The sequence below is a fragment of the Thioalkalivibrio sp. ARh3 genome (assembly GCF_000377265.1).
GTDB lineage: Bacteria > Pseudomonadota > Gammaproteobacteria > Ectothiorhodospirales > Ectothiorhodospiraceae > Thioalkalivibrio > Thioalkalivibrio thiocyanoxidans.
Window position 1 is genome coordinate 284,673 of the sequence record NZ_KB897947.1, and the last position, 55,612, is coordinate 340,284.

Consider the following 55,612-nt stretch of genomic DNA (forward strand, 5'->3'; position numbering starts at 1 on the left):
CCGCAAGGGCCAGAACGAGCTGGGCCCTGTTTTGCGTGTTCTTCAGCATGTCACGAACTCCTAGAACAGAAGCTGATACTTCGCACCGAGGCCGGCGCAGACAGCGATCAGCGGGATGATGCCGACCCGGAAGCGGGCCAGGGCGATGAAGGCGGCGATGCCCAGCAGGGCCGAGAACCATTCGAAGGCACCTTCGAATCCGTCCGGCCACAGCACGTGCCAGGTGAAGAACACCGCCAGGTTGGTGATCACGCCGACGACGGCGGCGGTGATGCCTGTCAGCGGCCCGGTAAAGTGCAGGTCCCCGCGGGTGCGCTCGACCAGCGGTGCGCCGACCAGGATGAACAGGAACGAGGGCAGGAAGGTGAAGAACGTCGCGACCAGTGCCCCCAGCAGGGCGGCCAGCACGATCTGGTCCGGCCCGAGAAAGGCCTGCGTCCAGCCGCCGATGAATCCGACGAACGTGACCACCATGATCAGCGGCCCGGGCGTGGACTCGCCCAGGGCCAGGCCGTCGATCATCTGCGTCGGGCTCAGCCAGCCATAGGTCTCGACCCCGCCCTGGTACACATAGGGCAGTACCGCATACGCCCCGCCAAAGGTGACCAGTGCGGTCTGGGTGAAGAACTGGCCCATGCGGGTCAGCGTGGCATCCCAGCCGAACACGGCGAGCAGGGCCCCGAACACGACGGCCCACAGGCCCAGGCCAACCACCAGGAAGCGCGTTACCCGTGCCCAGCGAAACTGCATCCAGGGCGCCGGTGGCGTATCGTCGTCCACCACCGCCGGGCCACGGGACTGGGCACTGCCGGTGCCGTGCGATTCGCCACTTTGGAAGCGCTCCGGCCAGACGCGACTGCCCAGCCAGCCGAGAATGCCCGCCGTGATGATGATGTACGGAAACGGAATGTTGAGCGCGAATATCGCCAGAAAGGCCACGATGGCCATCAGCCACAGCAGGCCGTTGTTGAGCACCCGCCCGCCGATGCGCCAGCCGGCATAGACGATGATCGCAACCACCGCCGGCTTGATGCCGTAGAACACGGCCTCCACCGCAGGGACGTCGCCAAAGACCAGATACGCCCACGACAGCCCGATCATCAGGAACAGCGAGGGCAGGATGAACAGCAGCCCCGCCATCAGGCCGCCGAAGGTGCCGTGCAGCAGCCAGCCGAGATAGGTCGCCAGCTGCTGGGCCTCGGGCCCCGGCAGCACCATGGTGTAGTTCAGCGCATGCAGGAAGCGTTTCTCGGAGACCCAGCGACGCCGTTCCACCAGCTCGTCGTGCATCATGCCGATCTGCCCGGCGGCGCCACCGAAACTGATGAAGCCGAGTTTCAGCCAGTAGCGAAAGGCCTCGGCTCGAGTGGGCGGGGCGGGTCGTTGTGTTGTCGCCTGCTCGGGATCCGTCATCTGGAGGCCCCTCCGGATTGTTGTTCATAGGCCTGGCGGAGGTCGTGCAGCACCGGGGTCATCCGGGCCAGCAGGTCATCGTCGTCCGCGCATTGCTGTTTGGCCCCGGTCAGGATGCTCTCGAAGCCCGGCGCTTCGGGGATGGGGCGGCCGCCGACATCCAGGAAGTGCACCATCTCGGCCAGGCCGGCGAGGCCACTGTCGCGCTCCAGGCCGAAGGCGGCCAGCAGCACCTCGAAGGTGACCCGGTCGCCAACGTGGGTGAAGGCGGCCCCGTCGAAGTCGAAGCCCAGGGCCTCGCCCGGGCACTCGGCTGGCGTGTTGAGCCAGACAAAACGCGCCTGGGGGTCGATGAATTCGCGAATCAGCCAGGCACTGGCGACCCGGTCGACCCACATGGCCGCGCGCGTCGCCCACAACCGGCCCCGGTAGTCCGCCGGATCCAGGCGGGGGATGCCGGTGTCGGGTGCGGGTGAGGGTTCGTCCGGCGAGAGCATTGCCTGAGCCGCGGATTCGAGCCGGGCCAGCTGGGCTTCCAGGGGTCCGCGTCCGGGTCCCGGAAAGTAGTCGGTGCGGCGCAGCTGCTCCGCCTCGCGATGGATCTGGCGCAGGCGCTTGAGCAGCTCGGCTTCGCCGAGTCCAGGCAGCTGGCCCAGGAGGGTCTCGGCGCTGGTCTGCAGGGTGCGGTACTCGGCCTCGCGGTCGAACAGGCCGCGGTAATGCGCCTGTTCCTCGGCGCTGGCGGCTACCGGCAGGTGGTAGGCCTGGTTGCCCGCCGCGCGTGCGGATTCCGCCAGTTCCAGCAGGGCGTTGCGCAGATCGGAGCGGTTGGGCAGGAGATAGACGCCGTCGCGCAGCGTGGCGGCGCCCAGGGCCTTCAGCGCGCGCCAGAGCCGGACCCGGGTCGAGTCCTGACCGCCCTGAAAGGCGAGAATGAGCAATTGCCAGTCGGTATCTGCAGAATCCATGTTACAGATATATCATCAGTGTAACGCCCGTGACAAAGATCAATCTGCGGGCACAAAAAAGGCCCGGCACCTTGCGGGTGCCGGGCCTATAGAAAGGCGCTACAAAGGCCTGGCGATCAGCCCTCGTTGTGGTAGCCGGTGATGCGCTCCACTTCGTTCTTCGCACCGAGCACCACCGGCACGCGCTGGTGGATGCCCTCGGGGCTGATGTCCATGATGCGCTCGCGGCCGGTGGTAGCGACGCCGCCGGCCTGTTCGACAATGAAGCTCATCGGGTTGGCCTCGTACATCAGGCGCAGCTTGCCGGTCGTGCCCTTGGCCTTCATCTTCGTGTCCATCGGGTACATGAACACCCCGCCACGGCACAGGATGCGGTGCACCTCGGCGACCATGGAGGCGACCCAGCGCATGTTGAAGTCCTTGCCGCGCGGGCCTTCCTTGCCGGCCAGGCACTCGTCGATGTAGCGCTTGATCGGCGCTTCCCAGAAGCGGCTGTTGGACATGTTGATCGCGAACTCCTGGGTGTCCTCCGGGATGTTCACGCTGTCCTTGGTCAGCAGGAATTCACCGAAGTCCTTGTCCAGCGTGAACATCTTCACGCCCTGGCCGGTGGCCATCACCATCATGGTGGACGGGCCGTACAGGCAGTAGCCGGCGGCGACCTGCTTGGTACCCGGCTGCAGGAAGTCCTCGGTCTTGGGATCGGTCACACCCTCGGGGGCCTTCAGGATCGAGAAGATCGTGCCGACGGAGACGTTCACATCGATGTTGGAGGAGCCGTCCAGCGGGTCGAACAGGACCAGGTAATGACCGCGCGGCGCACCGGCCGGCATCTCGCAGATCTCGTCCATCTCCTCGGAGGCCAGGCCGGCCGCGTGGCCGTTGTGGCTCAGGCTCTCGATGAACACCTCGTTGGTGATGATGTCGAGCTTCTTCTGCGTCTCGCCCTGCACGTTCTCGGAACCCGCGGAACCGAGCACGCCGACCAGATCGCCCTTGTCGACGAGGTTGGAGATCTTCTTGCATGCCACGGAGATGTCGTTCAGCAGACCGGTGAATTCGCCGGTCGCGCCCTGGATGCCGCGCTGGGTTTCGATGATGCAGTTGGTCAGAGTGGTACCGATATGCATGATGCAATCCTGATGCTGTTGTGAATCGGGCGACACGGCGCGAAATGGGGCACAGCAGCCCCGTCGCGGGGCGAACGGCCCCGGCGCGCCGGGTGTCAAAGGCGGCATAGTGTAGCAAAAGCACCCGGAGGGGCCGATCCACAGTACTGATCGTGGCGTGACCGGCCTGGCACTGTGTTTGCTCGGTATCCGGGAACCAACAGGAAATGGAGGATTCGCATGCCGCAGAACGCGCTGTACGCCCAGTCGGGCGGGGTCACCGCCGTCATCAACGCCAGCGCCTGGGGGGTGATCGAGGCGGTACGCGCCCACCCGGCCCACTTCGGCAAGATCTTTGCGGCGCGCGACGGCATCCTGGGTGTCCTGCGCGAAGAGATCATCGACCTCGACCACGAGGACCCACTGACCCTGGCGGCCCTGCGCCATACGCCAGGCGGGGCGTTCGGTTCCTGCCGCTTCGACCTGGGCGACCCGGACAAGGACCCGCAACAGTACGAGCGCCTGGTCGAGGTCTTCCGCGCCCATGACATTGGTACCTTCTTCTACAACGGCGGCGGCGGCTCCATGGATACCGCGCTGAAGATCGCGAAGATGGGCGATCGCATGGGCTTTCCGATCAAGGCGATCGGCGTGCCCAAGACCATCGACAACGACCTTGCCGTCACCGACTCCAGCCCGGGCTTCGGCTCTGCCGCCAAGTTCATCGCCACCGCAGTGCGCGAGGCCAGTCTGGATGTCGAGTCCATGCACACCAGTTCCACCAAGGTGTTCGTGCTGGAGGTGATGGGGCGCCATGCCGGCTGGCTGGCGGCTGCTGCGGCGCTGGCACAGGAGTTCGACGGCCAGCCACCAATGCTGATCCTGTTCGCCGAGGTCCCGTTCGACCAGGACGACTTCCTGGAGCATCTGAACCGCACCATCGAGCGTCACGGCTATTGCGTGGTGGTCGTCTCCGAGGGCATCAAGAATCCGGATGGCGACCTGTTCTCGGTCGCCCAAAGCCACGATGTCTATGCCTACACCCAGCTTGGAGGTGCCGCCCCGCGCCTGGCCGAGCTGATCCGCGAGAAGACCGGGCACAAGCTGCACTGGGCGGTGGTGGACTACATCCAGCGTGCCGCGCGCCATATCACGTCGAAGGTAGACGTGGAGCAGGCCTATGCCTGTGGGCGCGCGGCGGTGGAGGGTGTAGTGGCCGGCGAGGACGCCTTCATGCCGATTATCCGGCGCGACTCCAACAAGCCCTATCGCTGGAGCATCGGGTTCACCCCGCTGGAGACCGTCGCCGATATCGAGCAGGGCATGCCGCGCAACTACATCACTCCGGATGGCTACGGCATCACCCAGGCCGCGCGCGACTACCTGCGCCCACTGATCCAGGGCGAGGACGAGCCTCCATTCGAGCGCGGCCTCCCCTGCTATACGCGCATTCGTGGCGAGTTGCTGCCAAAACGCTGCCCCCCGTTCGAGGTCAAGACGGAGTAGGCACCGAGGTCATCTGCCCGAAGGGTTCGCGGGTATACAGCAGCCGCCCGGGCCTTTCTGCTGAATGGGCGGGCAGGGCACGGTTCCAAAAGAGCAGAACACGCAGCAATCCCCTGGAAGCGGGCGCAGCAAGACGCCGCAGCCCGTGCACTCGTAGAACCACTGGCAGGCGTCGGTGGGCATCGCTTCCGTCTTCTGATGCCCGCATTCGGGGCAGGTCAGGGTCGACTCCAGGACAACCTCATTCATCGCTCTTTCAGGCGCGCCATGGATGATGGACATTGCAGAGGGGCTCGATCGAGAAAAAACCCTTTGTCGCGCCCGGAAACGGCATATGTGGCGAACTCCGGGCGTCTAATGTGAGATGAAGGCCACGCAAGAGGGCCAGACGAAGTCCAGAGATTGTGGAGGAGATCATGACAAGCCAAATCCTGAACCGGACGCTGGCAGGCCTTGCGGCCGCCGCCTTGATGGGGGCCTTTGCCGCTCCCGCGACCGTATCGGCCCAGGGCGCGTACTGGCTGCCGGCCGAGGGCTCGCCGGAGGGCGTCAAGGTCGAATACCGTCTACGCGACCATGGCTGCGACAACGTGCGGGGCGAGTGGCGTGTCGTCAACGAGACCGATGACTACGTCGAGGTAACGGTCACCAAGACGGCGTACACCTGCCCGGGTGACCTGGATGACGATGTGCGCACCGATACCCGTCGCTTCGGCACCATTGCCCCGGGTGACATGCGCGAGCGCACGCGAGACAACAGCGTCTGTGGTGGCGCCTGGGCCCGCTCGGTCGAGGTGCTCGAGTACGAGATCGAAAAGGTCGATCCCCCAGAAGAGAGCTGATCGCTTTCGCGTGATGGAGTTGCGGTTCCCGGACCGGGGCTCCATAGCGTGACCGGGCGCGAAAAAATGAGCATACGGGGGCTTGGCGAGTTAGCGCCGTCGGCTACACTCAAGTGGTGAAACCCGGCGGATTGTCGGGCCTGTTCAATCGAAAAAGGAGTTCGACCATGTTCCACGCACCGCATCGTCGTTGGTTGTCCGCCCCTGCCGCTTTTCTGGTTGCGATGGCGCTGGTCTTGTTGCCCGCCACCCCAGCCTTTGCAGATGTTGGGATGGTGGATACGGGTTCCATGATCCAGCAGACCAGCGCGGAGGACACCCGTGCTCAATTGCTCAAGCAGCTGGATGACCAGGCCGTTCGCGAAAAGCTGGTCGAGATGGGGGTGGACCCCGATCGAGCCCAGGAGCGTGTGGCCCGTCTGACCCCGGACGAGCTGGCCCAGCTTGAGGCCCGCATGGAGACCGACCCGGCCGGTGCCGCCGGTGTAGTCGGGGTGGTCGCGATCGTGTTCATCGTGCTGGTGATCCTGGATGCGGTCGGCGTGACCGACATCTTTGCGTTCGTGGGCCCGGCGCGCGAACGCTAGATCGCTCGTGATACCTGTGTACTGGCGGCGAGCCTCCGGGCTCGCCGCGCTCGTTTGCGGCCTGTTCGCCGTGCTCTGGCTCAGTGGCTGCGCCACTGCGCCACAGAGTGCGCAGCTCTCCAGTGAGGCCCCTGAGGATCTGCCCGCCCGGGTCGAGCTGGAAGACACCCCATTCTTCCCGCAGGAAGACTACCAGTGCGGCCCCGCGGCCCTGGCCACGGTACTGGGCGCACGCGGGATCGATGCCTCGCTGGAAGAGTTGATCGACGAGGTCTATATCCCGGCCCGCGAGGGCAGCCTGCAGGCGGAGATGCGCGCGGCGGCTCGTGCCCGCGACCTGGTGGCCTACCGTGTGGAGCCGCAACTGGAGGCGATCCTGCGCGAGGTGGCGCAGGGCAACCCGGTGGTGGTGTTCCAGAACCTCGGGGTCGCGATGTTCCCCGAGTGGCACTTTGCCGTGGTGATGGGCTACGACCTGGACGAGCGCGAGGTGTATCTGCGCAGTGGGCCGATCGAGCGCCACGTGAACTCTTTTTCCCGCTTCGAGCGCACCTGGGCGCGCGGCGATCGCTGGGCCTTCCTGGTGACCGAACCAGACCAGCTGCCGGCCACGGCCGAGCCCTTGCGCTGGCTGCGGGCAGTGAACGAGCTGGAGCAGGTGGGGCGTCCAACCCCGGCAGCGACAGGATACCGGGCCGCTATGGAACGCTGGCCGGAGCATCCGATCAGCTATGTCGGGCTGGCGAATGTGGCCTTTGCCCAGGGCGATCTGGACACGGCGGAGGATGCATTGCGCCAGCTGATCGAGCGTGACCCCCAGCGGCACGAGGGCTGGAACAACCTGGCCCATGTGCTGATTGCCCGCCAGTGCGGCGAGCAGGCCCGCGAGGCCGCCAGTTGCGCGAGCGAACTGGCGGGGCCCGGGAACTATGCACCCACCTTGGGGGCGGCGGCCGAGGCGCCAGACGACGGTGATCAGTGCCGCGCCCTGCCACCCTGTCCCTCGGCCCTGGAGGCGCGGGCCCCGTAGGTCACCGCGCCGCTCAGGGCGCGGCTGTATCAGCCCTTGCGTTTCTCCAGGGTCTGTTCCGCGTGCTTTAGTACCAGGCCGAGGTTCTGTTTTTCCACGTCGGTCACCTGCGGGTCTTCCTTGACGGCGTGGCGCAGATGGTCGATCAGCTGCGCGAGTTCCTCGCGCGAGATCTGATGGAAGTTGAACCCGCCCCCGTAGCGGGCTTCGAGCTGGTCCCAGTAGTCCGCCAGCGGCGGACGGTAGTCATCATCGGTCATTGGTAGCCCTTGGCGGTGGACGAGACGGGGCAGTGTAAAGCCTGCCCGAGCGTTTTCCGAACACGCCCGATGGAGGGGGTTTGGTGTGCCTCCATTCCTTGCGGTCTAATACGGGCTTGTTCCCTGCTGGCTGTTGGCATGCCCCACATCACCGCGATTTATCCCGGAACCTTCGATCCGATTACCCATGGGCACACCGATATCGTGCGTCGGGCCGCGCGCCTCTTCGATCGTGTGGTGATCGCGGTGGCCGCCAACCCGGACAAAGGGCCCGCCTTCCCCCTGGAGACCCGTGTCGCCCTGGCCGAGGAGGCGGTGAAGGGGATCGAGGGCGTCGAGGTCCGGGGCTTTGATGTGCTGCTGGCCCGGTTTGTCCATGCCCAGGGGGCGAATGTGATCCTGCGCGGGTTGCGCGCGGTCTCCGACTTCGAGCATGAATTCCAGCTGGCGGCAATGAACCGCCAGCTGGCCCCCGAGGTCGAAACGCTGTTCCTGACTCCGGCGGAGGAATACAGCTTCGTGTCCTCCAGTCTGGTACGGGAAATCGCCCGTTTGGGCGGCGACGTCTCAAAATTCGTAAGCCCCGGCGTGGCGCGCATCCTGGCCGAACAAAACGGCCTGGGACACTAGCCGGACCCCGCGACTGTATACGAGGACAACCCCATGGCCCTGATGATCACCGACGAATGCATCAACTGCGATGTCTGCGAGCCCGAGTGCCCGAACGAGGCGATCTATCCCGGCGACGAGATCTACGAGATCGACCCGGAGCGCTGTACCGAGTGCGTCGGGCATTACGACGAGCCGCAGTGCCAGGATGTCTGCCCGGTCGACTGCATCCCGCTGGACCCCGATCACAAGGAGACGCGCGAACAGTTGCAGGCGAAATACGAGAAGCTGATGGGCGCGTAACCATGCTGGCGCGCCTGCTCCCCGCGGCCCTCGCCGCCACCTTGTGGGTGGCCGCGCCCGTTCAGGCCGCGGGGCCCGGCCAGGGTGCAGTGGCCTCCGCCCACCCGGAGGCCACCGCCGCAGGCGAGCGCATCCTCGCCGCAGGCGGCAACGCGTTCGATGCCGCCGTTGCCGTGACGGCTGCCCTGGGCGTGGTTGAGCCCTATGGCTCCGGTCTGGGCGGGGGTGGTTTTTTCCTGCTCTTTGAGGCGGAGAATGACCGCAGCGTGATGCTGGACGCCCGCGAGACGGCGCCGGGCGAGGCACATCGTGACATGTACCTGGACGACGATGGCGAGGTGGTCGAGGGCCTGTCGCTCGACGGTGTGCTTGCCGCTGGAATCCCCGGTATGCCAGCGGGCCTCGACCACCTGTCCCGCCAGTACGGCAGCCTCGCGCTCGGCGATACGCTGGAGCCGGCGATTCGCCTGGCCGAGGATGGGGTCGAGGTGGGCGGACGCTATAACCAGATGGCGAGTTTCCGCCACCGGGCGCTGCGTAATGGCGCCGACGCCGCGCAGATCTTTCTCGACAACGGGGCTGTGCCGGATGCGGGTATGCGCCTGGTGCAGCCGGATCTGGCCGACACCCTGCGACGCCTGGCCGAAGAGGGCCGCGACGGCTTCTATACCGGGGCCCTGGCCGAGCGGCTGGTCGACGGGGTGCGCGAAGCAGGCGGTATCTGGACGCTGGACGACCTGGCGGACTACGAGGTCGTCGAACGCGACCCCATTCACATCGAGTATCGCGGTGCGCGGATCACCACCGCCTCGCCGCCGTCTTCGGGTGGCGTTGCCCTGGGGCAGATCCTGAACATCCTGTCGTTCTATGACCTCGACGAGCTGGCCCCGGACCTGCGGGCACACCTGAGCATCGAGGCCATGCGTCGCGCCTACCGCGACCGTGCCGAGTATCTCGGTGACCCGGACCACGTCGACATGCCGCTGGAGCGGCTGCTGTCGCGCGACTACGCGGCCGGGTTGCGCGCGACCATCCACCCGGACGAGGCCACACCCAGCCGCTACCTGCCGCTATCGGTGGACCCGCAGGCCGATGTCCCGGACCCGGCGCAGGCCGCCGAGAGCCCGGAGACGACCCATTTCTCCGTGATCGACGCCGACGGCAACCGTGTGGCCGCGACACTGACGCTGAACTACCCGTTCGGCTCCGGCTATGTCGTGCCCGGCACCGGGGTCCTGCTGAACAACGAGATGGACGACTTCTCGGCCAAGCCGGGCGAGCCCAATGCCTACGGCCTGATCGGTTTCGAGGCCAATGCGATTGCCCCGTATCGGCGGCCCCTGTCGAGCATGAGCCCGACCTTTGTCGAGACCGACGATCGTGTGGCGATCCTGGGAACCCCGGGCGGCAGCCGCATCATCACCGTGGTGCTGCACGGCCTCCTGGGTGTGGTGGAGGGCCTGGATGCGGAGGCGATCGTGGAGCAGCCGCGCTATCACCACCAGTACCTGCCGGATCGCGTGGAACACGAGACCAGTGCTTTCGACATGGAGACGCGCGGGCAACTGGTCGCGCGGGGCCACCGCCTGGTGCCGCAGGTACGCCCATTTGGTGACATGCAGGCGATCCTGTGGCATCGCGATGACGGGCGCCTGGAGGCGGCCTCCGATCCACGGGGCGAGGGCGGCGCCCGCGTGCTGTCCGAATAGTTCTCCATTCGCGTCCAGCTGCCTGGCCGGATGTCCACGCACGCAAAAAGCCGCGCCTGGATCATCTCCGGGCGCGGCTCTATTGCGTGCGATCCGGTTCGGGGCCAGGCCCCGAACTGTCAGGGGCAGTTAGCCCTGGGCCAGATCGCGGATACGGGCGTTCAGGCGGCTCTTGTGGCGGGCCGCCTTGTTCCGGTGGATCAGCCCCTTGCTCACGGTCGCGTCGATGACCGGCACGGCCTTCTTGTAGGCCTCGCTGGCTGCCTGGGCATCACCCTGCTGCAGCGGCTTCAGTACGGCCTTCATGGCCGTGCGGAAACGGGAGCGCAGCGCCACGTTGTGAGCGCGATTCTTGACCGCCTGACGGGCCCGCTTACGGGCAGAAGCAATATTCGCCAAAGTACTTCCCTCGCGTTGACTTCGCTAGGTTCTGGAAAAGGCGGCAGAGCATACCGCTGGCCCCGGTTCGCGTCAACCTTGGGGCCCTGGTCCCATGGATGGCATCGCCGGGAAGCGGCGTCTACTGTATAAGGCAAGACCAACCCACAAGGAGAACCACGATGTTTCCGCTCTCCCGCGCCCTTCGAGTTGCCCCCCTGCCCGGTTTCACGATGGCCCTGATGCTGACAGGCCTGCTGTTCGCCGCGCTGGCGTTCACGCCCCGCGCCGAGGCCATGGAACCCGAGGCCAAGGTGGTATATCACGCTGATTTCGAGGACCCCCGGCGCTTCTCCGCGATGCTGACCAGCATCAACAACATGATGACGCACTACCAGAACGAGTTCATGGATGTGGACGTGCGCATCGTGTTCGTGGCGCACGGCATTCGCTTCCTGACGGATGACGACCTGGAAGGCTCGCCCTTCGAGGCCGACGAGGAGCTCAAGGAGCAGCGCGACGAACTGCGTGGCCGGCTGTCCAGCCTCGTCAGCACCCATGGCGTGCAGCTGGAGCTGTGCGAGATCACCCGCAGCCAGATCGGTCTCGACGAAGACCTGGTGTATGACAACGTCGAGTTTGTACCCTCGGGCGTGGTGCGCATCGCCGAGCTCCAGAACGAGAAGGGATTCGCCTACCTCAAGATCGAGTGATCGGTCCTGCCGTCCGTAACCCGAAGCCCCGCCTCGGCGGGGCTTTTTAGTGCTGGCCTAGGACCTCGAGCTTGGCGAAGCCTAACACCAGCCACTTGGATCCGGCGTGGGCGAAGTTCACCTGCACCCGCGCCGAGTTGCCGGAACCCTCGAACTGGGTGATCAAGCCCTCGCCGAACTTCGCGTGGTGCACGCGGGCACCGATGGACAGACCATTGTCGCGGGCCGAGGCATCCGCGGTATCCAATGATCCGAAGCCTGCGGTGCGCTGGCGGCTGGCCGCGAAGCGCCCTGCGCCATATGGCGAGGCCTGCGGGCGCAGCACCTCCAGCGCATCTTCCGGGATCTCGTTGATGAAGCGCGAGGCGACGTTGTAGGACTCGCGGCCGTACAGGCGCCGGGTCTCGGCATGGATCAGGTACAGCTCCTGCTCCGCGCGGGTCATGCCGACGTAGGCCAGGCGGCGTTCTTCCTCCAGCCGCCCCGGCTCCTCCAGCGAACGCGCGTTCGGGAACAGCCCCTCCTCCAGGCCGGTCAGGAAGACCAGCGGGAACTCCAGGCCCTTGGCGGAATGCAGGGTCATCATCTGCACCGCGTCCTCGTGCGGGTCGGCCGCGCCCTCGCCGGCCTCCAGCGCGGCGTGGGCGAGGAACTCGGTCAGGCGATTGCCCTCACCTTCCTCGCTCTCGGCGGTGGATTCCATGTCGAAGGCGCGCGCCGCGCCCACCAATTCGTCCAGGTTCTCCAGACGCGCCTCGCCGCGCTCGCCCTTTTCCTTCTTGTAGTGCTCGCGCAGCTGGGCGCGCTCGATCGCCTGCTCCACCTGATCGGCCAGCGGCTGACGCGGCAGCTCCTGCTGCAGGGTTTGGATCAGCTGCAAGAAGCCGGCAACCGCATTGCGCGCGCGCCCGGGCAGGGCGTCGGCGTCGACCGCATGGGCTGCTGCCTGGAGCAGGCTGGTGTTCGCTGCCTGGGCCGCCTGTCGCAGCCCCTCCAGGGTCTTTTCGCCGATCCCGCGCGGCGGCTGGTTGACCACGCGCAGGAAGGCGGCGTCGTCATCGCCGTTGCCGGCCAGGCGCAGGTAGGCCAGGGCGTCGCGGATCTCCTGGCGCTCGAAAAAGCGCAGACCGCCGTAGACGCGATAGGGCATACGCCGACCAATAAAGGTCTCCTCCAGCACACGCGACTGGGCGTTGGAGCGATACAGCACCGCGCACTCGCGGTACAGCCCGCCCTGGTCCACGTGGCGGGCGATGGTCTCGGCGACGAAGCGCGCCTCTTCCTGCTCGTTCAACGCGGTGTACAGGCGCACCGGGGCGCCCTCCTTGTCCTCGGTCCACAGCTCCTTGCCGAGGCGGCCGGCGTTGTGGCGGATCAGCGCATTGGCGGCGTTCAGGATGTTGGCGCTGGAGCGGTAGTTCTGCTCCAGGCGCACGACCTGGGTGCCCGGGTAGTCCTTCTGGAAGTGCTGGATGTTCTCGATCTTCGCGCCGCGCCAGCCGTAGATGGACTGGTCGTCGTCGCCGACCGCGAATACCGGGCTGTCGCCGGCCAGCAGGCGCAGCCAGGCGTACTGGATGTCGTTGGTGTCCTGGAACTCGTCGACCAGTACATGGCGAAAACGCGTGCGGTAGTGCTCCAGCAGGGCCTTGTTGTCGCGCAGCAGCTCCAGCGAGCGCAGCATCAGCTCGGCGAAGTCCACCACCCCGGCACGCTCGCAGGCCTGCTGGTAGGTGGTGTAAATGCGCACCCACTGGCGCGCGACGGGGTCACCGGTATCCGGCAGGTGTTCCGGGCGCGAGCCCTCGTCCTTGCGCGCGTTGATGTACCACTGCGCCTGTTTCGGCGGCCAGCGCGCCTCGTCCAGCTCCAGGCCGCGCAGCACGCGCTTGACCATGCGCAGCTGGTCGTCGGAGTCGAGGATCTGGAAGCCCTGCGGCAGCCGCGCGTCCTGCCAGTGCTGGCGTAGCAGGCGGTGGGCCAGCCCGTGGAAGGTGCCGACCCACAGCCCGGTGGCCGGGTGGCCCAGCAGCGCCTCGATGCGCCCGCGCATCTCGGCCGCCGCCTTGTTGGTGAAGGTAACCGCCAGCAGGCTGTGCGGGGCCACGCCCTCCACGCCGATCAGCCAGGCGATACGGTGCACCAGCACGCGGGTCTTGCCGGAGCCGGCGCCGGCCAGCACCAGCAGGGGTTGTGGCGGGGCGGCCACGGCCTCGCGCTGGGCCGGGTTGAGGGAATCGAGCAGAGGGGAGACATCCATGCGCGAATGGTAGGGAAACCGGTCCGGAATCGCACGTTCAGCACGCGGGACGTGTGCCTTCCGCCGCGCAAACGCGCTACTCTCGGTCACAGCCGTCATCGGCCCTGCGCGGGGAACCTCGCCGCCGAGACGAGTCCCAAGTAGTAACACCGAGCACGCACTATCGGACCATCGCGAATGAACGACATGCCCTCGCTGCACCGGCTGGATACGCCGGTCTCCGGACAGGAATTGCACCCGGACAACCTGTTTTTTGCCGAGACCCTGCTGGAACGCTACCGCGAGGACCCGGAGTCGGTTCCGCCGGCATGGGCCGACTACTTCCGTTCGCTGGAGGGCGCGCCGCGCCGGGAGCGCCGGCGCTCCATGGACCGCCCGGACCTCGCTCACGAGCAGCTGCAGATTCGTGTGCTGCAGTTCATCAACTCGTATCGCTACCTCGGCCATTTCGGGGCACGCCTGGACCCACTGGAGCGGGAGGCTCCAGAGCCTCCCGTGGAGCTGAGCAGGGAGTACCATGGGCTGGACCGAGTCGGTCCGGATATCCTGTTCGATCCCGGCTCCCTGTTCATCGAGGGGCCTGTTTCCCTGGACACGATCGAGCGGGTGCTGCACGAGACGTACTGCGCGAGTATCGGCGCCGAGTACATGCACATCGCGGCGACCGAGGAAAAGCGCTGGCTGCAGAAGCGTCTGGAATCGGCCCATGGCCACTTCGGCTTTGACGACAAGACGCGACTGGCGATCCTCGAGCGCCTGACCGCGGCCGAAGGGATGGAACGCTATCTGCACCGACGCTATGTCGGACAGAAGCGCTTTTCCCTCGAGGGCGCGGAGAGCCTGATCCCGCTGCTGAATGCGCTGGTCCAGCGCGGTGGCGCTTGCGGGCTGCAGGAGATCGTACTTGGCATGGCGCATCGTGGGCGCCTGAATGTGCTGATCAACCTCTTCGGCAAGGCCCCTTCCGAACTGGCCGACGAATTCGAGGGGCGCCCTCGCGACGACCGCGGCACCGGCGACGTCAAGTATCACATGGGCTTTTCCTCGAATGTCGAGACGCCCGGTGGTCCGATCCACCTGGCGCTGGCATTCAACCCCTCGCATCTGGAGATCGTGACACCCGTGGTCGAGGGCTCGGTGCGCGCCCGCCAGGTGCGAGTCGGCGACCGCAGGGGCAACCGGGTCATGCCCGTGGTGATCCACGGCGATGCCGCGTTCGCCGGACAGGGCGTGGTCATGGAGACCCTGAACATGTCCCAGACCCGGGGGTTCTCCACCAAGGGCACGGTGCACGTGGTGGTGAACAACCAGATCGGGTTTACCACTTCGACCCTGAAGGACGCTCGTTCGACGCACTACGCGACCGATGTCGCCAAGATGGTGAATGCACCGATTCTGCACGTGAACGGCGACGACCCCGAGGCCGTGGTCTTCGTCACCCAGGTCGCGCTGGACTACCGCATGCGCTTCGGCAAGGACGTGGTGATCGATCTCGTCTGCTACCGCCGCCAGGGTCATAACGAGGCCGACGAGCCGGCCGCCACGCAGCCCCACATGTACCGCCGCATTCGCGACCTGCCGACCACACGCGAGCTCTACGCGCGCACGCTGATCGAGGCCGGGCTGACGGAAGAAAAGGCCCAGGATGAGGCGGTCGAGGCCTATCGAAACCGACTGGAAGCTGGCGAGCCGGTGGCCCTGGCCCTGCACGAGGACGGGCATGGCAGCACGACCAACTGGGGGCCGTACCTGCACCAGACCTGGGACCAGGATGTGGAGACCGGTGTGGCCGCCGACCGGCTATCGCGCATGCTCGACCAGCTGTCGACCCCACCCGAGGGCTTTCAGGTCCATCCGCGCGTGCAGAAGGTCCTCGATGCCCGCCGCGCGATGGCCGCGGGCGAGCAGCCGCTGGACTGGGGCGCGGCCGAGACGCTCGCCTACGGGGCGCTGATCCAGGACGGCTATCGCATTCGCCTGTCCGGGCAGGATTCCGGGCGCGGGACGTTCTTCCACCGCCATGCGGTGCTGCACGACCAGGAGACCGGGAAGGCACTGGTGCCGCTGCGTCAACTGGATCCGGATCATCCGCGCTTCTTGATCATCGATTCGCTGCTGTCCGAGGAGGGCGTACTTGCCTTCGAGTACGGCTACGCGACTGCCGCACCAGAGGCACTGGTGATCTGGGAGGCGCAGTTCGGCGACTTCGTGAACGGTGCCCAGGTGGTGATCGACCAGTTCATCTCCTCTGGTGAACAGAAGTGGGGCCGTCTGTGCGGGCTGACGCTGCTGCTTCCTCACGGTTACGAAGGCCAGGGCCCGGAGCATTCCTCGGCCCGGCCCGAGCGCTTCCTGCAGCTGGCCGCGCAGGAAAACATGCAGGTCTGCGTACCAACCACGCCTGCGCAGATCTTCCATCTGCTACGCCGCCAGATGGTGCGTCCGTACCGCAAACCGCTGGTCGTGATGACGCCAAAGAGCCTGCTGCGGCATCAGGACGCCGTCTCCGATCTCGAGGCGCTGGCGCATGGGCAGTACCAGACCGTGATCGACGATGCGCGCATCGAGGATCCCCAGACCGTCAAGCGCGTGCTGCTGACCAGCGGCCGTATCTACTATGACCTGGCCGCCCGCCAGTCCGAGGGCGGCCACCGCGATGTCGCCATCCTGCGTCTGGAACAGTGCTACCCGTTTCCCGAGGCGCGCCTGACCGAATTGCTCGGGCGCTATCCGCACGCAGAGGAGTTCGTCTGGGTGCAGGACGAACCGGAGAACCAGGGGTATCTGCCGTTTGTCGCCCCGCGCATCAACCCGTTGCTGGCGGTGCGCGGCCAGACGCTGCATGCGGTTGCGCGCCCTCCGGCCGCCGCGCCAGCGGTTGGTTATCCGGAGGTCCACAAGGCGCAGCTGAAGGATCTGCTCGAACGGGCGTTCGGGCCGATCAGCTCGCGCGACACCCCGCACCCAACGCCCTGAACACAGAAACCAACGCACAGCACAAGGAAGCGAGATGGCATCCGACCTTACCCCGATCGAGGTCCCCGAACTCCCGGAGTCCGTCGCGGATGCGACCGTGGTCGCCCTGCACAAGAAGGCGGGTGACACGGTCAAGCGCGATGAATTGATCGCCGAGCTCGAGACCGACAAGGTCGTGCTCGAGGTCTCCGCCCCATCTGCGGGCACCTTGACGGCGCTGGAGGTCAGCGAGGGCGACGTCGTGAAGGCCGATGCGGTGATCGGCTATCTGGGCGCGTCCGACCAAGCGGACGAAAATGATATCGACGTCGAGGAAGAGGAGCCTGCGGCTCCCGCACCGTCCTCTGATGACTCCGGGGAGGCACCCGGACAGCCTGCCCGGCCCGAGGAGGATGCCCCGGCCCGCGACACGGCCACCGGTGCGCCCGGTCGCGCCTCCGGCAACGCACCGCCGCCCAGTCCCGCCGTGCGACGCCTGCTGCAGGAGGCCGGGATCAAGGCCGAAGACGTCGAAGGCACAGGCGAGGATGGCCGCATCCTGCGCGAGGATGTCGAGCGCGAGCAGGCGGCTCGATCGAGCCGTGGCGACAAATCTCCTTCGGGGTCGCCTCCCGGGCGCGAGCCGGCACCGTCCACAGGCGGCATCGAACGCGTTCCGATGACGCGTCTGCGCGCACGCATCGCCGAGCGGCTGCTGGAGGCCAAGCAGTCCACCGCGATGCTGACGACCTTCAACGAGATCGACATGTCCGCGGCGATGGACCTGCGCGCGCGCTACAAGGAGACCTTCGAGAAACGCCACTCGATCAAGCTGGGCTTCATGGGCCTGTTCGTGGCCGCCGCCAGTCGCGCGCTGGAGCGCTTCCCGATCATCAACGCCGCGCTGGATGGCGAGGAGATCGTGTATCACCACTACAGCGACATCGGCATCGCCGTGTCCTCGCCGCGCGGTCTGGTGGTGCCGGTGCTGCGCGATACCGGCAACGCCAGCGTGGCCGACATCGAGCGGCGCATCCGCGACTTCGCCGAGCGCGCCCGCGACGGCAAGCTGGATATCGACGAACTGCGCGGCGGCACCTTCACGATCACCAACGGCGGGGTGTTCGGTTCGCTACTCTCCACCCCGATCGTGAACCCGCCGCAGAGCGCGATACTGGGAATGCATACGATCAAGGAACGTCCCGTTGCGGTAGACGGCGAGGTCGTGATCCGGCCGATGATGTACGTCGCCCTCTCCTACGACCACCGCCTGGTCGACGGGGCCGACGCCGTGCGCTTCCTGGTCGCGATCAAGGACGCAATCGAGGACCCGGCGCGCCTGCTCCTCGACGTCTGACCCCGCCCGCCCCGGACCGCCCCCCTGTAGGAGGCCAGCCCTCTGGCCGATAGCGACTTATCCAACGCCCCATCGGCCAGAGGGCTGGCCTCCTACAGTCGGCACCGACACGGCCCGTGACCGAACGGGCGAGTCGGCTCGTGACGTTCAGGTACGATCGACAGGGCGGCGGTACGGGCCTGGACGCAGGCCGAACAGCAGGATAGCGGCACCGACCAGGCCAAGCGGCCAGGCCGGCCAGGCCAGCCCCAGCCAGGTGGCAACGTCCAGCTGGGTCGCCAGTCCCGCCAGCGCGAGCAGTCCCGCACCTCCCCAGGCCTCATGGCGGCGGCGGTTCTGGCGGCGCAGCCCCTCTTCCAGGTCCTGAATCTGCTGGCGCAGGGCGGCGTCACGTTCGGAGCGCTGCTCCTCCACCGTCAGGGCCTTTTCCAGGTGCATGGGCATCTCGGGCAGCTGTGCCAGCAGGCGCGGCAGGTGCTGCTGCGCATTGCGGATGAATGCGCGCACGCCCATGCGCTCGTGCATCCAGTCCTCGATGAACGGCTTGGCGGTGGTCCACAGGTCCAGCTGCGGATACAGCTGGCGGCCCAGGCCTTCGATGTTCAGCAAGGTCTTCTGCAGCAGCACCAGCTGCGGCTGCACCTCCATATTGAAGCGCCGCGCAGTCTGGAACAGGCGCAGCAGCACCTGGCCGAAGGAGATCTCGTCCAGCGGGCGCTGGAAGATCGGCTCGCAGACGGTGCGGATCGCCGCCTCGAACTCGTCCACGCGGGTGTCCTTCGGCACCCAGCCGGACTCCACGTGCAGCTCGGCCACACGGCGATAGTCACGGTTGAAGAAGGCGTGGAAGTTCTCCGCCAGGTAGCGCTGGTCGGAGTCCAGCAGCGAGCCGACGATGCCGAAGTCCACCGCCAGGTAGGTCGGGTCGTCCGGGTGGGTGGCATCGACGAAGATGTTTCCCGGGTGCATGTCGGCGTGGAAGAAGTTATGCCGGAACACCTGGGTGAAGAAGATCTCCACCCCGCGCTCGGCCAGCAGCTTCAGATCCACATTACGTTCACGCAGCGCGGCGATATCCGCCACCGGAATGCCGCCGATGCGCTCCATCACCAGCACGTTGCGGCGGGTGTAGTCCCAGATGATCTCCGGGATGTACAGCAGGTGGCTGTCCTCGAAGTTGCGGTGGATCGCGGCGGCGTTCGCGCCCTCGCGGATCAGGTCCAGTTCGTCGGTGACGGTCTTTTCGTACTCGTCCACCACCTCGCGCGGGCGCAGGCGCTTGGCCTCGGACCAGTAGCGATCCGCCAGATCCGCGATCAGGTGCATCACCTCGAGATCGGCGCGGATGGTCTTGAGGATGCCGGGGCGTACCACCTTGACCACCACCTCGCGCCCGTCCTGCAGCGTGGCCGCGTGCACCTGAGCGATGGAGGCCGAGGCGATCGGCGTGTCGTCGAACGTGGCGAAGGCGATCTCGATCGGGCGCTCCAGCTCGGACTCGATCAGGGCGCGCGCCTGCTCGAACGGGAACGGGGGCACCCGGTCCTGCAACCGGGCCAGCTCCACCGCGATGTCGTCCGGCAGCAGGTCACGCCGGGTGGACAGCATCTGCCCGAACTTGATGAAGATCGGCCCCAGGTCCTCCAGCGCGCGGCGGATGCGCTCGCCGCGCGTACCTTCGGTACGGCGAAACCAGTTCCAGGGCGCGAGGTAGAGCAGGAAGCTGAGCGGGCGCAGCGGCTTCAGCGTGAACAGGATGACGTCCAGGCGATAGCGCACCAGGACCCGCGCAATGGTCCACAGCCGCAGGCCCCGGTACAGCGCGCGGCGCATCAGGCCTGCCGGTCGTCAGGTGCGGAGGACTGTGCCTCCAAACGGCGCAGTCGGGCATCAAGGCGAGCAACGCCATCACGCAGGTCGGCAACGTCCTCGGCAAAGGCCTCGAAGGCCCCTCCGGCCGGCAGCCACTCGAGCTCGTCGCGCAGATAGTCGGCGGTATCCTCGGCGGAGCGGCGGCCCAGGTGGCGCAGGCTGCTGCGCGCCTGATCCAGCAGGTGGCGCAGCGGCCCGGCGGCCCCGGCGCCGGCAAAGCGCTCGAACAGCCCCTCCCAGTCGATCCCGGAGTCGCGCAGCGCATGCTGCAGATCGGAGAGGACGGTGGCGTCACCGGTGATGGTCAACCCGGAGCGGTCGTCACGGCCCAGCGCCGCGGCCAGCGACAGCGGCGAGCCCGCCAGCTGCACATCCACCGGCTCCTCGACACCGCCGATGACCTGCAGGCGATCCGCGGCCCCGACCAGCGAAAGCGCGATCCCCGGCGGTTCGATCACGATCGCGATCGCGCGCCCGGCCAGGCGCGCCCGGTCCTTCTCCGGCGCGCTCGCCAGGTGCTCGTTCAGCGCGACCTCGATCAGGGCCGTGAACGGACTGGGAAGTGCGATGGGTTCGGCCATGAAAACGCTACAGTTTCGTGCCGCGGTGCAGGGCGACGATGCCGCCGGTCAGGTTGTCATACTCGACCCGCTCCAGCCCGGCATCGCGCATCATCCCGGCCAGGGTCTCCTGATCCGGATGCATGCGGATGGACTCCGCCAGGTAGCGATAGCTGTCCGCATCGTTGGCGACCAGCTTGCCCATCAGCGGCAGCATCTTGAATGAATAGACATCGTAGATCGGGCGCAGCGGCGCCATCGGCTGCGAGAACTCCAGCACCAGCACGCGCCCGCCCGGCTTGATCACCCGGCGCATCTCGGCCAGCGCGCGCTCCTTGCGGGTCACGTTGCGCAGGCCAAAGGCGATGGTCACGCGGTCGAAGTAGTCATCCGGATAGGGCAGCTGCTCGGCGTCCGCCTGCACGAAATCGAGGTTGCCCACATGGCCCTCGTCCAGCATGCGGTCGCGCCCGGCCTCCAGCATCGAGGCATTGATGTCGCAGACCACGATCTGCCCCTTCGCCCCGACGCGCGGGGCAAAGGCCCCGGCCAGGTCCCCGGTGCCCCCGGCCAGGTCCAGGATCTTCATGCCCGGGCGCACGCCGGTGCGCTCCAGCGTGTAGCGCTTCCAGATACGATGGATGCCCATCGACATCAGGTCGTTCATCACGTCGTAGCGCGAGGCGACCGAGTGGAACACCTCGCCGACCCGCGAGGCCTTCTCGGACTCGGGGACGCTCTGGTAGCCGAAGTGGGTCTTGCCGGGTTCTTCTTTCATCGTCAGTGCGTCTTGCGCTCGTGGCCGGCTTCTTTCAGCCGATCCAGGTAATCCTGCCACAGACTTTCCTGCTCCGTGCCGAGCTTGTGCAGGTAGTCCCAATCATAGATGCCGGTGTCGTGGCCGTCAGAAAACTCCAGCTTCACCGCATAGTTACCGACCGGCTCGATCCCGGTGATGTTCACATCCTCCTTGCCCACCTGCAGCACCTCCTGGCCCGGCCCGTGCCCGCGCACCTCGGCCGAGGGCGAGTACACCCGCAGAAATTCGCAGGGCAGCTCGAAATGCGAGCCATCGGAGTAGGTCAGCTCCAGGATGCGCGACTTCTGATGCAACTGGATATCGGTGGGTCGGTGCTTACTGCTCATGCGGCCTCCAGAATCCTCGGGTCCGGGCGGGCCCGGTAAGATCTTGCGTGACCGCCTAAAGCGGCCATCGTCAAAGGACTGCGAGGATACCAGCCCTGCAGGCCAGCGTGGCATCTCCCCGCGCATCGCAGGCCCGCCCCCGGGAGGATGCATCGCACGGGCGATCCGGGACTATGTGCGAGAGCGTTGCTCGGCTACCCGGCGTCGCGGCCCCGCTCGGGGACGGGGGGCGGGGTGGCACGGGAGGAGACGCTGAGGGCGGTGACTGTGACCAGGATCAGGGCCATCCCGATGATCTGAACCAGTGCCAGGCTCTCGTGCAGGATCACCACACCGAACAGTGTGGCCGTGACCGGCTCGATCATTGCCACGATCGACGCGACTGCGGGAGCCGTGGTCCGCAGCCCGTTGATGTAGAAGGCGAACGACAGGCCGGCGCCGAAGACGCCGAGCGCAACGAACAACGGCCAGTCGGTGGTGGTCAGGACGGCGGCCATCTGCGTGTTGTCGCCCGGCAGCATCAGCAGGATAACGAGTACGCCGAAGGCGATCGTGAGAATCGCCTGGGGGCTGCCGTGCTGGCCGGCGTACTTGAAGCCGAAGATGAAGATCGCGTAGGACAGGCCCGCAAGCAGGCCGGCACCGGCCCCGATCAGCGTCACGCCCCCCGCTCCGGTGTCGTAGATCTGGGTGAGCAGGACGATGCCCACCATAACCATCGCGATGGCCACCAGCTTGAGCGTGGTCGGGGTTTCCAGCCTCAGGGCGAAGGAGATGATGTAGACAAACACCGGGGCGCAGTACATCAACGTGGCCGCGACCGCCACGCTGCCGTGCGCGATGCTGAGAAAATAGAACGCGAAGTTGCCGGCAACACCCAGCCCGGCCACGGCGGACCAGAACCACATCTTGCCGCTGCCCAGTCCACTGCCGCCCGGGCGCCAGGCGAGCCAGATCAGCACGAACAGCAGGCCAATGGCGCCGCGGTAGAACGAGACCACGAAGGCGTCCCAGCCGTCGGCCATCAGGATGCCGCCGATCCCGCCCGACAGCCCCCAGAAAAAGGCTGCCAGCACCACCAGTCCCACACCCAGGCCCATCAAGAGCTCCCTTTGATCGTTTTTTTACGAAACGGGCCGCCATCGGGGACGGCCATAGCCGAGCTTCATCGACAACACGCCGAACCGCTGGTTAGAGCGGTGCCGACATCCCGCTTGGGCCTATGCAGGATACGCGGCCTGAAAGGTGAATCCAGACGGGGGAATCCGACTATGGCTTTTCCCACCGCTCCGTTGGCGGGGCAAGAAGCGGCCCGGCGATGATCGGGCCACAGTGACCCGCGGGCGACAGACAGGGGCCCTAGCGCACGTCAGTAACCATCGAAGGCCGCGAGGACTTCGGCTTCCAGGACAGGCTCGTCTCCACTGTGGCGCGGCGAGAAATGGAAAGGAATGACCCGCCGCACACCAGCCTCGCGGGCCAGCCGCCCGGCCTGGCGCGCAGTCAGGTGGGCGGTGGCCGCTGCTCGAGGGGCAGCGGCATCGAGAAATGGGGCCTCGATGTAGAACAGGTCGGCGCCGCGGGCCAGTGCCACGATGGCGCGGCGGTTGGCCTCATGGAAGGCGACATCGGTGACGTAGGCGATCTTCTGCCCGCGTGTTTCCTGCAGCACCTCCTGACGCAGGTAGCCGAGCGGCAGCTCGCGCCGGTGCTCGCCGTGGCGGTCGTGCCAGGCGATTTCCACCGGGGTGTCGTCGGTCGCCTCCTCCCGAACCAGGCGCTTCAGGTGCGCGAGCCACGGCCCGGTCGGCAGGCCGAGGGCGTCCAGCCGGTTGCGCCAGACATTGATGTGGGTCTTTTCCTCCAGCATGAAGCCGAGACAGGGGATGCCGTGATCCAGCTGTGCCGCGCGGATGCGAAAACCCGGTTCGTCGAGTAACACCCCGCCGGCAAATGCCGGCGGGGCGACATCCTGGCGGCGGAAGTTGTCGCCGGAACGAAACCGGGCGCGGGCATGGCGACCGTCTGCGGTGAACTCACTGACTTCAAACACCAGTTCGGTGGTGTAGTTGTGCAGCAGGTTCCAGGTGTAGCCCTGCAGGTGGTGGCCAGCATGCTCGATCAGGCCCGGTGGGCCGTGCAGCCGCAGGTGTGCATCGCGCCCGAGCAGCAGCCGCAGCAGGGTATCGAAGCCGATGAAGTGGTCCATGTGAGCGTGCGAAATGAACACATCCGACAACCGCAGCGCACGGCGCGGGGGCAGAGCACTCAACTCGCCGAGGTCGAACATCAGCGCGCGGCGCTGGAACAGGAAGTCGATATAGAGGGCCGGGTCGCCACAGGGGCCGTTGATCAGATGCGGATGGAACAGTGGCGTCACCGGCGATCGACCTCGTGGATGGCCCCGGGAGGACTTCGGGCATCATGGTTCCATTCTAGTCCACCCATCTCGCCAGACCGCTTGGTTGCCGCTGATTACCGGGACCAGCGGCATAGCCGTTTGCGGCCACAGGGACCCGCAAGCGCGGTCACCGCCTGGTCCGCCCGACACACTTTCTCGGCACGTATGGGGCTTAGTGGTGCGCGGAAACCGCAGCCGCAAACTCGCCGCAAAGCTCGTGAGGCGCCGAGTGGGAGATATCGCCCAGGGACAGCATGCCGACCATCCGCTTGTCCTTGTTCATGACGGGCAAGCGACGGATCTCGCGCTCCTCCATGAGGTGTACGGCGTGCTCGAGTTCATCGTCCTCGAAGCAGTAGATGATCCCGGAGGTCATGACATCGCGCGCCGTGAGGGACGCAACCTCTTTGCCTTCGGCGATGCCGCGACAGACGATGTCGCGGTCGGTCAGCATGCCGATCAAGCGGTCGTTCTCGCCTATGGGGACTGCACCAATGTCCTTCTCGCGGAGCAGCTTTGCGATCTCGACGATCGGGGTATCCGGAGCGCACCACTCCACTCCAGTGTGCATCGCTGATTTGACGTGCATCGCCTTGCCCTCGTTGCAGGAAGTTCATTCACCTATATAGCAAAGGGTTACAGCTCTTGCGGGGCCAATAATCTAATGATCCGGGCAAAGGGGAGGAACGGGGTACGCCCTACGAAACCGATTGAGTCGACCACCACAATTCGACCGACGATTCCTGGGGGCAGAGCACAAAGGACACCCCTGCGAACGGCTCTCGGGGCGAGGCCCACCGAAGGCGGTGAAGATACAAGACAAGCCTTTCCAGGAGGATCGCAGGCAATGTTCCTGGCACTATGGTGGGCCCAGAATCTTGCCCCTGGCTCAACACGGAGGGGGCGACCCATCTGCTTCCTGTGGGCTGACGGCAGGGCCATTACGGCTGGCGTTCCTCAATCCGTTTGAGCACACGATCGGCAACCTTTCCACGGACGACGACGTCGTCGGCACCCGCCTGGCGGGCGGCCTTGAGCATCGCGCCTTCCACGTGCGGGCCGAAGGCCAGGATGGAGGCATCGGGACAGCGTTCGCGCCAGATGGCCACGGTGTCCACGCCGCGGGCCGCCAGGTCGATCACCACCAGATCGGGGTGCTCGATCCCATCGCCACTGGTGACTGCGGCCCCGGCCGAGCGCCAGCGGGATTCAAGGCGCACGCGGGTCATCAGGTCCGGGGTATCGAGGTGGATGTGCATGGGCGTCTCCGGCGGAAGGGGTCTGTCACCTGGATACACAGCCTCGCGCACGACGGGCAGCCGCACCAGAGACGCCATGCGGGGCACCGAAAAGCAGGGCGCGGAAAACATCCGCGCGCAGGCGGTTGAGCGCGCCCCCGGGTTGGAGGAAGCTTGGGGCTGAAACGGACTGCACTGACGCACCGAACCCAAGGAGTCGAGATGCACGAGTTTTCGTTGATGGCCGACCTGATGCGCAAGATCGAACAGGTGGCCGCGGACAACAACGCCGAGCGGGTGACCCGGGTGCGGGTATGGCTGGGTGCTTTGTCGCATATCACGCCGGAGCATTTCCGCGAGCACTTCGAGGACGGCACCCGCGGCACGCTGGCCGAAGGCGCCGAGCTGGAGGTGGAGACCTCCGACGACGAGACCCACCCCGAGGCCCAACAGATCCTGCTGCGGAGCCTGGACGTGGCGTGAATACGGCCGCGACACGCACCCCGGCGCGGGAGCGCTGGCGCCTGCTCGTTGCCGGCCGGGTGCAGGGCGTGGGCTTCCGGCCATTCGTCGCGGCGCTGGCGCAGCGCCTGGCCCTGGCCGGCACGGTCGGCAACACACCCGAGGGCGTGGTGATCGAGGCCGAAGGGGACGCGGCCCGCCTGGATACGTTTCGTACGGGACTCGTGCAAGAGGCGCCGGTGGCCGCGCGTATCGATGACATTTCCGTCACCTCCGGGGCCCCCACCGGCGAGAGCGGCTTCCGAATCACTGCGGGGCCGAACCGGGGTGGTGCCCCGGCCCTGGCCCCGGACCGTGCACCCTGTCCCGACTGCCTGGCCGAGATCCGCGATCCGGCGGCGCGGCGTTACCACTATCCGTTTACCGCCTGCACGGCCTGCGGGCCGCGCTGGAGCATTGTCACGGCGCTGCCCTGGGCGCGCGCCCACACCACCCTTCACGACTTCCCGCTGTGCCCGGCCTGTCGGGCGGAGTTCGAGAACCCCGGGGATCGGCGTTTCCATGCGGAGGCCATGGCCTGCCCGGACTGCGGACCCCGGCTGGTACTGCGTGCGCCGGACGGCGCCGAACAGGCCACCGATGATGCGGCACTGGAAGCCGCCGTGGCGACCCTGCGCGCGGGGCACATCCTGGCCCTGAAGGGCCCGGGCGGATTCCAGCTGCTGACGGACGCCACCCGCGAGTCCGCGGTTGCCCGCCTGCGCGCACGCAAGCAGCGCCCGGAAAAGCCGCTGGCGGTGCTGCTGCCGGACGGCGACTGGCTGGATTGTCTGGCCCATGTATCCGATGCGGAACGGGGACTGCTGGATGCCCCGGAGGCCCCGATCGTGCTCCTGGGTCGCAAGATTGATGCGCCGCTGGCCGGGAACATCGCCCCGGGGCTGAACCGCCTCGGGCTGATGCGGTCGGCCACGCCCCTGCACCAGCTGCTGCTGGACGCGCTCGGCGTCCCGCTGGTCTGCACCTCCGGCAACCGCAGTGGCGAGCCGCTTTGTATCTCCGGCGAGGAGGCCGTGGCCCGCCTGGGCGGGATCGCGGATGCCATCCTCGACCACGACCGTCCGATTGCGCGGCCGCTGGACGACAGCGTGTTCCAGATCGCGGCCGGACAGCCGCAGTGTCTGCGCCTGGGACGGGGAACCATGCCCCTTCGTATCCCGATGGGGCAGCCCGGCCCGCTCACGCTGGCGCTGGGCGGCCATCTGAAGGCGGCACCGGCGCTGGCCCTGAACCGCGAGGTCGTGGTCGGCGCCCATGTCGGCGACCTCGACAGCGATGCGGCCCTGCGCCGCCTCGACGCCGAGGCCCGTGCGCTGGCCGGGCTCTGCGGCGCGCAGATCGAACGCATCGCCTGCGACCGGCACCCGGACTATGCCTCCACGGCACTGGCCGAGGGCCCGGGCATGCCGGTCTTCCCCGTGCAGCACCACCACGCCCATGCCGTGGCCTGTCTGGCCGAGCACGGGGTACAGGACCCGGCCCTGGCGCTGGTCTGGGATGGCGCGGGGCTGGGTACGGACGGGACACTGTGGGGGGGCGAGTGCCTGACCGTGGACGCCGATGGTGGCTGGCAGCGTCTGGGTCACCTGCGCCCGTTCCGCCTGCCGGGGGGCGAGGCCGCGATCCGCGAGCCGCGCCGCGCGCTGCTGGGGCTGCTGCATGCGCACTTCGCGGGCGATACGGCGGCCCTGGCGGCCAGCCCGGCCCGGGCGCTGTTTGGCGATGCCGAGTGGCCACCGCTGCTCCGCGCCCTGGATCGCGGGGTCAATGCGCCCTGGACCAGCAGCGTCGGGCGGCTGTTCGATGCGGTGGCGGCCCTGACCGGACTGCGCACCGGCGCCGGCGCCGGCTTCGAGGGGCAGGCCGCGATGCTTGTGCAGCAGGCGGCAGAGGCCGCACCGGGGACGGTGGATGGCCCGGATCTCGTGCCGGACTCCGCCATGCCCTGGCAGGCGGACTGGGGCCCGCTGATCGCCGCCCTGCTGGCCGCGCAGGGGGCCGGTGCCGCCCCCGGGGTGATCGCCGCGCAGCTGCATGTCGCACTGGCGCGGTTCGCGGTGGCCGCTGCCCAGGCGGGCGAACGCGAGACCGTGGCATTGACCGGCGGATGCTTCCAGAATCGGCATCTGCTGCAATGCTGCGTGGCGGGCCTGCGCGACGCCGGCTTTCAACCGCTGTGGCCACGGGCCGTGCCGCCCAACGATGGCGGACTGGCCCTGGGCCAGGCGGTGATCGCGCGCCGCGCCGCGCACCCGGCCCGACCGGAAGGAGGATACTGACCCATGTGCCTTGCGATCCCCGGCCTTATCGACTCGGTGGAGGGCGACGACCCACTGTTCCGCCAGGCGCAGGTCCGATTCGGCGGGGTTGCGCGCACGGTGTCGCTCGCCTGCACCCCGGAGGCCGGGCCCGGCGACTACGTGCTGGTACATGCCGGCATCGCGATCGCCACCATCGACGAGGCCGCGGCCGAACGCACCCTGGCCGCGCTGCGCGCGATCCCCGAGCACGCGCCGCCCGCCCCGGAGGGTCCGTGAGGCACCTGGACGAATACCGCGACCCGGCGCTGATCCTGCAGCAGGTCGAGGCCATCCGTGCGGCCTGCACCCGGCGCTGGACGCTGATGGAGGTCTGCGGCGGCCAGACCCACGCGATCCTGCGCCACGGGCTGGACGACCTGCTGGCGGACGCGGTCGAGCTGCTCCACGGCCCCGGCTGCCCGGTCTGCGTGACCCCGACCGAGACCCTGGACCAGGCCGTGCTGCTGACCCGCCGCCCGGAGGTGATGCTGTGCACCTTCGGCGACATGCTGCGCGTACCCGGCGCGCTGGGCGACCTGAATGGCGCGCGCGCGGCCGGCGGGGATGTGCGCGTGATCTACTCGCCGCTGGATGCGGTCGCACTGGCGCGCGAACACCCGCAGCGCGAGGTGGTGCTGCTGGCGGTGGGCTTCGAAACCACCGCCCCGGCCGCCGCGATCGCGGTGCTGCAGGCCGAGGCCCTGAGGCTGTCCAACCTGTCGCTGCTGGTCTCGCACTCGCTGGTGCCGCCGGCGATGGAGGCCCTGCTGAAGGACCCGGACCACCGCATCCAGGGCTTTCTGGCCGCCGGTCATGTCTGCACCGTGGAGGGTGCCGCGGCCTACCAGGCGATCGCCGAACATTTTCGGGTGCCCATCGTGGTAACGGGCTTCGAGCCGGTGGACCTGCTGGCCGGAATCCGGGCCTGCGTGGAGCAGCTGGAACGCGGCGAGGCCCGGGTCGAGAACCGCTACGACCGGGCCGCCCGCGAGGACGGCAACGCGGCCGCGCGCGAGGCGGTCACCCGCGTGTTCGAGCCGGTGGAACGCGAGTGGCGCGGCATGGGCCGCCTGCCCGCCAGCGGGCTGGGCCTGCGCCCGGCCTACGCCCGCTTCGATGCCGTCGAGCGCTTCGGGGTCGCGCCGCCCGCAACCGGCGAGGACGGGCCCTGCATCGCCGGCGAGGTCCTGCGCGGACTGCGCCGCCCGACTGACTGCCCGGCCTTCGGCCGCGAGTGCACCCCGGACACCCCGCTGGGCGCGCCGATGGTGTCCTCCGAGGGGGCCTGTGCCGCCTACCTGCACTACCGGGACGGGGCATGACCACCGAGGTAGTCCGCCTGGCGCATGGCGGCGGGGGCCGACTGCAGGCGAAGCTGCTGGACGAGTTGATCCTTCCGGCACTGGGCACCCCGGCCCGCGGCGCCCCCGATGCGGCCGTGCTCGACGCAACGGACGGACGCCTGGCCATGACCACCGACAGCTTCGTGGTGCGCCCGCTGTTCTTTCCCGGCGGCGATATCGGCCGCCTCGCGGTGCACGGCACGGTCAACGACCTGGCGATGGCCGGGGCGCGGCCGCTGTGGCTGACACTGGGACTGATCCTCGAGGAGGGGCTGCCCCTGGAGGACCTGCGGCGCATCCTCGCCTCCGTAAGGGCGGCCGCCGAAGAATGTGGTGTGCAGGTGGTGGCCGGCGATACCAAGGTGGTCGAGGCCGGGCGCGGCGACGGGGCCTACCTCAACACCAGCGGGGTGGGCATCGTGCCGGAGGGGGTGCGGATCGCGCCGGATGCGATCCAGCCCGGCGACGTGCTGCTGGCCAGCGGCGATCTGGGCCGCCACGGCGTCGCCATCCTGGCCGCGCGCGAGGGCCTGGGACTGGACCCGCCGATCCCCAGCGACAGCGCCCCGGTCTCCGGGGCCGTAGCCGCGCTGCTGGCGGCCGACGTGCCCGTGCATGCCCTGCGCGACCCCACCCGCGGCGGCGCAGTGGCCGCGCTGCAGGAACTGGCGGACGCCTCGGGCTGCCGCCTGGTGCTGGACGATGCGGCCATCCCGGTGCGCGCGGACGTGCGCGGGGCCTGCGAGATCCTCGGGCTGGACCCGCTGCACAGCGCCGCGGAGGGCCGCTTCCTGGCCGCCGTGCCGGAACCGGCGACCGAACACGCCCTGAGCGTGCTGCGGTCACGACCGGAGACGGCCGGCGCCCTCGCCATCGGCCAAGCCGAGGCGGGCGAACCCGCAGTCATACGACGTCTCGCGACCGACGTTGAACGCCGCGTGATCCTGCCGGCCGGCGAGCAGTTGCCCCGCATCTGCTAAGGAACCACGGAAACCGCCCGATGAACTGCTCACGGCGATACGGGATGACGGGCATGGCGGCGGCGCCCGCTGGGCGTTATGGTGAAACTTACGGTTCAGTCAGGAGGAACCCACGATGTCGATGCGCCCGTTGATTCCCGCAGTCCTCGCGCTCGCCAGCGGCCCCGCCCTCGCCCACCCGGGGCACGGCCATGGCGACGGCTTCTCTCTGCTGCACTACCTGAGCGCCCCGGAACATGTGGCAGGGCTGGTATTGCTCGCCGTCGTCGGCGGGGGGATTGCCGGCTGGTGGCTGCGCCGCCGACGCCGTGACGACCGCCAGGACTGATCCAGACGCCCCGCGCGTTCACGCGCCGGCTTCGACCGGCCACCAGTAGCGCTGCTCGAAGTCCCGGTCCCGGTCGCGTACCGGCACCGACTGGAAGCCGACCCGGGCGAAAAAGCCGGCCGCCGAGGTCTGCGCCTTGACCAGCACCCCGTCAGCACCCGCGGCGCGGGCGGCCTCCTGGCAGGCCGCCACCAGTTGCCGCCCGACACCCGTACCACGGGCAGTGCGGGCCACGTACAGGCCGTGCAGCAGCAGGCCCGTGACCTCTCCATCGGACAGCTCCCGCGCCTCGGCGGACTCCCAGGTCGCCACACCGACCACCTGTCCGGCCCCCTCATACACGACGGCGCTCAGGAACATCAGATCGGCCTCGGTGTAGCGATAGGCCGGCAGAGCCAGTCGGCGTACCCGGTCCGGTAGCGGCCAGTCCTCGATCGCCTCGGCAACCAGCTGATTGATCGCCTCCAGGTCCTCGCGACAGGCGGGGCGCAGGTCCGAACGCTGGACAGAGCTGACGGTCATGGAAATCTCCTGGCTCGGCACGGTTCCTGCTGGGACCACGGGAAGGGGCCGTAGTGCCAGCCGGACCCGCTTCACGACACCGACATGTCCGATCGGGGATAATCACGCCGCACCGAAAAGAGACGACAGCGCACCATGACGGAACTGAAAAAAGCCATCGAGCACCAGCGCGAGTACCTTGAGGCCCGGCTGCAGGAGCCGCTGGCCGAAATCTCAGCCCGCCTGAGCACGGCCTGGCCACAACGCGAGGCGCTGGACTCGATCCTGGAGGAGGCGATCCGGCAGATCCCCGAGGCCACCTTCGTGTATGCACTGAATACCGAGGGCATCCAGCTGTCCGACAACATCTCGCGCAGTGGCGTGCTGCCGGAACACTTCGGCCGCGACCGGTCGCAACGCCCGTACATGAAGGAGGCGGTGCCGGCCGAGGGTTTCCTGCTGTCGGAGGCCTACATCAGCCTGCTCGGTCGGCGCCCGTCGCTGACCGCTTTGCAGTTGGTGCGCGACGAAAACGGCACGGCACTCGGATTCCTCGGCGCGGACTTCGACCTGCGCAACCTGCCGGACCTGTCGGAGGACCTCTACGAGGAACCCAGCGAGTGGCGCCAGATCAAGGGTGACCCGTCCATCCGCGGCACGCTGTTCCTGCAAAGCCGTACCGAGAGCCTGATGGACCAGAACATGGACACCGCGCTGGCCATCATCGAGGAACTGTTCACCGAGCGCGGCGTGTTCCAGGGGGTGTTCCACTTTTCCAGTTCGCGGGCGACGCTCTGGACCACCGAGGACCCCTACCGCTACCGCATCCTGACGCACGAATCGCTGGCCGATCCGGATGTCTGCCTCGCCTTCCCTCACGAGCCATATCCGGAAGAGGCCCTTATCCCGAAGGAGGCCGTTGGCCGCGTACTGCAGGGGCTGAAGGCGCTGCGTTTCGCCGACGAGACCATCTACCTTCGCTCGGCCTCCGTGAACCTGTTCAACGGGATGGTCAGCCTGACCTTTTCCTGCGACGGCTCCCACTACATGACCTGGGACGACTTCCTCGGCCGCTCCATCGACTTCTGGATCGGGGCGACCGGGTAAAGAAACGCCGGGCGCACTGACAGCGACCCACCGCCTGGGCCATGATGGGCTTGGAACCCGGCGCGGAGACAGGGGATGGAGACCGCAACAGCCACGGAGATCGGCGGGCGGCGCGAGCAGCAGGACGCGGTCGGTGTATGGACCTGTCCGGATACCCGGTGCGCATTGATGGTCGTCGCGGACGGGATGGGCGGGCATGCGGGCGGCGCACAGGCCGCGCACACGGCCATCGCCACCGCCGAGCGCCTGTGGAACGAATGCGGCGGTCGCCCGGAGGGCCCGGCGGCGCTCCTGGAACGCCTCTTTCGCGAGACCCACGCCGCCCTGCACAAACCCGGCGCGGCACCCGGCGACCAGCCCGGGACCACGCTGGTCGCGCTGTATGCCGGGCCGCAGCGGGCCTGGTGGGCCCACTGCGGTGACAGCCGTCTGTATCATTTCGAAGGGGAGCGCCTGATCACCCGCACGCGGGACCACACCCGGGTGCAGGCGCTGGTGGATGCCGGCAAGATCCGCGAAGAAGACATGGCGACCCACCCGGAACAGAACCAGCTCCTGCAGGCCCTGGGGGTGGTCGACCCGATACGGGTGGACCATGGCGAGGCCCCGCTGACACCCGATAGCCGCTTCCTGTTGTGCTCCGATGGGTACTGGGAACAGCTGGGTCCGGAGGAAAGCGCTCGGTGGCTGAACCAGTCGGATCTTCAGGCGGCCTGCATGAGGGCCGCCGCCCGCGCGGCGCAACGGGGTGGCACGCATGGCGACAATGTGGCCATAGCGGCCTGGCGCGCGCAGGGCATCGCCTCGCCGGGCCACCGCCACCTGCACGCCGCTGTCCGCCCGATGCTGCTGGGGGCCCTGCTCCTGCTCGCCGTACTGGCAATCCTCTTCTGGCCTGTGGACTGAACATGGCACGTCGTGTTGTCGGGGCAGCGCTGCCCCTTGTCGCCCTGCTGACCGGCTGCGCAATGCTGGAAGTAGAAGACAAAGAGCCGGTCACCGAGGCACCCGAGGTGTCAGAAGAAGCCGCTGCAGAAGGCCCCGCGCCGGCGGAAGACCTGACCATCGCGGAGATCATCGAGGCCCTGCAGGAAGGGGACATCGAACGGGCGGACCCGGCCCTGGACCGGTTCCTGGAGGGCGAGCCCGGTCACCGGGTCGCGCGCAGCCTGCGCGCGCAGCTGGATGCGGAGCCGCGCGACGAGCTCGGTTCGGCCCACTTTTCTCACACGGTGGAGCCGGGCGAGACACTGGGCCAGCTGGCCCGGCGGTACCTGGGTGATGCCAATCGCTTCCTGATCCTTGCGCGTTACAACGATATCGAGCGCCCGTCGCGGCTGTTGGCCGGCCAGCGCCTGCGCATACCGGAGACCGCCGCGCGCGAGGCGTCCGCCGACGATGCGGAGGGACTCGACGAGCAACTGGCGGCCCTTGGCGGAGGGGATGACGAGGAGGCCTACCTGCGCGCGATCGAGGCCGACCTGGAGGCGGGGCGGTACGAGGACGCGCGCGACGGGGTCCGGCAGGCAGGTGCGCTGACCGACAACGGTCTTCACGCGCAGCGACTCGAAGAGCTGGAACGAGAAGCGACCAGTCGCTACTGGGGGCAGCGCGGGGACGAGGCCCGCGATGCGGGCGACACCGAGGCCGCAGTGGCGGCCTACGGGCGGGCGCTGGAGGCCGACCCCGAGCTGGACGACGCCCGGGAGGCACGGGGGGAGTTGCGCGACAAGCGCAAGGAGGAGCTGCATTCGGCGGCAATCCGCCGCTACCGCAACCAGGATCTGGAAGAGGCGATCGCCCTGTGGGACGAGGCGCTGGAGCTGGACCCCGAGTTCGAGGCCGCACGCGGATACCGCCTGCGGGCCCTGGAACTGCAGCGCCGACTGGAGCGGCTGGGACGTTCGGAAGAAGACGCCTCCTGAGCCGGTCAGACCCCGTATTCGGCGCGGTAGGCGCGTAGCGCCTCGAGGTGCTCGGGGGCGCGGCCGGTCTGCTCCAGCATCTGCACCAGATCCCCAAGCCGAGCGACGCGCACGACCTCCAGGCCCAGGTCGTCCTCGACCTCCTGAATCGCCGATCGCTCGCCGCGGCCGCGCTCTTCGCGATCCAGGGCAATGGCCACCGCCACCGGCGTGGCGCCCGCCGCGCGGATCAGCTCCACCGATTCACGGATGGCGGTGCCGGCGGTGATCACGTCGTCGACGATCAGCACACGCCCGGCCAGCGGCGCCCCCACGATGTTGCCGCCCTCGCCGTGGTCCTTGGCCTCCTTGCGGTTGAAGGCCCAGGGACGGTCCATGTCGTGATCGCGGTACAGCGCCTCGGTGACGGCCGCGGCCAGCGGGATGCCCTTGTACGCCGGACCAAAGACCAGGTCGAAGGCGACCCCGGAATCGACGATGGCCTGCGCGTAGAACTCGCCCAGGCGCACGAGATCGGAGCCCCGGTTGAACAGCCCGGCATTGAAGAAATACGGGCTGACCCGCCCCGACTTGAGGGTGAACTCGCCAAAGCGCAGCACGTCGCGTTCCAGGGCGTAGTCGAGAAAGGCATGAGCGGTCATCGCGAGGGCTCCGTCGGAAAACGCCGTATTCTGACACAGGCGCGGCTGGATTCATCATGCCGGCCCTTTTCTGCACGCGCGCGCGCCGGTATCGTTCCCGGCCATGCGCATACTCTCGATGAACGCCAACGGCATCCGTGCCGCCGCCCGCAAGGGCTTCTTCGACTGGCTCCCGACGACCGAGGCCGACGTGGTCTGCATCCAGGAGACCAAGGCCCAGATCCACCAGATTCAAGGCGAGCCCTTCCATCCCCCCGGCTACCACTGCGCCTATGTGGACGCGGTCAAGCCCGGCTACAGCGGGGTCGCCCTGTACAGCCGGCGCCAGCCGGACGAGGTGATCACGCGCATTGGCTTCGAGGAGGCGGACAACGAGGGCCGCTACGTGGAGATGCGCTTCGGAAACCTCTCCGTGGTGTCGCTCTACCTGCCCTCGGGCTCCTCGGGGGACCACCGGCAGGATTCCAAATGGCGGTTCCTGGACTTCTTCCGGCCGTGGCTGGCCGAACGCATGCAGGACGGGCGCGAGTGGGTGATCTGCGGTGACTGGAACATCGCCCACAGGGAGATCGACCTGCGCAACTGGAAATCCAACCAGAAGAACTCCGGGTTCCTGCCCGAGGAGCGCGCCTGGCTGGATCACCTGTTTGACGAGATCGGGATGGTGGACGTGTTCCGGCGACTGGACGACCGCCCCGAGCAGTACACCTGGTGGTCCAACCGGGGGCAGGCCTGGGCAAAGAACGTGGGCTGGCGCATCGACTACCAGATCGCCACTCCCGGTATTGCGGAGACCGCCCGGAATCCGTACATCCATACGGACGATCGCTACTCCGATCACGCCCCGTTCTGGATCGACTATGACTACACGCCCTGAACCCTCTCCGGGCCCCGCATGAGCACGGCCGCCGAGTCGCAGAACCGCCCGCACCGCGACTGGCGCGCGGCCCTGGCCGTCTACCGTCACCCGCGGGTGGTGGGCATGCTGTTTCTCGGCTTTGCCGCCGGGCTTCCACTACTGCTGACCGGCGGCACCTTCACCGCCTGGCTCCGCGATCTCGGCGTCGAACTCGCCTCCATTGGGTTCCTCTCCTGGGTGGGCATGGCCTACAGCATCAAGGTGCTGTGGGCCCCGATCGTGGACCGGATGCCACTCCCGCTGCTGACCCGGATCTTCGGGCGGCGGCGCGCGTGGATGCTGGCGGCGCAGGCGACCATCATGCTGGGACTGTTCGGGATTGCCTTCACCGATCCCACCGAACAGCTCTGGCTGGTCGCGGTCTGGGCGGTACTGACCGCCTTTGGCGCGGCGACCCAGGACATCGCGATCGACGCCTACCGTATCGAGGCGGTCAGCCAGGAACGCCAGGGTGCAATGGCCGCAGCCTATGTGTTCGGCTACCGGGTCGCGTTGCTGACCGCCGGGGCCGGGGCACTGCATATCGCGGCTGCCGGCAGCTGGAGCCTTTCCTATGCGGCGATGGCGACGCTGATGCTGGTCGGGGTCGTCTGCACCCTGATCGTGCGCGAGCCGGAAGTCGCCCCGCGTGACGCAAACACCGCGCAGCTGGAAGAGCGCGTAGTGCACTACATCAACAACACCGCCGACACCGGGCTCTGGCGCGCCTTCAAGGCCTGGTTTATCGGGGCCGTCATCTGCCCGTTCGTGGATTTCTGGCAACGCTTCGGACGGATCGCCCTGGTGGTAATCGCGTTCATCGCGATCTTCCGCATCAGCGACATCTTCATGGGGGTGATGGCCAACCCGTTCTATCTCGACCTGGGCTTCACCAAGGACGAGATCGCGAACATCGCCGCGGCCTTCGGCCTGGCAATGACCCTGACGGGGGCCGCCCTGGGCGGGCTGCTGGTGGTGCGTTTCGGCATCATGCGCATGCTGATCGCCACTGCCATCCTGGCCCCCGCGACCAACCTGACCTTCTCCTGGCTGGCGACGCTGGGGCCGGAAATCTACGGCCTGATATTCGCGATCATGGCGGACAACCTTGCCGGCGGGATGGCGATCTCGGTATTCATCGCCTATCTCTCCAGCCTGACCAACTCTGCCTACACTGCCACGCAGTACGCCCTGTTCAGCTCGATCATGACCCTTCCGGGTCAGTTCCTGGCCGGCTTTACCGGGGTGTTCGCCGAGCACCTGGGCTGGTTCTGGTTCTTCGTCAGCTCCGCCCTCATCGGCATCCCCACCATCCTGCTGGCCCTCGCGCTAATGCGCTGGGCCAACCCCGACCACATGGCCCAGCCGGGCCGTCCCCGGGAATTCCAGGAGCCGCACGAGGAGTCCGAACCCACGCGCTAGCGTCCGGGGATGGTCATCACGAAAGATCGTCGACAAACCCAGGGATCACGCGTGCGCAGGCCGGGAGCTCCCGTCATCCGGGGGGTAAAAAAACAAACGTCCGCCAGCGAAGAGCATCGCGGGCGGACGCATGCGCCGTACCCCTTCAGAAAGAGGCACGGCCATCAAAGGCACCCTGGGTTCAGGGACGCTTCGGCGTCTGGTACTCGGCCTCTTTCTGGAAGGACTCCCAGATCGTCTCGTAACCGACAAAGCCCTTCTCGTTGGGCGGCATCTGACGGGTCACGAGATAACGCGACTTGCCATCCGGGACCTGCGGATGTTTCTTCTCGGTATCCTGGCTCATGTTTCGTTCACCTCGCTTCGATGAAAAAGAGGGGGTGGAGAGCTCTCGCCTCGCTCCCCCGACTTACTGACGGGCCGGGCGAACCGGCCCCCTCATTCGATGGGCACCGCGCGTCCGCTGTCGATCTCCGGGCCCGACTCCACCTTGCCACCATGCGCGATCTCTTCATCGGAGGCGTCACGCACCAGCAATACATTCAGCTTGAAAATCACCTGTCGGCCGCAAAGGGGATTGTTACCGTCGATGGTAATGCTCTTCTCGTCCATCCGCGTGACCAGAAAGCTCTTGGTCTGGCCGCGGTCGTTTTCCATCAGGATCGCCGTACCGACCTTGCGGTATTCCTCCGGCACGTTCTCGATCGCCTCGGTAATCACCAGGGATTCGTCGCGCGGGCCATAGAGCGCGTTGCAGTCGATGGGGACCTCGATGGTCTCACCCTGCGCCTTGCCCTCCAGCTCGCCCATCACCTGGGGCGACAGGACCTCGTTGACGCCGTGCACGTACCCCAGCGGGAATTCGACCTCGGTCAGGACCTGGCCGGTTTTCTCGTCGATCACCTGATAGTTCAGTTCGACGTACTTGTTGTCCTTGATTACATCTGTCATTCAAAGTCCCGCAATCTCAGAAAATGGACGCACCGAAGATGCGTACCTCGCCTTCCTCGTAACCGAGGACCATCCGGCCGAGCCACTCCCCTTCCTTTATCGTGCTGCGCACGCGATACAGGACGGTCACGTGTTCGCCACGACGAATGATGCCGAGGTAATCCCAATCCTCGCTCAGGTTGCGGGTCAGCTCGCTCTGGGCGAACTGCTTGCCCACCTCAACCTCATTAAGGCCGAACAGCAGATGATAGGAGAACCGGCGGACGAACTTACCGTACTGGCCCTTATTCGAGTACTTGATCAGGTCGCTCCACATGGGGTGGGCGATCTCCAGGATCTCCTCGTCGGAGTGGTCGATGATGTTCATCGAGGTCTCCGGCAGTGTCTGTGCTTCAGCTGCACTGGTCATCTTGAAACCCTCAGGTGTGGCGGTTGAAAGAGCAGGCCAATGCGCGCACGCACCGGCCATCGCGACTTCCTTGCTTGTTGGCGGGGCCGCGACCGACCCCGCCACGTTAGCACCCTAGGCTTCCTCTTTCTCGGGTTCGGCCGGGGCCTCGTCCTTGTCGACCAGGTGATAGCACGGCGCCTTCTCCATGGTGTACTCGCCCGTGTTCGGGTCACGACGAGAAACGGTCAAATGATGCCAGTTCTTGTCGTCGAGCTTCATGTAGTCGCCGCGGTAGTAGTACCCCGGCCAGCGGGTTTCCTTCCGGAACAGCGTGTGGTGGAAGACGCTCTCGGCCGTGCGCACGCGGTGCTTCAACTCCCAGGCACGCAGCAGCTCGTGGATGTCCTCCGCCGCCAGCTTTTCCAGATCTTCTTCGAGGATATGCATCTTCTTCAGGCCGATGTTGAGCAGCTTCTCGTTGGTCATGTAGCTGACCGTCACACCACCGCAGTATTCGTCCATCAGCTTCTGCAGGCGGTCAAGACCCTGGCGCGGGTTGATGTAGTTCGGGTTGACCGAACCGGCAACAACTTCGTTGCTGTAGATCTTGTAGTGCTCGAGCGGCTTGTAGATCTCTTCCTTGCGCTTGTTGATCTGCGAATCGGAGACACGGATGCCGTCGGCCTTGCCATCGTCGATGTACTTGCAAGCGGCCTTCGCGGCCAGGCGACCCTCGGTGAACGAGCCGGAGGAGAACGCATGCGGCGTCCCGCCCACGGCGTCGCCCGCCCCGAAAAGGCCTTCGACACTGGTCATGCGGTTGTAGCCCCAGAAGTATTCGGGCGGGGAGACATCCTCCGGACCGGAGCACCAGGCACCACAGCCCGTGGCGTGCGAACCCATCACGTAGGGCTCCGAAGTGGTCAGCTCGGGGTTTTCGTTCTTGGGGTCCACATCGGTGGCCGCCCACAGCACGGCCTGACCGACGGTCATGCCGAGGAAGTTCTCCCAGCCCACCTCTTCGAGGTGCGGATCCTGGAAGGCCTCCATGGTGACCATATGGATCGGGCCGCGGCCGGCATTCACTTCGTTGAGGAATGCATGGTTGCGCAGGCAGGTCGGGATCGGCCGGTGGGTCCGGTGGGAGACTTCCGGATCCAGGTATTCCTTGCCGACCATCTCCTGCAGCTGCGGCCACCACTTGGACTCGTACTCTTCGCCGTTGCAGTTCTGCGTACGCGTCTTCAGGTGCAGGAAGTAGGCGCCGACGGGACCGTAACCATCCTTAAAGCGGGCCAGCACGATACGGTTTTCCATCTGGGTCATCTTGGCGCCGGCATTGATCAACAGGCCGTAGGCCGAGCCGGAAGACCAGGGCGCGTACCAGACGCGACCGGCACCTTCACCAACCGACCGCGGCTTGAAGATCATCGAGGCGCCACCCGCGGCGACGATTACCGTCTTCGACTTGAAAACGTGGTAGTTGCCGGTGCGCACATTGAAGCCCACGGCACCGGCCACCCGGTTTTCCTTGGACTCGTCCATCAGCAGATGGGTGACACAGATGCGGTTGTAGATCGTGTCGGCGGACTTCTTGGCGGCCTCGGCCACGATCGGCTTGTAGGACTCGCCGTGGATCATGATCTGCCAGCGACCCTCACGCTGGTAGGCGCCCGTCTTCGGGTCGCGCATCAGCGGCAGGCCCCACTCCTCGAACTGGTGCACGGTGGAGTCCACGTGGCGCGCCATGTCGAACAGCAGGTCCTCGCGCACCATGCCCATCAGGTCGATACGGGCGTAGCGCACGTGGTCCTCGGGGTTGTTCTCGCCCCAGCGTGTGCCCATGTAGCAGTTGATCGCGTACAGGCCCTGGGCGACCGCACCGGAGCGGTCGATGTTGGCCTTTTCGGCAATCACCACCTTCTTGTCCTGCCCCCAGAACCGGGCTTCCCAGGCGGCGCCCGTGCCGCCCAGGCCGGCGCCACAAACCAAGATGTCGATGTTGTCTTCGACGATTGTCTTGTAGGCCATCAGTAGTACACCCCTTCTTTCAGTTTGAGGCCGGCGGCCTCAAGCGTGTGCAGATCCCCCTCATCCATGCGGATGTACTTGGGCTCGTTGAACAGCAGCTGGCTGTCCCGCATCGACTTGTCCGGCCCAGGCACGTCGGCCAGTTGCGGGATGTGCTTGCCCCAGGGCTTGGTGGTAATCGGCGACAGGAAATTCTTTTCCCGGCCATCGCGGAACTTGATCCTCCAGGCGATGGTGCCGCGCTCTTCGTCGCGGTCGACACGCACGCTGTGGCCCAGTGGCGCAAAGTCCGCGTAGCCACGTACGTCAATGGCGTGGTGCGGGCAGGCCTTCACGCAGGAATAGCATTCCCAGCACATGTTGGGTTCGATGTTGTAGGCGCGACGGGTGGTTTCGTCGATATGCATGATGTCTGACGGGCAGATGTCCACGCAGTACCCACAGCCATCGCAACGGGTCATGTATACGAAAGTTGGCATGGTAATCCTCGATCGATGCTGATGTTCGGGTAAATGGCTTTAGTAGTGGTTGGGCTCTTCACGCTGGATACCCTTCCCCATGTCCATCGGCGCGTCGCGCAGCAGCTCCATCGAGTGGCGCTGTTGCTGCTCGGGGTCGTCGCGCGTGAGGGTCGGGAGGTTCTCGGCGGAACCATCAGCCCGGGTAAGGCGCTTCTGATAAGCCGCAGCGGGCTTGAAGAACATGTGCGCGAACTTGGACCAGTAGACCGTCGCAAACAGGGTCGTGGTGGCCGCGAGGAACAGCGCGAAGAACAGCCAGCCGAGGGCGGTGCCCTGGGTCAGCGACCACAGGATGGCGAACGTCGACATTCCCAGCAGCGACACGATGAACAAGTCGGCACGGACCAGCTGATACCAGCGGCGACCTTCGCAATTCACATCGACGCGAATGAAGAACCAGAACCAGTACCCACCAAAGGCGAGTGACAGGGCGCCCAGGTGCCACAGCAGCCCCCACACACCGGCGGCCGGCTCGGTCGGGTAGCTAAAGATGAGCACGGCGGAGGAGACGACGAAAACGATAAAGCCCCACATGGTGAAGAGGTGGGAGGCGCGGCGCTTCGGATTCTTGAATTCACCGGAGGTGATGACCTCTTTCCCAATGGTCTGCATCGCCAGCGAGAATTTCTCGCCACCGCTCACGGTGCGGGTCGCATTCTTTTCCGCTTTCTTGGCGTTCTCGAAGAAATACGTGGCACTCCTCTTGTGCATCATGTCGAGGATCGTGCCAGCAGCCACCAGGATGACCATGAGCACGACATACCACTGCATTGCGGCTGGTGGAATAAACGCAGCCAGTTCGGCAAAGGGATTACTAGTGATCACGGCGTCAGGCCTCCTCAACATGTCCAATTGGCCCACCGAGTCTGTGATAAATCGATCTTGCGCTTCAAATCAAACTTGCTTGCCGCGACATAAGCCGAATGAATGGGTCGATATGCTAATTTAGGGAAACGCTAATCTATGGCGTCAACCCCCGCTTTATTCGGTACCGGAAATCCACCCTGAGCCGGCCTCGGTTTCGAAAGCTTTGGTACGCGGCCTTTTTGCGTCGCCAAGCCCATTGCGGCGGGCATCCCGATGACGAAATCCAGGCCTGGCCCAGAGCCCCGGTCCGAGCCACTTCGAGACCGCCCATGAAAGTTTCTTTGTGCCGACACAGGCTGAAAGGGGGTCAAGTAACCCGGCGCTTTATGGACTATCTTGTGCTACGTTCGGGTTCGACTCGCACTGCGACCGACCACGCGGCCGGCTGATCGCATGCGACCCGAGCACGACATCCGGCGGCCATGACCGCCCAACCCATGCAGTCCACATCCAGCGTCGGCAGGAGATAAAGCCCCATGATCAAACCGCACGGTGCAGACACCCTGAAGCCCCTGTTTGTCTACGACCCCGAACAACATCACGCCCTGTTGAAAGAGGCGGAAACCCTTCCCTCCGTGGTGATCAGCTCCGCGGCCGCCGGCAACGCCGTGATGATGGGGGGCGGCTATTTCACGCCACTGACCGGCTTCATGAATGTCGCGGATGCGATGAGTTGCGCGGAGAACATGCGGACCACCAGCGGCCTGTTCTTTCCGGTCCCGATTGTGAACCTGCTGGAGAACGCGGATGCCATCCGCGGGGCCCGGCGCATTGCCCTGCGCGACCCCAACATGGAAGGGAATCCGGTGCTCGCGATTCAGGAAGTCGAGGCCATCGAGGAATTCACTCCCGAGCAGATGGCAACCATGACCGAGAAGGTCTATGGCACCACCGATATGGAGCATCCCGGCGTCGCCGCCTTCAACAGCGTGGGCCGTGTCTGCGTATCGGGCCCTATTCAGGTGCTCCACTTCTCCTACTTCCAGGATGACTTCCCCGACACCTTCCGCACCGCGGTCGAGATCCGCAACGAGATTGCCGAGCGCGGCTGGAACAAGGTCGTGGCCTTCCAGACCCGCAACCCGATGCACCGCGCCCACGAGGAACTGTGCCGCATGGCGCTGGAGCAGCTGGACGCCGATGGCCTGGTGATCCACATGCTGCTGGGCAAGCTGAAGCCCGGCGACATCCCGGCCCCGGTACGCGACGCCGCCATTCGCAAGATGGCCGAGCTGTATTTCCCGCCGAACACCGTAATGATCACCGGCTACGGCTTCGACATGCTCTACGCGGGACCGCGCGAGGCCGTGCTGCATGCGCTGTTCCGACAGAACATGGGAGCGACCCACTTCATCATCGGGCGCGACCATGCCGGGGTCGGGGATTACTACGGGCCGTTCGATGCCCAGACCATCTTCGACACCGAGGTCCCGGACGACGCGCTGGAGATCGAGATCTTCAAGGCGGACCACACCGCCTTCTCGAAGAAGCTCGGCCGCGTGGTGATGATGTGCGACGCGCCCGACCACACGAAGGAGGACTTCGTGCTCCTGTCCGGCACCAAGGTGCGCGAGATGCTGGGCCGCGGCGAGGCGCCGCCGGTCGAGTTTTCGCGCCCGGAAGTGGCGGAGATCCTGATGGACTACTACCAGAGCATCAACAAGTAGCGGGACCGGGCTGCGGCCCGGTTCACCAGGAGAAGCGATGGCGGGGAAACCCGCCACCGTTTTGCATTCAGTAGGCCTTCGACAAGGCCGCCTGGATCTCGGCGAAGGTCCGCGCGACATCGAATGTCTGCACCGACACGCCCAGCTGACGGCCAATTTGCGTGGCCGAAAACATGCCACGGATGTGGGTCTCGCCGGTCGCCGGATCGGTCTGCCCGACGAGCGCATGCTGACGCCCCCAGTCCTTCAGGGTCGCGATGATGTCACCGACGTCGGCCTGCATCACCCGTTGCATGTCCAGGAGGTCCACATCCTCCAGGGGCGCCATCAGGTCACGCACCCGAAGGTCCTCGTGCCGCAAGCCACGCTCGTTGACCATCTGGATCGGGCGTTCCCCCTGCGTGTCGCGCGCCGTAATCAGACCGCGCACACGCCGCGCGTCGTCGACCACGATCAGCAGCCGCACACCCCTGGCAATCATCTGCTCCGTCGCCTGACTCAGTGTCGCGTCGGGACCGATCGTGGCCACCGGCACGCGGCGGAAATCGGTCAGCACACAGAGCGCCGAGGAGGCCAGCGTGACCCGCGGTTCCTCGTCGGTTACCTGCTGAAGCCCGGTTCCGGGAGCCGCCTTGCTCGATGGCAGGGGCTTGTGCGGAAATTCTGCGGTCATCGCGTTTCTCCATCCAGGGTGGGAACCTAGACGATGCCCTGAGATGAACGCGCTGACAAGCGGGTCCCGCCGGAACCGAACACCGGACAGAGCCGGACCATTCGAAAGGCTTCAGGGACCCTGACGGGTCACTCGACTCCCGCGGCAGCCTCTTCCGGCGTTGGCCGGATTTCGAACGACATGCTTTCGAGATCCCCCAGTGCCCAGGTCGCCTCGGGTGCGCCGAGACCGGCGACCGTGCCAGGGTTCACGACCCAGGTGGAGCCGTCCTGCACATGCGGCTGCTGGCGGATCTCGGTCTCGTGGCTGTGCCCGCAGCACACCAGATCGTAGTCCCCGGTGCAGGCCATTGCGTGGGCGTAGTGGGGGTAGTGCGTAACAAAGATGCGGCGACCGCCCAGGGTGATGGTGGCATCCAGACCGTAGTAGTGCAGCAGGCCGTTCGACTGGTGAGCGATGCGCGAGATCGCGACCGGGTCCCCCAGGTTGTTGCCATGCACCGCGTGGATCGGCACACCCAGCTTCAGTGATGCCCGCAGTGTGTTGCCGCCGATCACGTCGCCACAGTGGATGACCGCCTCGGCGCCCTCGGCAATCCCGGCCTCGATCGCGCGGGCCAGCATCGGGCCGCGGTCGTGGCTGTCGGAAACAATGCATACCTTCATCGGATTCGCGGGCCTCTGCTGTCAGGTTCCTGGCCCGAGACGATAACACTGCCGCGACCATCCCGACGTCTGCGCCGGATCCGGGCCCCAGATCGATGCACAGATTGCGCCCGAAATGCCTTGTGGTGGACCCCCCGGAACTGCATAGTGGGAGTAACCCCGGGCGGCAGAAAGGGGGACGCAAGTATATCGTAATTGTCTAAACTATCAAGGCGTTAACGATCTATGGCACAGACCCCGTCGCACGAAATCAAGAACACCACCTGTTACATGTGCGCCTGCCGTTGCGGCATCCGGGTGCACCTGCGTGACGGGGAGGTACGGTACATCGATGGCAACCCCGAGCACCCGATCAACGAAGGCGTGATCTGCGCCAAGGGTGCCTCCGGGATCATGAAGCAGCATTCGCCGGCGCGGCTGACCCAGCCCCTGCGGCGCAAGGCCGGCGCCGAGCGCGGCGACGGCGAGTTCGAGCCGATCTCCTGGGAGGAGACCTTCGAGATCCTCGCCGAGCGACTCGGACAGATCCGCGAGACCGACCCGAAACGCTTTGCGCTGTTTACCGGACGCGACCAGATGCAGGCCCTGACCGGGCTGTTCGCCAAGCAGTTCGGCACCCCCAACTACGCAGCGCACGGCGGCTTCTGCTCGGTGAACATGGCCGCCGGCATGATCTACACCATCGGCGGCTCGTTCTGGGAATTCGGCGGCCCCGACCTCGAACGCTCGAAGCTGTTCGTGATGATCGGCACCGCGGAGGACCACCACTCCAACCCGCTGAAGGTGGCGATCTCCAAGTTCAAGCGCCAGGGCGGTCGCTTTATCTCCATCAACCCGGTGCGCACCGGCTATTCCGCGATCGCCGACGAATGGGTCCCGATCCGCCCGGGGACCGACGGCGCCCTGCTGCTGGCGCTGATCCACGAGATCATCAACAAGGGCCTGTACGACCGCGACTTCCTGGTGCGCTACAGCAATGCCGGCCAGCTGGTGAACATGGATGAGGACCAGGACGAGTTCGGCATGTTTCTGCGCACGGAGGACCCGCCGGAAGAGGGCTGCTACGACGCGCAGAACCAGCTCTGGTGGGATCGCAAGACCGGACGGGCAGTGCCGACCCATACCCGGGGGGCCGACCCCTTCCTGCTCGGGGAATTCAAGCTCGACGACGGGACCCGGGCAAAGCCCGCGTTCCAGCTGCTGCAGGACCGGGTCGCCGAGTACACCCCGGAATGGGCCGAGCGCGTCACCGGCATACCGGCCGAGGATATCCGCCGTCTGGCCCACGAGATGGGCGTGACCGCGCGCGATCAGCGCATCGAGCTGCCGATCGCCTGGACGGACTCCTGGGGCGTCGAGCACGAGTCGGTCACCGGCAACCCGGTCTCCTTCCATGCGATGCGCGGGCTGGCCGCACACTCGAACGGCTTCCACACCATCCGTTCGCTGTCGATCCTGATGTCGCTGCTGGGCACGATCGACCGCCCCGGCGGCTTCCGCCACAAGGCCCCGTTCCCGCGCCCGATCCCGCCCTGCGCCCGCACGCCGAAGGGGCCGGAGGGCGTGCAGCCCGGCAAGCCGCTGGACGGCATGGTGCTCGGCTGGCCGGCCAGCCCGGACGACCTGTTCGTGGACGACAAGGGCGAGCCGGTCCGGCTCGACAAGGCCTTCTCCTGGGAGTACCCGCTGGCCGTGCACGGGATGATGCACAACGCGATCACCAACGCCTGGCGGGGCGACCCCTACCCGATCGACACCCTGCTGATCTTCATGGCCAACATGGCGTGGAACTCGACCATGAACACGGAAGAGGTCCGCAAGATGCTGAACGACAAGGACGACAACGGGGAATACAAGATCCCGTTCCTGGTCGTGGCGGATGCCTTCCAGTCCGAGATGACCGCGTTTGCCGATCTGGTGCTGCCGGATACCACCTATCTGGAGCGCCACGACGTGATGTCGATGCTGGATCGCCCGATCTCCGAGTTCACCGGGCCGGTGGATTCGGTGCGCATCCCGGTGGTGCCGCCCAAGGGCGAGTGCAAGCCCTTCCAGGATGTACTGATCGAGCTCGGGTCGCGCCTGAAGCTGCCGGCCTTCGTGAACGAGAAGGGCGATCGCAAGTTCCGCGACTACCCGGACTTCGTGGTCAACTACGAGACCGAGCCGGGCTCCGGCATCGGTTTCCTGGCCGGCTGGCGCGGCAAGGGGGGTGAAAAATCCCTGCGCGGCGAGCCGAACCCCAACCAGTGGGAGATGTACGCGAAGAACAACTGCGTCTTCCAGTACGAACTGCCGCGCAGCTACCAGTACATGCGTAACTGGAACAAGGGGTATCTCGAGTGGTCGCAGCGCAACCGCATCACGCGCTATGGCGAGCCCGTCCTGATCCACCTCTACTCCGAGGTGCTGATGAAGTTCCGCGCCGCCGCCCAGGGCAAGGGGACCACGCGCAAGGTGCCGACGCACCTGGCCAAGCGCGTCGAGACCTTCTTCGACCCGCTGCCCTTCTACTACGACCCGCTGGAACACCAGTCCACGGACAAGCACACCTATCCGCTGGCCGCGGTCACCCAACGACCGATGGCGATGTACCACTCCTGGGACTCCCAGAACGCCTGGCTGCGCCAGATCCATGCCCACAACCTGCTGTACGTGAACGCGCGCACCGCGCGGGCCGCCGGCATCGAGGACGAGGACTGGATCTGGGCGGAAAGCCCCTGGGGCCGGGTGCGCTGCATGGCCAAGTACTCGGAGGCTGTCGAGCCCGGCACCGTCTGGACCTGGAATGCGATCGGCAAGGCCGCGGGGGCCTGGAACCTGACCCCGGGCGCCAACGAGTCACGCAAGGGCTTTCTGCTGAATCACCTGATCTCCGAGGAGCTGCCGGGGCATGACGGCCCGATCTCGAATTCCGATCCGGTGACCGGTCAGGCGGCCTGGTATGACGTCCGCGTACGAATCTACAAGGCCGAAGAAGGGGAGCCGCAGGAGACCTCTCCCCAGTTCAAGCCGCTCAAACCGTATCCCGGCCAGTCCACACGGGCACGTGTTTTGAACTTCTTTGCGGGCCTGGGGAAACGCTGAACAATGTACACACTCGCGTTGGCACCCCAGGTTTTCCGAGACAAGGCGCGGTGCGCAGCCGGTAGTGGTTCTACCGGCAAGAGCCGCAACGCAGGATCGGGGAACCTGGGGCGCCAACCCCACAACCCATTGAAAAGCAGGGGCTCGGCCGCTTTTGCATGCGCACGGCGTTGCGGCTCCCTTGTGCAGAGTGACTGCACGGCAGTCACCGCGCCTTGTTCGCACGCAAAAGCGACTCGAGCGCGAGTGCGCACATTGTGCAGCGTTCCCCCAGGAGGCAAGAAATGACCCAACTCGCCCTCGTCATCGATCTCAACGTCTGCGTGGGCTGCCACGCCTGCGTGACCAGCTGCAAGGAATGGAACACCTCCGGCGATGCCGGCCCACTGGTCGACCAGAATCCCTACGACGCGGACCCCACCGGCACCTTCTTCAACCGGGTGCAGAGTTTCGAGGTGGGCGAATATCCGAACACCGAGACGGTGCACTTTCCGAAGTCCTGCCTGCATTGCGAGGAGCCGCCCTGCGTGCCGGTGTGTCCGACCGGGGCTTCCTACAAGCGCGAGTCGGATGGCATCGTGCTGGTCGACTACGACAAGTGCATCGGCTGCAAGTACTGCTCCTGGGCCTGCCCCTACGGCGTGCGCGAGGTGGATGCCGAGCGCAAGGTGATGACCAAGTGCACCCTGTGCGTGGACCGCATCTACAACGAAGAACTGCCGGAATGGGACCGCAAGCCGGCCTGCGTGCGGGCCTGCCCGACCAATGCGCGGCTCTACGGCGATATCCATGACCCCGAATCGGTCGTCTCCAAGGCGATCCGCGAGGCGGGTGGCTACCAGCTGATGCCGGAATGGGGCACCAAGCCGGCCAACCACTACCTGCCGCGGCGCAAGACCCAGCTGACCATCCGCGAGGACGAGGTCGAACGCGCGGACAACCCGCTGAAGATCGACAGTCAGTTGCCGAAGCCCGGGCAGGACGAACCCTCGCTCGACGACGTCACCAGCTGGTAAACAGGGACGAAGACACTATGCATCCAGCCTTCTCGGTTATCTTTCTCACCACCCTGATCGGCGCCGGACAGGGCCTGTTTCTCGGTCTGTTCGGTGCCGAGGCACTGAGCCTTCTGGGCGTGCTGCCGCCCCCGGGTTCGGACTTCCTCGCGCTGGGCTCCGTGCTGGCGCTGGCCTTCCTGGTGCTGGGGCTGGTCGCCTCGTTCTTTCACCTGGGACGGCCGGAACGCGCCTGGCGCACCGCTACCAAGTGGCGCACCTCCTGGCTCTCGCGCGAGGTGATCGTGCTCCCGGCGTTCATGGGCATGGTGTTCCTGTACGGCGCGGCCCATGCGTTCGGGTTCAACCCGCCCCTGGGTACGCTGGCCGGAGACATACCCATACTGCCGACCATGGTGCTCGGGGCGATCGGGGCGCTGCTGGCAATCGTGCTGTATGTCACCACCGCGATGATCTACGCCTGCATCAAGTTCCTGCAGGAATGGCACTCCCCGCTGACCGTGGTGAACTACACGGTGCTGGGGGCCGCCAACGGCTTTACCCTGGCTGCCGCCTATGCCGCCTGGGCCGGTGTACCACTGGTGGCCTTCATGGCGACAGTCGCAATCGTGCTGACCGTTCTGGGGCTGGGAACCCGCAGCGCGTCGCTGATGCGCAACGCCCGCATCAAGTCAAAGTCGACGCTGCAGACCGCGATCGGGGTGAAACACCCGAAGATCCAGCAGAAGTCCCAGGGCTTCATGGGCGGGTCGTTCAATACGCGAGAGTTCTTCCACCACATGTCGGCGGCGTTCCTGCGCGGGATGAAGTGGATCTTCCTGCTGGGCGCATTCGTGATCCCGGCGATCCTGCTGCTGGTCGTGCTGGTCACACGGGTCGACCCGGTCAACGTGCTGATCGCCGCGTTCGTGATCCAATATCTGGGCATGGTCGCCGAACGCTGGTTCTTCTTCGCCCAGGCGAACCATCCGCAGAACATCTACTACCAGTCGGTCGCCTGAAACCGCTGGGGGGCGGGCGCCCCCCAGCCCACCCGCAGCGAAGACCGCACTTCTCCAAACCCTTCCGTCAGGCCGCAGGCCAGCTCGCGGTCGCGATGCCTTCGCCCAGATCGACCTCCACCAGACGGCGGCGCACTTCCAGCAGCTTTTCCAGCAGGGCCGGCTCGACACGCTCGTAGGCCTCCGCGTCCGGCACCCGATTGACCACCACCCCCAGCAGCTCGGTGATCGCGTTGCCGATGGAGTTCTGGCTGATCGTGACGATCAGGCGACCCTCGTCGTTGCGGTAGATCAGCTGCTTGAAGGCCGGCTGCCAGCGGATGGCATGGGCGTACTTGGCATCGGTGAAGCAGCGGTCGCGTACCTTCTTCGCGGTCTTCAGGAAATCGTTGTTGAACAACAGGACCTCCTCCACTGCATCGGGGAAGTGCACGCCCTCGGGCATCGGCGCATTGCGGGTGGAGACCTGCGAGAAGAAGGTCCGGTAGAAGTCCAGAAAGCCCTGCAGGACCGCGTCGTATTCGCGCCAGAAGCGGATGTCCTTCAGGGCCTCGACGCCGCCCTGAATCTCCCAGCTCGGGAGGCCGTGCGGGTAGCCGGTCAGTCCCAGGCGCGCCTGTTGATCCGGCGCCGGACGCAGGATCTCCAGATCCAGCGCCCGTGTGAAAAACGCCCGGTAGACATCGCGCATGTAGGCCTGGAACAGGCTGTGCTGGCCGCCATCGGTCAGATTAGGATTGCCGGGATCCGCCAGTGGGGCATCAGCCAGCGTGGCCATCGGAAAGACGATGAAATGGTTGTGCAGCATGCGGATGCTGGGCACGCCCGGCGCGGTCAGCGGCCAGGTCGCATCCAGGCTGGCCTCGCCCGCCAGCACCAGGGCCTCGGCCGGATCCGGGTACTGCTCCAGCATGTACTCGATGATCACCCCGTTCATCCGATTCCAGACATGCCGAACCGGCTCCGGCACCTGGGTGCGCCGCACCGGGCGCCCCATCGGGTCGAGGATGGTCTGCGAGGTGTTGTAGATGATGGAGCAGTCGAATTCGTTGCTGTGCCCCAGCGCCTTGCGATAAAGCAGGAGATTCTCCGGGTTCACCAGCAGCCCGTTGTTGTTCACCAGGTCGGCGAGGTTTTCGGTGCTGTTGAAGAACTCGTTGGGTTTCATGCCCTCCGGTATGTCCAGGGGGATGGGCCGAAAGGGCGTGGTGATCTCGCGGGGGCCGGCTTGCATGGCGGTCGATTGCTCCTAGGGAAACACTGATGAATGTACACGCTCGCGCTCGAGTCGCTCTTGCGTGCGGTGCGGCGGCAGGGCCGTTCAGGCAGGGTTGTACCCACAACCACAACCCCTGTACTGTAACTTGCGCGGCTCGGGAGTGTCTGCCGCGACGATAGCACAACCACCCACTCCTCATAGGAGCGAGAGCATGCGACTGATTCTGTTGGGGGCGCCCGGCGCCGGCAAGGGCACTCAGGCCCAGTACATCTGCGAGAAGTACAACATCCCGCAGATCTCCACCGGTGACATGCTGCGTGCAGCCGTCAAGGCAGGCACCCCCCTGGGTCTGAAGGCCAAAGAGGTGATGGATGCAGGCGGCCTGGTGTCCGACGACATCATCCTGGGCCTGGTCAAGGAACGCGTGGAACAGCCCGACTGCTGCGACAGCGGCTTCCTGTTCGACGGCTTCCCGCGCACCATCCCGCAGGCCGAAGCCCTGAAGGAACAGGGCGTGCCGCTCGACTTTGTGGTGGAGGTGGATGTCCCCGACGAAGAGGTGATCCGGCGCATGAGCGGGCGCCGAGTGCACCCCGGTTCGGGTCGCACCTATCACATCGAATTCAACCCGCCGAAGGTCGAAGGCAAGGACGACGTCACGGGCGAGGACCTGATCCAGCGCGAGGATGACAACGAGGAGACGGTGCGCAAGCGCCTGGAGGCCTACCACAGCCAGACGCGGCCGCTGGTGGATTTCTACTCGAAATGGGCGGACAGCGGCGACCCCGACGCACCGAAGTACGTCCACATCAAGGGGACCGGGTCGGTGGAAGAGATCCGCGACCAGATCTTCAAGGCCCTGGGCTAAAAGAACGACCCGCCCGGAATACCGGGCGGGTCGTTGTAAACGGGGCCGCGGCCCCACGCCTGCTGCCCCGCCCCCGGACACGGGACCAGGGGCTTTTTGCTAGCGACCGAGCACCTTGGTCACCTTGTTCTTGCGCAGGCGATAGGCATCCGGCATGCCCGAGCCCAGCAACGGGCGCAGATACATGCGGAAGGCATCGGTGACATCGGTGCCCGAGGCATCGATGAACTCGTCCGGCATCACCTTGGTCTTGCCCGCAACGGCCTCCAGCGGGACGTACTCGTAGTCCACCGAGTAAAAGCCGGTGCGCTTGATCGCGACCGAGCCGTCGCGGCCCTCCCACATCGCGAACTGCACGGCCTTCTCGCCCACCTCGCGGGCCTCGCGCTGGTCGACATCGGAGACACAGCCAATAAAGGCACGCTGGAGGTAGCCGAAGGTATCGCCGCGCACGCGCTTGACCCCCAGCTTGCTGCGGATCTCGTCGCAGAGCATATCGGCCAGTGCCCCGGTACCGGAGAGCTGCACGTTGCCGTGGGCATCCTTCTCCACGTCCTTGGCCAGCTTGGTCGCGATCGGCTCGCCCTCCGCGTCGTGGATGCCCTCGCTGACCGCGATCACACAGCGGCCGTGACGGTCCATGGTCGCCTTGACGTCCGACAGGAAGCGGTCAACCTCGAATACCCGTTCGGGCACATAGATCAGATGCGGTCCGTCGTCCGGAAACTTCTTCCCGAGAGCGGAGGCCGCGGTCAGGAATCCGGCATGACGGCCCATGACGACCGCCAGGTAGATCCCCGGGAGGGCATAGTTGTCGAGGTTGGCGCCAATAAAGGCCTGGGCCACAAAGCGCGCTGCCGAGGGGAAGCCCGGCGTGTGGTCGTTCTCCACCAGGTCATTGTCGATCGTCTTCGGGATGTGCACGCAGCGCATCGGGTAGTTGGCCTTGCGCGCCTCCTCGCTGACGATCCGTACCGTGTCGGAGGAGTCGTTGCCGCCGATATAGAAGAAGTAGGTGATCTCGTGGGCCTTCAGGACCTTGAAGATCTCCTTGCAGTAGTCGAGGTCCGGCTTGTCCCGCGTGGAGCCCAGGGCGGACGAGGGCGTCTGCGCAACCATCTCCAGGTTGTGGGTGGTCTCCTGGGTCAGGTCCAGGAACTCCTCGTCGATGATCCCGCGGACCCCATGGAAGGCCCCGTATACCAGCTCGACATCGGTGAACTTCCGGGCTTCCAGGACCGCGCCCACCATGGATTGATTGATTACCGCCGTCGGGCCTCCACCCTGGGCGATCAGAACCTTGGCCATCTTCGTCCTCCTTCTGCGACTTTAAGTGCGTAGCAACCATGAATCGGCCGCGCAACGACCGGGCATCTCAGTAACGTAAGGCCCGAAGATAGCAAATTCCGCACTCTGCGCACGGAAACGTTTAATTGTATTATCAAAGACTTATTGAATGGAGTGAGTCGACAGCACAACGGCACCGCCCACCCGATGGGTTAGCGGTGCCGGTTCGCCGGCCAGAGAGGGGGTCGAGGCAGAACTCAGTCGCGCAGATGCTGGTTCACAAAGCGGGTGACCCGGATCATCGCGTCACGCGAGGCCAGGTCGTCGGCGAAGGTGCGGTTGTTGCCGTTGCGAAAATCGAAGCCGCGGCCAACGCCTGGATATTCGATCCAGGTCACATCACCGCCGCGGCTTTCCAGCCCGTCGGCGGCCATCTTCGCGGTGCGGTGGCGCTGATACTGCTCCTCCTCGCCAATCAGCACCATCATCGGGATCTCGAGCTGGTTCACCTCGTTGGCATAGCGATACACCTGGTGAGGCTCGCCGAGGTTCGGATCCTGCAGGTGCGGGTAGTAACCGGCCCAGCAGGCAGCATCCTCGACCTGCCGCTCGTAGGTCACGGCGACCTTCAGGGTCTTGTAGCCCCCGCGCGTAATGGAGACCAGGCAGGCGCGATCACCCACGATGTCGTCGCGCTCGAGCAGCACGTCCAGCCCCTTGTTCAAGTCGCCTTCCAGCTCGTAGTCATGATCCAGCGGGTGGCTCTCCATGAAACGGCCGGTATACATGTCGGGAGCCAGCACCACGAAGCCCCGCGCCGCCAGGCGCTTCACATGGAGCTCGGCCAGATCGTCCAGGCCTCGCCGACCATGGGCCCAGAGGATCGCGGGGTAGGCCTCGCCATCGGCGGGACGCGCCACCATGGCCGGGATGTCCACGCCGTCGCGCTCGTATTCGAACCGCTCGATCTCGACTTCGTGATTCTCGAGGTCGGAATACAGGACACCGTCCTCCCACCAGCCGTCATCCCACCACCAGTTGTCGGCACCGGTGGGTTCGTCCGCCGCGAGCGGCGCGGCGACGAGGCTGGCCGCGGCCAGCAGACTGAACGATCGCAGAACAGAAAACATGAATCCCGAACCCCTTGTTGGTTGGAGCCGCGGGGGTCACCCGGCCGGGGTCCCGCAGCGATGAGCCTCGCCGTCAAGCTTAGAACAAAGCACGATCTCCTGCCTGTGCCGTACGGCCTTCCTACAACCCACCCGGAAACCCGAGCTGGCGCCAGGCCTCGTAGACAACGACGGCCACAGCGTTGGAGAGGTTCAGGCTGCGGCTGTGGGGCTGCATCGGGAGGCGCAATCGCTGTTCCGGAGGCAGCGCATCCAGAACCGCCCGGGGCAGGCCGCGGGTCTCCGGGCCGAACAACAGGGCATCGCCGGACTGGAACCCGGCCTGATCGTAACGGGCCTGACCGCGCGTAGTCAGGGCGAACACGCGTTGCGGCCGGACCGATTCCCGCCACTGTTCGAGGCTGTCATACTCTTGCACCCGGGCCAGCTCGTGATAGTCGAGCCCGGCGCGGCGCGCCCGGGCGCTGTCCAGCTCGAAGCCGAGCGGATGGATCAGGTGCAGCGCCGCCCCGGTGTTGGCCGCCAGACGAATAATATTGCCCGTGTTCGGCGGGATTTCCGGTTCATAAAGGACGATGTGAAGCATGAGTGATTCGCGCACCGATCCGCGGCTGGCCGTCGATTTCTGCGGGCTGCATTTGAACACGCCGCTGGTGCTGCTGTCCGGCTGTGTCGGCTTTGGCGAGGAATACACCCGGGTCGCCGGGTTCTCCAACCGCGACGCGGGTGCGATCTGCCTGAAGGGTACGACCGGCCAGGCGCGACTGGGCAACCCGCCGCACCGCGTCTACGAGACGCCCGACGGCATGCTGAATGCGATCGGCCTGCAGAATCCGGGCGTGGACCGGGTAGTGGACGAGATCCTGCCCGCGCTCGATTTCGAGGAGACGCGGTTCTTCGCCAACGTCTCCGGCTCGACCATCGAGGAGTACATCGAGGTCACCCGGCGGTTCGACGACTCGCCGATCGATGCCATCGAGATCAACATCTCCTGCCCCAACGTGAAAGAGGGCGGCGTGGCGTTCGGCAACGACCCGGAGATGTCCGCGCGCGTG

At 66.3% G+C, this 55,612-nt stretch carries 57 protein-coding genes (2 of these 57 only partly in view); 27 read left to right on the forward strand and 30 right to left on the reverse strand.

From position 1 onward, the window contains the following. From C995_RS0101330 to C995_RS0101345, 4 genes are all read right to left on the reverse strand, one after another. On the reverse strand, positions 1-49 hold the 5' portion of the coding sequence (locus tag C995_RS0101330) for an MBL fold metallo-hydrolase (protein WP_018863214.1). The gene continues 911 nt to the left of window position 1, outside the view; only the first 49 of its 960 coding nucleotides appear in the window; the start codon lies at positions 47-49; its stop codon lies beyond the left edge, outside the window. A gap of 11 nt (positions 50-60) precedes the next feature. Further along, a complete protein-coding gene (chrA, locus tag C995_RS0101335) occupies positions 61-1,413 on the reverse strand; it encodes a chromate efflux transporter (RefSeq protein WP_018863215.1) in 1,353 nt (450 codons plus the stop codon). After that, the gene (locus tag C995_RS0101340; RefSeq protein ID WP_018863216.1) at positions 1,410-2,381 is read right to left on the reverse strand and encodes a chromate resistance protein ChrB domain-containing protein; all 972 of its coding nucleotides are present in this window, start codon (positions 2,379-2,381) and stop codon (positions 1,410-1,412) included. The genes chrA and C995_RS0101340 overlap by 4 nt, the downstream gene beginning before the upstream one ends. A 116-nt stretch (positions 2,382-2,497) precedes the next feature. Then, entirely contained in the window at positions 2,498-3,511 is a 1,014-nt protein-coding gene (locus C995_RS0101345; protein ID WP_018863217.1) for a class 1 fructose-bisphosphatase, read from the reverse strand. 219 nt (positions 3,512-3,730) lie between these two features. Between C995_RS0101345 and C995_RS0101350 the strand changes: the two genes are divergently transcribed. Then, positions 3,731-4,996 (forward strand): 6-phosphofructokinase, encoded by a 1,266-nt coding sequence (locus C995_RS0101350; RefSeq protein WP_018863218.1) that lies wholly within the window; start codon positions 3,731-3,733, stop codon positions 4,994-4,996. A gap of 9 nt (positions 4,997-5,005) precedes the next feature. Here C995_RS0101350 and C995_RS13765 read toward each other — a convergent pair whose 3' ends face one another. Next, a complete protein-coding gene (locus C995_RS13765; RefSeq protein WP_081618857.1) occupies positions 5,006-5,245 on the reverse strand; it encodes a GDCCVxC domain-containing (seleno)protein in 240 nt (79 codons plus the stop codon). Between the two features lie 155 nt (positions 5,246-5,400). Here C995_RS13765 and C995_RS0101355 point away from each other — a divergent pair, with 155 nt between their 5' ends. The 3 genes from C995_RS0101355 (at position 5,401) to C995_RS0101365 (ending at position 7,455) form a co-directional block, all read left to right on the forward strand. Further along, positions 5,401-5,838: a hypothetical protein gene (locus tag C995_RS0101355; RefSeq protein WP_018863219.1), complete on the forward strand. Its 438-nt coding sequence runs from the start codon at positions 5,401-5,403 to the stop codon at positions 5,836-5,838. 167 nt (positions 5,839-6,005) lie between these two features. Beyond that, positions 6,006-6,425 carry a PA2779 family protein gene (locus C995_RS0101360; protein ID WP_018863220.1) on the forward strand — a complete coding sequence of 140 codons (420 nt, stop codon included), beginning with the start codon at positions 6,006-6,008 and terminating at the stop codon, positions 6,423-6,425. Between the two features lie 7 nt (positions 6,426-6,432). Continuing rightward, on the forward strand, positions 6,433-7,455 hold the full coding sequence (locus C995_RS0101365) for a PA2778 family cysteine peptidase (protein WP_026278876.1): 1,023 nt from the start codon (positions 6,433-6,435) through the stop codon (positions 7,453-7,455). 29 nt (positions 7,456-7,484) lie between these two features. Here C995_RS0101365 and C995_RS0101370 read toward each other — a convergent pair whose 3' ends face one another. Then, positions 7,485-7,715, reverse strand: a complete 231-nt coding sequence (locus C995_RS0101370; protein ID WP_018863222.1) for a hypothetical protein — start codon at positions 7,713-7,715, stop codon at positions 7,485-7,487. A gap of 138 nt (positions 7,716-7,853) precedes the next feature. Here C995_RS0101370 and coaD point away from each other — a divergent pair, with 138 nt between their 5' ends. Genes coaD through ggt form a run of 3 tightly spaced genes read left to right on the forward strand, consistent with a single transcriptional unit; the run spans position 7,854 to position 10,336 of the window. Beyond that, positions 7,854-8,345: a pantetheine-phosphate adenylyltransferase gene (coaD, locus tag C995_RS0101375; protein WP_018863223.1), complete on the forward strand. Its 492-nt coding sequence runs from the start codon at positions 7,854-7,856 to the stop codon at positions 8,343-8,345. Positions 8,346-8,378: 33 nt separating this feature from the next. Beyond that, positions 8,379-8,627, forward strand: coding sequence for a YfhL family 4Fe-4S dicluster ferredoxin (locus tag C995_RS0101380; protein ID WP_018863224.1), 249 nt, complete (start codon positions 8,379-8,381; stop codon positions 8,625-8,627). A gap of 2 nt (positions 8,628-8,629) precedes the next feature. After that, on the forward strand, positions 8,630-10,336 hold the full coding sequence (ggt, locus tag C995_RS0101385) for a gamma-glutamyltransferase (RefSeq protein ID WP_018863225.1): 1,707 nt from the start codon (positions 8,630-8,632) through the stop codon (positions 10,334-10,336). 129 nt (positions 10,337-10,465) lie between these two features. Here the strand turns inward: ggt and rpsT are convergent, their stop codons facing one another. Further along, a complete protein-coding gene (gene rpsT / locus C995_RS0101390) occupies positions 10,466-10,735 on the reverse strand; it encodes a 30S ribosomal protein S20 (RefSeq protein WP_018863226.1) in 270 nt (89 codons plus the stop codon). 161 nt (positions 10,736-10,896) lie between these two features. On the opposite strand from rpsT, the gene C995_RS0101395 reads away from it, so the two are divergent. Next, entirely contained in the window at positions 10,897-11,427 is a 531-nt protein-coding gene (locus C995_RS0101395; protein WP_018863227.1) for a DsrE family protein, read from the forward strand. A gap of 46 nt (positions 11,428-11,473) precedes the next feature. On the opposite strand, the gene uvrD is transcribed toward C995_RS0101395, so the two are convergent. Further along, complete coding sequence (gene uvrD / locus C995_RS0101400; protein WP_018863228.1) at positions 11,474-13,687, reverse strand: DNA helicase II; 2,214 nt, start codon at positions 13,685-13,687, stop codon at positions 11,474-11,476. 177 nt (positions 13,688-13,864) lie between these two features. Here uvrD and C995_RS0101405 point away from each other — a divergent pair, with 177 nt between their 5' ends. Together C995_RS0101405 and odhB are read left to right on the forward strand one after the other, a co-directional pair. Continuing rightward, positions 13,865-16,663: a 2-oxoglutarate dehydrogenase E1 component gene (locus C995_RS0101405; protein ID WP_018863229.1), complete on the forward strand. Its 2,799-nt coding sequence runs from the start codon at positions 13,865-13,867 to the stop codon at positions 16,661-16,663. A 34-nt stretch (positions 16,664-16,697) separates the two neighbouring features. Then, complete coding sequence (odhB, locus tag C995_RS0101410; protein ID WP_018863230.1) at positions 16,698-17,999, forward strand: 2-oxoglutarate dehydrogenase complex dihydrolipoyllysine-residue succinyltransferase; 1,302 nt, start codon at positions 16,698-16,700, stop codon at positions 17,997-17,999. Positions 18,000-18,146: 147 nt separating this feature from the next. On the opposite strand, the gene ubiB is transcribed toward odhB, so the two are convergent. The 8 genes from ubiB to C995_RS0101450 form a co-directional block, all read right to left on the reverse strand. Continuing rightward, entirely contained in the window at positions 18,147-19,832 is a 1,686-nt protein-coding gene (gene ubiB, locus C995_RS0101415) for a ubiquinone biosynthesis regulatory protein kinase UbiB (protein WP_018863231.1), read from the reverse strand. After that, on the reverse strand, positions 19,832-20,452 hold the full coding sequence (locus tag C995_RS0101420) for an SCP2 domain-containing protein (RefSeq protein WP_018863232.1): 621 nt from the start codon (positions 20,450-20,452) through the stop codon (positions 19,832-19,834). The genes ubiB and C995_RS0101420 overlap by 1 nt, the downstream gene beginning before the upstream one ends. Before the next feature lie 7 nt (positions 20,453-20,459). Next, a complete protein-coding gene (gene ubiE, locus C995_RS0101425) occupies positions 20,460-21,209 on the reverse strand; it encodes a bifunctional demethylmenaquinone methyltransferase/2-methoxy-6-polyprenyl-1,4-benzoquinol methylase UbiE (protein WP_018863233.1) in 750 nt (249 codons plus the stop codon). Between the two features lie 2 nt (positions 21,210-21,211). Next, the gene (locus tag C995_RS0101430; RefSeq protein ID WP_018860968.1) at positions 21,212-21,577 is read right to left on the reverse strand and encodes a gamma-butyrobetaine hydroxylase-like domain-containing protein; all 366 of its coding nucleotides are present in this window, start codon (positions 21,575-21,577) and stop codon (positions 21,212-21,214) included. 194 nt (positions 21,578-21,771) lie between these two features. Then, on the reverse strand, positions 21,772-22,677 hold the full coding sequence (locus C995_RS0101435; protein WP_018863234.1) for a DMT family transporter: 906 nt from the start codon (positions 22,675-22,677) through the stop codon (positions 21,772-21,774). A gap of 269 nt (positions 22,678-22,946) precedes the next feature. Further along, a complete protein-coding gene (locus tag C995_RS0101440; protein WP_018863235.1) occupies positions 22,947-23,957 on the reverse strand; it encodes an MBL fold metallo-hydrolase in 1,011 nt (336 codons plus the stop codon). 193 nt (positions 23,958-24,150) lie between these two features. Next, on the reverse strand, positions 24,151-24,567 hold the full coding sequence (locus tag C995_RS0101445) for a CBS domain-containing protein (protein WP_018863236.1): 417 nt from the start codon (positions 24,565-24,567) through the stop codon (positions 24,151-24,153). 352 nt (positions 24,568-24,919) lie between these two features. Continuing rightward, positions 24,920-25,237 (reverse strand): hypothetical protein, encoded by a 318-nt coding sequence (locus C995_RS0101450; RefSeq protein ID WP_018863237.1) that lies wholly within the window; start codon positions 25,235-25,237, stop codon positions 24,920-24,922. Positions 25,238-25,438: 201 nt separating this feature from the next. Here C995_RS0101450 and C995_RS0101455 point away from each other — a divergent pair, with 201 nt between their 5' ends. From C995_RS0101455 to C995_RS0101480, 6 genes are all read left to right on the forward strand, one after another. Then, positions 25,439-25,699 carry a hydrogenase maturation nickel metallochaperone HypA gene (locus tag C995_RS0101455; protein ID WP_018863238.1) on the forward strand — a complete coding sequence of 87 codons (261 nt, stop codon included), beginning with the start codon at positions 25,439-25,441 and terminating at the stop codon, positions 25,697-25,699. Beyond that, positions 25,696-28,017, forward strand: coding sequence for a carbamoyltransferase HypF (gene hypF / locus C995_RS0101460; protein WP_018863239.1), 2,322 nt, complete (start codon positions 25,696-25,698; stop codon positions 28,015-28,017). The genes C995_RS0101455 and hypF overlap by 4 nt, the downstream gene beginning before the upstream one ends. Positions 28,018-28,020: 3 nt before the next feature. Then, a complete protein-coding gene (locus C995_RS0101465; protein WP_018863240.1) occupies positions 28,021-28,275 on the forward strand; it encodes a HypC/HybG/HupF family hydrogenase formation chaperone in 255 nt (84 codons plus the stop codon). Then, a complete protein-coding gene (gene hypD, locus C995_RS0101470) occupies positions 28,272-29,360 on the forward strand; it encodes a hydrogenase formation protein HypD (protein WP_018863241.1) in 1,089 nt (362 codons plus the stop codon). Before C995_RS0101465 ends, hypD begins: the two co-directional genes overlap by 4 nt. After that, positions 29,357-30,361 carry a hydrogenase expression/formation protein HypE gene (gene hypE, locus C995_RS0101475; RefSeq protein ID WP_018863242.1) on the forward strand — a complete coding sequence of 335 codons (1,005 nt, stop codon included), beginning with the start codon at positions 29,357-29,359 and terminating at the stop codon, positions 30,359-30,361. The genes hypD and hypE overlap by 4 nt, the downstream gene beginning before the upstream one ends. Before the next feature lie 115 nt (positions 30,362-30,476). Further along, positions 30,477-30,689, forward strand: a complete 213-nt coding sequence (locus tag C995_RS0101480) for a hypothetical protein (protein WP_018863243.1) — start codon at positions 30,477-30,479, stop codon at positions 30,687-30,689. Between the two features lie 18 nt (positions 30,690-30,707). Here C995_RS0101480 and C995_RS0101485 read toward each other — a convergent pair whose 3' ends face one another. Continuing rightward, positions 30,708-31,211, reverse strand: a complete 504-nt coding sequence (locus tag C995_RS0101485; protein WP_018863244.1) for a GNAT family N-acetyltransferase — start codon at positions 31,209-31,211, stop codon at positions 30,708-30,710. A gap of 135 nt (positions 31,212-31,346) precedes the next feature. Here C995_RS0101485 and C995_RS0101490 point away from each other — a divergent pair, with 135 nt between their 5' ends. From C995_RS0101490 to C995_RS0101500, 3 genes are all read left to right on the forward strand, one after another. Continuing rightward, complete coding sequence (locus tag C995_RS0101490; RefSeq protein ID WP_018863245.1) at positions 31,347-32,297, forward strand: PDC sensor domain-containing protein; 951 nt, start codon at positions 31,347-31,349, stop codon at positions 32,295-32,297. Positions 32,298-32,372: 75 nt separating this feature from the next. Beyond that, positions 32,373-33,203, forward strand: a complete 831-nt coding sequence (locus tag C995_RS0101495; RefSeq protein WP_018863246.1) for a PP2C family serine/threonine-protein phosphatase — start codon at positions 32,373-32,375, stop codon at positions 33,201-33,203. 2 nt (positions 33,204-33,205) lie between these two features. Continuing rightward, positions 33,206-34,222 carry a LysM domain-containing protein gene (locus C995_RS0101500; RefSeq protein WP_051075133.1) on the forward strand — a complete coding sequence of 339 codons (1,017 nt, stop codon included), beginning with the start codon at positions 33,206-33,208 and terminating at the stop codon, positions 34,220-34,222. Between the two features lie 5 nt (positions 34,223-34,227). Here the strand turns inward: C995_RS0101500 and pyrE are convergent, their stop codons facing one another. Continuing rightward, positions 34,228-34,863 carry an orotate phosphoribosyltransferase gene (gene pyrE / locus C995_RS0101505; RefSeq protein ID WP_018863248.1) on the reverse strand — a complete coding sequence of 212 codons (636 nt, stop codon included), beginning with the start codon at positions 34,861-34,863 and terminating at the stop codon, positions 34,228-34,230. A gap of 103 nt (positions 34,864-34,966) precedes the next feature. Between pyrE and C995_RS0101510 the strand changes: the two genes are divergently transcribed. Both C995_RS0101510 and C995_RS0101515 read left to right on the forward strand, forming a co-directional pair. Continuing rightward, on the forward strand, positions 34,967-35,740 hold the full coding sequence (locus tag C995_RS0101510) for an exodeoxyribonuclease III (RefSeq protein ID WP_255349338.1): 774 nt from the start codon (positions 34,967-34,969) through the stop codon (positions 35,738-35,740). Positions 35,741-35,758: 18 nt separating this feature from the next. Then, positions 35,759-37,183, forward strand: coding sequence for an AmpG family muropeptide MFS transporter (locus C995_RS0101515; protein WP_018863250.1), 1,425 nt, complete (start codon positions 35,759-35,761; stop codon positions 37,181-37,183). Positions 37,184-37,364: 181 nt separating this feature from the next. Here the strand turns inward: C995_RS0101515 and C995_RS14295 are convergent, their stop codons facing one another. From C995_RS14295 to C995_RS0101545, 6 genes are all read right to left on the reverse strand, one after another. After that, entirely contained in the window at positions 37,365-37,529 is a 165-nt protein-coding gene (locus tag C995_RS14295; protein ID WP_018139797.1) for a hypothetical protein, read from the reverse strand. Between the two features lie 92 nt (positions 37,530-37,621). Continuing rightward, on the reverse strand, positions 37,622-38,134 hold the full coding sequence (locus C995_RS0101525; protein WP_018863251.1) for a peptidylprolyl isomerase: 513 nt from the start codon (positions 38,132-38,134) through the stop codon (positions 37,622-37,624). A gap of 16 nt (positions 38,135-38,150) precedes the next feature. Then, positions 38,151-38,501: a hypothetical protein gene (locus tag C995_RS0101530; protein ID WP_018863252.1), complete on the reverse strand. Its 351-nt coding sequence runs from the start codon at positions 38,499-38,501 to the stop codon at positions 38,151-38,153. Between the two features lie 156 nt (positions 38,502-38,657). Then, positions 38,658-40,556, reverse strand: coding sequence for an adenylyl-sulfate reductase subunit alpha (gene aprA / locus C995_RS0101535; protein ID WP_018863253.1), 1,899 nt, complete (start codon positions 40,554-40,556; stop codon positions 38,658-38,660). Further along, a complete protein-coding gene (gene aprB / locus C995_RS0101540) occupies positions 40,556-41,035 on the reverse strand; it encodes an adenylyl-sulfate reductase subunit beta (protein WP_038080533.1) in 480 nt (159 codons plus the stop codon). Before aprB ends, aprA begins: the two co-directional genes overlap by 1 nt. Before the next feature lie 39 nt (positions 41,036-41,074). Continuing rightward, a complete protein-coding gene (locus tag C995_RS0101545) occupies positions 41,075-41,848 on the reverse strand; it encodes a hypothetical protein (protein WP_018863255.1) in 774 nt (257 codons plus the stop codon). Positions 41,849-42,420: 572 nt separating this feature from the next. On the opposite strand from C995_RS0101545, the gene sat reads away from it, so the two are divergent. Beyond that, positions 42,421-43,611 carry a sulfate adenylyltransferase gene (gene sat, locus C995_RS0101550; protein WP_018863256.1) on the forward strand — a complete coding sequence of 397 codons (1,191 nt, stop codon included), beginning with the start codon at positions 42,421-42,423 and terminating at the stop codon, positions 43,609-43,611. A 67-nt stretch (positions 43,612-43,678) separates the two neighbouring features. Here the strand turns inward: sat and C995_RS0101555 are convergent, their stop codons facing one another. Both C995_RS0101555 and C995_RS0101560 read right to left on the reverse strand, forming a co-directional pair. Then, a complete protein-coding gene (locus C995_RS0101555; protein WP_018863257.1) occupies positions 43,679-44,284 on the reverse strand; it encodes a CBS domain-containing protein in 606 nt (201 codons plus the stop codon). A gap of 128 nt (positions 44,285-44,412) precedes the next feature. Next, positions 44,413-44,949: a metallophosphoesterase family protein gene (locus tag C995_RS0101560; protein WP_018863258.1), complete on the reverse strand. Its 537-nt coding sequence runs from the start codon at positions 44,947-44,949 to the stop codon at positions 44,413-44,415. A gap of 225 nt (positions 44,950-45,174) precedes the next feature. On the opposite strand from C995_RS0101560, the gene C995_RS0101565 reads away from it, so the two are divergent. From C995_RS0101565 to C995_RS0101575, 3 genes are all read left to right on the forward strand, one after another. After that, positions 45,175-48,036: a molybdopterin oxidoreductase family protein gene (locus tag C995_RS0101565; protein ID WP_018863259.1), complete on the forward strand. Its 2,862-nt coding sequence runs from the start codon at positions 45,175-45,177 to the stop codon at positions 48,034-48,036. 284 nt (positions 48,037-48,320) lie between these two features. Further along, on the forward strand, positions 48,321-49,052 hold the full coding sequence (locus C995_RS0101570) for a 4Fe-4S dicluster domain-containing protein (RefSeq protein WP_017925619.1): 732 nt from the start codon (positions 48,321-48,323) through the stop codon (positions 49,050-49,052). A gap of 17 nt (positions 49,053-49,069) precedes the next feature. After that, a complete protein-coding gene (locus C995_RS0101575) occupies positions 49,070-50,053 on the forward strand; it encodes a DmsC/YnfH family molybdoenzyme membrane anchor subunit (protein WP_018863260.1) in 984 nt (327 codons plus the stop codon). A gap of 67 nt (positions 50,054-50,120) precedes the next feature. Here the strand turns inward: C995_RS0101575 and C995_RS0101580 are convergent, their stop codons facing one another. Beyond that, entirely contained in the window at positions 50,121-51,287 is a 1,167-nt protein-coding gene (locus tag C995_RS0101580) for a hypothetical protein (RefSeq protein ID WP_018863261.1), read from the reverse strand. Positions 51,288-51,483: 196 nt separating this feature from the next. Between C995_RS0101580 and adk the strand changes: the two genes are divergently transcribed. Next, a complete protein-coding gene (gene adk, locus C995_RS0101585) occupies positions 51,484-52,140 on the forward strand; it encodes an adenylate kinase (protein WP_018863262.1) in 657 nt (218 codons plus the stop codon). A gap of 99 nt (positions 52,141-52,239) precedes the next feature. On the opposite strand, the gene C995_RS0101590 is transcribed toward adk, so the two are convergent. From C995_RS0101590 to trmL, 3 genes are all read right to left on the reverse strand, one after another. Further along, positions 52,240-53,448 (reverse strand): 6-phosphofructokinase, encoded by a 1,209-nt coding sequence (locus tag C995_RS0101590; RefSeq protein ID WP_018863263.1) that lies wholly within the window; start codon positions 53,446-53,448, stop codon positions 52,240-52,242. A 236-nt stretch (positions 53,449-53,684) separates the two neighbouring features. Further along, the gene (locus tag C995_RS0101595; protein ID WP_018863264.1) at positions 53,685-54,557 is read right to left on the reverse strand and encodes a dienelactone hydrolase family protein; all 873 of its coding nucleotides are present in this window, start codon (positions 54,555-54,557) and stop codon (positions 53,685-53,687) included. 121 nt (positions 54,558-54,678) lie between these two features. Then, complete coding sequence (gene trmL / locus C995_RS0101600; RefSeq protein WP_018863265.1) at positions 54,679-55,143, reverse strand: tRNA (uridine(34)/cytosine(34)/5-carboxymethylaminomethyluridine(34)-2'-O)-methyltransferase TrmL; 465 nt, start codon at positions 55,141-55,143, stop codon at positions 54,679-54,681. On the opposite strand from trmL, the gene C995_RS0101605 reads away from it, so the two are divergent. Then, on the forward strand, positions 55,142-55,612 hold the 5' end (the start) of the coding sequence (locus C995_RS0101605; RefSeq protein WP_018863266.1) for a dihydroorotate dehydrogenase. The gene runs 522 nt beyond the window's last position; only the first 471 of its 993 coding nucleotides appear in the window; its start codon is at positions 55,142-55,144; its stop codon lies beyond the right edge, outside the window. The genes trmL and C995_RS0101605 overlap by 2 nt on opposite strands.

Coding starts and splice junctions, on each gene's coding strand:
- C995_RS0101485 (WP_018863244.1), bottom strand. CDS start 31,211: ATGACCGTCAGCTCTGTCCAGCGTTCGGACCTGCGCCCCGCCTGTCGC.
- C995_RS0101595 (WP_018863264.1), bottom strand. CDS start 54,557: ATGTTTTCTGTTCTGCGATCGTTCAGTCTGCTGGCCGCGGCCAGCCTC.
- uvrD (WP_018863228.1), bottom strand. CDS start 13,687: ATGGATGTCTCCCCTCTGCTCGATTCCCTCAACCCGGCCCAGCGCGAG.
- C995_RS0101560 (WP_018863258.1), bottom strand. CDS start 44,949: ATGAAGGTATGCATTGTTTCCGACAGCCACGACCGCGGCCCGATGCTG.
- C995_RS0101490 (WP_018863245.1), top strand. CDS start 31,347: ATGACGGAACTGAAAAAAGCCATCGAGCACCAGCGCGAGTACCTTGAG.
- C995_RS0101445 (WP_018863236.1), bottom strand. CDS start 24,567: ATGCACGTCAAATCAGCGATGCACACTGGAGTGGAGTGGTGCGCTCCG.
- sat (WP_018863256.1), top strand. CDS start 42,421: ATGATCAAACCGCACGGTGCAGACACCCTGAAGCCCCTGTTTGTCTAC.
- C995_RS0101435 (WP_018863234.1), bottom strand. CDS start 22,677: ATGGGCCTGGGTGTGGGACTGGTGGTGCTGGCAGCCTTTTTCTGGGGG.
- C995_RS0101575 (WP_018863260.1), top strand. CDS start 49,070: ATGCATCCAGCCTTCTCGGTTATCTTTCTCACCACCCTGATCGGCGCC.
- ubiB (WP_018863231.1), bottom strand. CDS start 19,832: ATGCGCCGCGCGCTGTACCGGGGCCTGCGGCTGTGGACCATTGCGCGG.
- C995_RS0101590 (WP_018863263.1), bottom strand. CDS start 53,448: ATGGCCAAGGTTCTGATCGCCCAGGGTGGAGGCCCGACGGCGGTAATC.
- C995_RS0101370 (WP_018863222.1), bottom strand. CDS start 7,715: ATGACCGATGATGACTACCGTCCGCCGCTGGCGGACTACTGGGACCAG.
- C995_RS0101455 (WP_018863238.1), top strand. CDS start 25,439: ATGCACGAGTTTTCGTTGATGGCCGACCTGATGCGCAAGATCGAACAG.
- C995_RS0101545 (WP_018863255.1), bottom strand. CDS start 41,848: ATGCAGTGGTATGTCGTGCTCATGGTCATCCTGGTGGCTGCTGGCACG.
- C995_RS13765 (WP_081618857.1), bottom strand. CDS start 5,245: ATGAATGAGGTTGTCCTGGAGTCGACCCTGACCTGCCCCGAATGCGGG.
- C995_RS0101465 (WP_018863240.1), top strand. CDS start 28,021: ATGTGCCTTGCGATCCCCGGCCTTATCGACTCGGTGGAGGGCGACGAC.
- ubiE (WP_018863233.1), bottom strand. CDS start 21,209: ATGAAAGAAGAACCCGGCAAGACCCACTTCGGCTACCAGAGCGTCCCC.
- C995_RS0101450 (WP_018863237.1), bottom strand. CDS start 25,237: ATGCACATCCACCTCGATACCCCGGACCTGATGACCCGCGTGCGCCTT.
- C995_RS0101405 (WP_018863229.1), top strand. CDS start 13,865: ATGAACGACATGCCCTCGCTGCACCGGCTGGATACGCCGGTCTCCGGA.
- C995_RS0101430 (WP_018860968.1), bottom strand. CDS start 21,577: ATGAGCAGTAAGCACCGACCCACCGATATCCAGTTGCATCAGAAGTCG.
- C995_RS0101395 (WP_018863227.1), top strand. CDS start 10,897: ATGTTTCCGCTCTCCCGCGCCCTTCGAGTTGCCCCCCTGCCCGGTTTC.
- C995_RS0101580 (WP_018863261.1), bottom strand. CDS start 51,287: ATGCAAGCCGGCCCCCGCGAGATCACCACGCCCTTTCGGCCCATCCCC.
- trmL (WP_018863265.1), bottom strand. CDS start 55,143: ATGCTTCACATCGTCCTTTATGAACCGGAAATCCCGCCGAACACGGGC.
- C995_RS14295 (WP_018139797.1), bottom strand. CDS start 37,529: ATGAGCCAGGATACCGAGAAGAAACATCCGCAGGTCCCGGATGGCAAG.
- coaD (WP_018863223.1), top strand. CDS start 7,854: ATGCCCCACATCACCGCGATTTATCCCGGAACCTTCGATCCGATTACC.
- C995_RS0101480 (WP_018863243.1), top strand. CDS start 30,477: ATGTCGATGCGCCCGTTGATTCCCGCAGTCCTCGCGCTCGCCAGCGGC.
- C995_RS0101420 (WP_018863232.1), bottom strand. CDS start 20,452: ATGGCCGAACCCATCGCACTTCCCAGTCCGTTCACGGCCCTGATCGAG.
- C995_RS0101525 (WP_018863251.1), bottom strand. CDS start 38,134: ATGACAGATGTAATCAAGGACAACAAGTACGTCGAACTGAACTATCAG.
- odhB (WP_018863230.1), top strand. CDS start 16,698: ATGGCATCCGACCTTACCCCGATCGAGGTCCCCGAACTCCCGGAGTCC.
- C995_RS0101340 (WP_018863216.1), bottom strand. CDS start 2,381: ATGGATTCTGCAGATACCGACTGGCAATTGCTCATTCTCGCCTTTCAG.
- C995_RS0101345 (WP_018863217.1), bottom strand. CDS start 3,511: ATGCATATCGGTACCACTCTGACCAACTGCATCATCGAAACCCAGCGC.
- C995_RS0101570 (WP_017925619.1), top strand. CDS start 48,321: ATGACCCAACTCGCCCTCGTCATCGATCTCAACGTCTGCGTGGGCTGC.
- C995_RS0101495 (WP_018863246.1), top strand. CDS start 32,373: ATGGAGACCGCAACAGCCACGGAGATCGGCGGGCGGCGCGAGCAGCAG.
- C995_RS0101360 (WP_018863220.1), top strand. CDS start 6,006: ATGTTCCACGCACCGCATCGTCGTTGGTTGTCCGCCCCTGCCGCTTTT.
- C995_RS0101515 (WP_018863250.1), top strand. CDS start 35,759: ATGAGCACGGCCGCCGAGTCGCAGAACCGCCCGCACCGCGACTGGCGC.
- C995_RS0101565 (WP_018863259.1), top strand. CDS start 45,175: ATGGCACAGACCCCGTCGCACGAAATCAAGAACACCACCTGTTACATG.
- C995_RS0101500 (WP_051075133.1), top strand. CDS start 33,206: ATGGCACGTCGTGTTGTCGGGGCAGCGCTGCCCCTTGTCGCCCTGCTG.
- adk (WP_018863262.1), top strand. CDS start 51,484: ATGCGACTGATTCTGTTGGGGGCGCCCGGCGCCGGCAAGGGCACTCAG.
- C995_RS0101510 (WP_255349338.1), top strand. CDS start 34,967: ATGCGCATACTCTCGATGAACGCCAACGGCATCCGTGCCGCCGCCCGC.
- ggt (WP_018863225.1), top strand. CDS start 8,630: ATGCTGGCGCGCCTGCTCCCCGCGGCCCTCGCCGCCACCTTGTGGGTG.
- pyrE (WP_018863248.1), bottom strand. CDS start 34,863: ATGACCGCTCATGCCTTTCTCGACTACGCCCTGGAACGCGACGTGCTG.
- C995_RS0101380 (WP_018863224.1), top strand. CDS start 8,379: ATGGCCCTGATGATCACCGACGAATGCATCAACTGCGATGTCTGCGAG.
- C995_RS0101530 (WP_018863252.1), bottom strand. CDS start 38,501: ATGAACATCATCGACCACTCCGACGAGGAGATCCTGGAGATCGCCCAC.
- aprA (WP_018863253.1), bottom strand. CDS start 40,556: ATGGCCTACAAGACAATCGTCGAAGACAACATCGACATCTTGGTTTGT.
- C995_RS0101555 (WP_018863257.1), bottom strand. CDS start 44,284: ATGACCGCAGAATTTCCGCACAAGCCCCTGCCATCGAGCAAGGCGGCT.
- chrA (WP_018863215.1), bottom strand. CDS start 1,413: ATGACGGATCCCGAGCAGGCGACAACACAACGACCCGCCCCGCCCACT.
- hypE (WP_018863242.1), top strand. CDS start 29,357: ATGACCACCGAGGTAGTCCGCCTGGCGCATGGCGGCGGGGGCCGACTG.
- aprB (WP_038080533.1), bottom strand. CDS start 41,035: ATGCCAACTTTCGTATACATGACCCGTTGCGATGGCTGTGGGTACTGC.
- C995_RS0101350 (WP_018863218.1), top strand. CDS start 3,731: ATGCCGCAGAACGCGCTGTACGCCCAGTCGGGCGGGGTCACCGCCGTC.